The organism is Actinacidiphila paucisporea (assembly GCF_900142575.1).
In the GTDB taxonomy this organism is placed as follows: domain Bacteria; phylum Actinomycetota; class Actinomycetes; order Streptomycetales; family Streptomycetaceae; genus Actinacidiphila; species Actinacidiphila paucisporea.
In genome coordinates this window covers 284602-340644 of the sequence record NZ_FRBI01000005.1, presented here as the reverse complement: position 1 = coordinate 340644, position 56043 = coordinate 284602, and the positions used below count along the sequence as shown (strand labels likewise).

Sequence of the window (56043 nt, the reverse complement as noted above, 5' to 3'; positions counted from 1 at the left end):
CGTGCCCGCGCCAACGACCTGAAGGCCGCGGGCTGAGATCAGGCCGGAAAGAGACGAACTCCATGCGTGCTCGCCTGGCTCGCGTCGACGCAGTGCTCGTGCAAGCGCTCATTGCCGCGTCGCTGTCCTTCGCCCACCTGCACGACGTCGCCGACGCCGCAGGACAGCAGGGGTGGAAGGCGTGGGCCTACCCGATCTCCGTCGACCTGCTGTTGGTCGCGGCGTGGCGGCGGCTGCGCTCCGGTTCAGGGAAGGCGGCGGCCTGGTGCTGGTTCTTGGTCGCGCTGGTCGCCTCACTCGGCGCCAACATCGCAACCGCCGGACTCCTCGACGCCGAATCCGTACCGGCCTGGCTGCGCATCCTCGTCGCCGGATGGCCCGCGGTGGCCTTTCTCGGCGGAACGCTCCTCGCGCACCAACCTGACGCCCAACACCGGGAGCTCTCCTCCGCCACGGTGACCACCGAGCCGGACCCCATACCCGAAACCGCCGTACCCGTTCCCACTACACCACCCGTCCCGGCTGCCCTGCTGGCCCACGCCCGCAAGGTCGCCACTGAACACCGGGCCCGTACCGGCACACCAATCGATAGTCCGACCCTCCGTGCCCGCCTCGGCGTCCCGGCACCCCTCGCCGAGGCCATCGCCGCCCAGCTCTGAAAGGAGGACATCACCCATGGCCAACCGCCGCTTCCGACGCGTCGTCCGCATCGGTCCCGTCCAGGTCGGCACCGCCTACGACCAGCGCGGCCATGAGAAGCACACAGCCGCCTGCACCGCGCCCCGCTGCGGCTTCTCCGCCGACTACGACTCCCGCGCCGCCGCCGAACTGGCCGCCCGCACCCACCAATGCCCCGCCCGCTGAAAGGACCCGCCCGCCCGTGACCGTCAGCCTGCCCCTCGTCGCCGTCCTCGGCATCATCGCCTGGGCCGCGATCAAGTTCCTCGGCATCCGCCTCTGGGTCGCCGTCGTCATCGCCCTGTTCGGCTTCTACCTCGCCCACAGCTTCCTCGCGCCCGCGATTGACGACAGCACGCGCAACGGCGTCGACATCGTCAACGGCACACACACCTAGACGAGTAGCCAAGAGAGGTCCGTCGTGTCCCTGACTCCCAAGTACCCGCAGGCCCCGGCCGTCCCGACGCTGGTCGCTCCCGAGCAGCACACACCCGCCTGCCAGTGCCAGCACCCCCAGCCGCTCACCGCCACCCGACGCACCGCCCCCGGCTTCCGTATCGCCGCCGGGGCAGTCGCCGCCGCCATCACGGTCGGCATCGTCCTGACCGCGCTCCTGGTCGCCGTCACCGTCGCGGCCGTCTCGGTCGCCGGCGTCGCCGTGGTCCTGCGCTCGCTGCTCACGCCTCCGCGCCAGCGCTGACCGCTTCCACCGCACTGCCGGGGCGGCACCGATACCGCCAAGCATCCGCCGCCCCGGCAGCTCAACTCCACGAACCCCAGCCCGTGAAGGAGCCCCATCATCACCCGCGCCACCCCGCCCCCGCTGCCCGAACTCGCCACTCTGGCTGCCTTGGGCACCATGCCCGCCCTGGTCGCCCAGCTTTCCGGCCTCGGAGGCTGCACCCACCCGATCCGACTCGACGGCCACCGCACGGAACACGCCCTCGACACGGCGACCGGTGAGATCGGCCCGGCCATCCACCGCCTCAGCTCTGACGCCCTGGCCGCCGGCCACCTGCTCGTCCGCTGCAACAACCGCCGCACGACCCGCTGCCCGGCCTGCGCCGAGACCTACCGCCGCGACACCTTCCACCTGATCACCGCCGGGCTCCGGGGCGGCAAGGGCACCCCGGAGGACGTCGCCCACCACCCGCGCGTCTTCGCCACCTTCACCGCCCCCGGCTTCGGCCCCGTCCACAACCGCCCCGACTCCGGCCGCTGCCGCTGTGGCACCGCCCACCCGGCCGACGCCACCGAACTCGGCACCCCGCTCGACCCGGACGCCTACGACTACGAAGCCGCCGTGCTCTGGAACGCCCACGCCGGAGCACTGTGGCGGCGGTTCACCATCTACCTGCGCCGCGAGATCGCCAAGCGGGCCGGGCTCAGCCAACGGGCCTTCCGCCAGTACGCCCGCGTCTCGTTTGCCAAGGTCGCCGAGTACCAGCGGCGCGGCGCCGTCCACTTCCACGCCGTCATCCGCCTCGACGGCCCGGACGGCGGCAGTACCCCGCCGCCCGCCTGGGCCACGGCAGACCTGCTCACCGACGCCATCCGCGCCGCCGCCGCCATCGCCCGGGTCAGCGGACCGACCGTCCACGGCCGTACCCACACCTTCGCCTTCGGCCGCCAACTCGACGTCCGCACCATCCGCACCAACGACTTCCACGGCCCGGAACTCACTGACCGTGCGGTGGCTGCGTACATCGCTAAATACGCCACCAAAGGCGCCGAGACGGCCACCGGCACCCTCGACCGCCCGCTCCGCTTCCTGGCCGAACTCGCTCACGTCCAACTCTCCGGCCACGCCGACCGGATGATCCGCACCGCCTGGACCCTCGGCGCCCGCAAGGACCTCGAACACCTCCGCCTTCGCGCCTGGGCACACATGCTCGGCTTCCGCGGCCACTTCTCCACCAAGACCCGCCGCTACTCCACCACCCTCGGCGCACTCCGCGACGCCCGCGCCGAGTACCGCCGCGCTCAGGCCCCGCAACGCCCGGAGGAGACGACGTACGTCCTCTGCCACTGGGTCTTCGCCGGCACCGGACTCACGCGCGCCGAAGCCTGGCTCACCGCATCGCTCGAACCCGCCCCCGGAACGGAAGGAGAACCCACCCGATGAACGCCACGACCGCCGTCATCGACCGCAAGTGGCACACCGTGGCCGAGGTCGCCGCAATGCTCGGCTTCGGCCTGTCCAAGACCAAGATGCTGGTCCTGACCGGAGAGATCCGCTCGGTCAAGGTCGGCCGCAATCGGCGCATCCTCCCGGCCTGGGTGGACGAATACGTCCAGGCGGTCACTGCAGCCGGTCCCGAGAGGCGGTCGGCATGAGCGGCAAGCGGGGAAACGGCGAAGGCTCCATCTACCCGTACAAGAACGGCTATGCGGCGTACGTCTGGGTGGACACTCCGGACGGCAGGCGCATGCGGAAGTACGTGTACGGCAAGACCCGGGAAGAGGTTCACGAGAAGTGGATCAAGCTGCGCACCGAAGCACGCAAAGGGCCGGTGGCCACTCGGCACCGTACCCTCGACGCCTTCCTGTCGTACTGGTTGGAGTCGATCGTCAGGCCGAACCTGGCACCGCTGACGTACGTGTCCTACGAGGGATCGGTGCGGCTCTACATCGCACCGCACCTCGGCACCAAGCGGCTCGACAAGCTCACCGTGCGGGACGTCCGCGAGTGGCTGACCAAGTTGGCGACCATCTGCCAGTGCTGCGCCCAGGGCAAGGACGCCAGACGCTCTGAGGCCCGTAGACGGTGCTGCGCGGCGGGGGAGTGCTGCGAGTCGTATCCGTCCCGCCGGGTGATCCAGGCGGCCAGAGACGCCCTTCGTGCGGCCCTCACGCACGCGGTCACCGAGGAGGAGATCGGCAAGAACGTGGCCTCTCTGGTGAAGGTCCCCAAGCCACGGCGCCGCCGGATCAAGCCGTGGTCCGTCGCCGAGGCCGGCCGGTTCCTCGCTGACGGGCTCACCCGGGAAGACCCGCTCTTCGCCGCCTGGGTGCTGGTGCTCTGCCTGGGCCTGCGGCGCGGGGAGGTGCTTGGCCTGACGTGGAAGTCCGTCGACTTCGACTCCGGCGAGTTGTACGTGGACCACCAGATCCAGCGGGCGGGGAAGCAGATTCTGCACCGCGAGACCAAGACTGAGGAGTCTGACGACTTCCTGCCGCTGCCTGAACTGTGCCTGCGGGCACTCCGCATGCGCAGGGCCCAGCAGGATGGCGACCGGAAGGCGGCCGGGGAACTCTGGCAGGACGCCCACGGCTTGGTGTTCACCACCAAGTACGGCACCCCGATCGAGCCAGGAAATCTCACCCGGATGTTCGCCCTCCGCGCTCGTCGGGCAGGCCTGCGCATGATCCCGCTGCGGAACACCCGGCACACGTGCAGCTCGCTCCTGGTCGCGCTCAAGGTTCACCCGAAGGTGGCCCAGCGCATCCTCCGCCACTCGCAGATCGCCATGACGATGGAGGTCTACGCCGAGGCGAGTGAGGAGGAGGTGCGGGCCGCGCTGCGGCAGCTCTCCGAAGCGATGGGCGGCGCCGGGTGACATCAGTCGGCTGACATCAGCCGTTGCTGTACTTCGCTGCTGTACGGCATGAAAGAGCCCCGCTCCGGTTGACCCGGGCGGGGCTCTGACCTGCTGTGCACTCGGCAGGATTCGAACCTGCAACCTTCTGATCCGTAGTCAGATGCTCTATCCGTTGAGCTACGAGTGCCGGCCTGCTTCGCGGTGTTTTGGGCCGGTCGGCGGGTGCGGTGACAACATTACATGAGGTGGGGCGGGAGGTGAAATCGGTAAAGGGAGCGGCGGGCGGACGGGGGCGGGAACGGCGAAACCCCGCTGTCCGAGGGGGACGGGCGGGGTTCCGGGGAGGTGGCGGAGGCGGAGGGATTTGAACCCTCGATGGACGGTAAAGCCCAAACCGCATTAGCAGTGCGGCGCCATAGACCGGACTAGGCGACGCCTCCTGGGTGCGACCCGGGTGAGCGGGCGCGTGTGCAGATGATGACACAGCCCCGTGGGCCGCGACCAATCGCAGACTACGGTACAAGGCCGCCGGTCGGCAGGGCAAAGGGGTTGGCCCCGGCGGGGCGTCGCAAGTACCGGGCGTCGGACGTGCGGGGCGGGGTCGGACGTACGGGCGAGCGGAGGGCGGCACGCCCACGAACGGGTGGAATAGGCGGGTTGCACGGTTCGGGCGGGATAGGGAGGGGCATGCCTCAGACCAGTGCACCTCTCAGCCCCCGGGCCGGCTCCCGGATCCGCCCCCGCCTCATCCGGTACGCCGTCGCCGCCGCGGCCGCGGCCGCCGGGACGCTGCTCGCGGTGGGCCAGCCCGTCGGCGCCGTCGGGCTGCCCCGGCCGGGCGTCGCCGGCCTCGGGAACCAGCTCACCGTCACGTATGACGACGGCGCCGGCCGTGTCGTCACGCGCACCCTGACCTGCGGCGACGCCGCGACCCCGGACGGGCGGGACGCCTGCCTGCGGCTCGACGAGCTGGGCGGGCCGCTGGCGCCGGTGCCCGCCGGGCAGATGTGCTCGATGATCTACGGCGGGCCGCAGACCGCCCGCGTCACCGGCGTGTGGGGCGGCCTCCCCGTCGACGAGACGTACCGCAGGACGGACGGCTGCGAGGTCTCCCGCTGGGCCCGCATGGTGCCCGTGCTCCCCTCGCCGGCGGACGGCATGGACGGGGGCCGGCGGATGCTGCCGGCCTGAGTGGCCCGTGTGACCGGAGCGGCCGGCGGGGCCCGGGGGACCTGAGCGACCCGGGCCGGGGCACGCCCCCGTCCTGCCCGTGACGCACACCACACAAACCCCCCACAAATCCGAACCCCTATACGCACAGCCCCACATGGGCATCCGCAGCAACGCGCGGGGGCCCGACCCGTACAATCGGTCTAGTGACATGTCCCGGGGGTGGCGGCAAGATGGGCCGCCCGTAAAGACAGCCGACGACGCCGGCGGGAGTTCGCCGCCCGTGGCAGGCCACCCGGGGACGAGAACAGAGCGGAAACCAGAGAGGACGCGTCTCGTGAGCAGCAGGCCATCCAGAGGCGCTGCTCGCCTCGCCTCCATACTGGACGCCCTTCCCGACGCCCTCCTGTTGGTCGACGTCAACGGCACCGTGGTGAATGCCAACGCGATAGCGCTGGAGACCTTCGAGTCGCCCGGGACCGCCCTGGTGGGGCGGGGCCTGCTCGACCTGCTTCCGGCGTTCGACTCCAAGCGCATCCCCGGCTCGATGCGCAGCCCGCGCGAGGCGGCCGAGGACACCCGTACGAAGCCGACCAGGATGGTGGCGCGGCGCACCGACGGCACGGACTTCCCCGTCGAGGTCACCAGCGCCAACCTGGAGAACGGCCGCACCCCGTACGCCGACTACGGCGACGGCGTGCCGCACTACACCGGTGACGAGCTGCTCATGCTGGTGGTCCGCGACCTGACCGGGACGATGGACACCGAGGCCGAACTGGCCCGCCAGCAGCGGCAGACCGAGATGATTCTGCGGGCGGCCGCCGAGGGCGTGGTCGGTGTCGACACGGCCGGCAAGGTGGTGCTGGTCAATCCGTCGGCCGCGCAGATCCTCGGCTATCGGGCCACCGATCTGGGCGGCAAGGAGCTGCACCCGCTGGTGCACCACTCGCGCCCGGACGGCAGCCCGCTGGCGTACGAGGAGACCCCGCTGGCCGACACGCTGCGCAGCGGCCGCAAGCACCGGGTGCGCGGGCAGGCGCTGTGGCGCAAGGACGGCAGGCCGGTGCCGGTCGACCTGACGACGGCGCCGGTACGGGACGGCGACCAACTGGTCGGCGCGGTGATGACCTTCACCGACCGCTCCGCCTACGACGCGCTGGCCGCGCGCAGCGACCAGCTGAGCGCGCTGCTCGACGACTCGCTGCGCGGGCCGCTGGCCGAGCTGCGCGGCGAGCTGACCGGGCTCGCCGCCGACCCGGCGGGGCAGCTGTGGCCCGAGGCCAACCAGATCCTGCACCACCTGGCGGCCGGCTACGCCCGCATCACCACCCTCATCGACAACGTGCTGGCCTTCCAGCGGCTCGACCGCGGTGAGGACAAGCTGCACCGCGAGGACGTCGGTCTCGACCAGGTGATCGCGGCGGCCATCGACGGCGCGACCGAGCTGATCGGCCCGGGCCGGGCTCAGTTCGCGGTGCACGCGCCGCCGATCGAGGCGGCGGTGGACGGCGAGCGGATGGCGCAGGCCCTCGCCCATCTGGTCGCGGATGTGGCGGGTATCGACTCGGCCGGCAATGCCATCGCCTACGCCGGCGACTCCACGATCGTGGTCGCCGCGGCCCAGCGCGGCGACGTGATACGGATCGACGTCCGCGGCCCGCACGCCGGCGGCGACCCGGTGCATCTGCCGCTGGCCCGCGGCATCGTGGAGCGGCACGGCGGTGTGCTGCAGACCCACGAGGTGCCCGGCCAGGGCAGTGCCTATGTGCTCGAAGTGCCGGCAGGGAAGGGCAGCGGCGCCGGCGGTGCGCGGCAGGCACGCGACGGCCGGGGCTCCGCCGACCACGGCGATACGCAGACGGGCGGCGTCGCGCGTACGGGCGGCGTTGCCCGTACGTCCGACGACGGCGACCGGCCGCGCGACTCCGACACCACCGTGATGCCGATGCCGTCCGAGCCCGCCCGCGGGACGCAGGGCATGCAGCCGTCCAGCGGCCACCGGCCGGACGGCGACGCCGCCGCCTGGTCGGCGCCGGCCGCGGACCAGAACCAGCAGGACGGCGGGGCGCCGACCGGGCGCCGGCGTGCGCTGCGCAGGCCCGAGGGCCGGCCCGCGCCGGTGGAGGCGGAGCCCGTGGCGCCGCAGCCGCACGAGCCGCAGCAGCCGACCGGCCGCCGCCGGGCCCGCAGCGACGAAGCGCAGGGGCAGGGGCAGGCGCAGATCCCCGCCCAGGCGCAGCACGCCCCGGAGCCGGTCCCGCCCGCGTCCCCTTCGCCCTCCCCCGCTCCGTCACGGTCGCCGGAACGGGCCGAGCTGCCCGCCGTACCGATCCCCAACGCCCTCCCGCCGGCCGGCCAGGGCGGCGCCGACGTCGCTCCCGAGGGCACCGGGCGCCGCGCTGCCCGCCGCGCCGTCGAGCCCCCGGCCGCCCCGATGCCGCCGCAGCCCCAGCCCGCGCCGCAGTCATGGCCGGACGCCGGGCGTACGGTGCCGCCCACCCCGCAGTCCTGGCCCAGCGCGTCGGCGGCCCAGCCGACCCCGCCGCAGGCCCAGTCCCAGGCCCAGGCCCAGCCGCAGTCACAGCCGCAGCCCGCTGCCCCTGTCCGGCCGCAGCCCCAGGCGCCGACCCCGCCCGAGGCGGACCCGGGCGCGGGCCCCGCGCGCGCCGCGCTTCCGCCGGCCACCAACTGGCCCCCGGCCCAGGGCACCCGCCCGACCCCGGCCGCCCCCCCGCCTCCGCCGCCCGCCCCGGGCATCCCGACGGCGACCGCGCCCCCTGCCGTCCCGCACTCGGACCACAGCACGTACGGCCGTGCCATAAGCGTCCGTACCCTCGGCCAGGGCGTCCCGTATTCACACCGGCCCGACGGCTCGCAGGACCCGCAGACCCAGACGCAGTCGGTCGAGGCGCACAGCCCGCAGGGCCTGCCCGCGCAGGTCGCGGCGGGCGGTTCCGGGCGCCGCCGCAGGCTCAACCCGGACCGGGCGGCCGGCGACGGCGAACCGTCGAGCCGCAGCCTGATCCAGCAGGTGCCGAGCCAGCCGCGCGGCCCGGGCGGTGACGCGCAGGCCCGTCAGCACCCGCAGGCGGACCCGGACAGCGGCCAGTTGCCGGTGAACCGCCCGGAGCCGCAGGCCGCCCCCGAGGTGGAGACGGCCCTGCCGCGCCCGGTCCCGCCCGCGCCCCCGCAGCAGCAGGCCCCCGGCAGGTCGTACGCCATAGGCGCGCCCGCCGCCGGCGCCGACGAGGGCCCCGAACCGCTGGACGGGCCGAACGGCGCGGTGGACGTCACCGATGTGGCCGACGACCGTGTCGAGGAGCCGCTGGACGAGCCGCGCCGGCTGCTGGTGTGGCCGGAGCCCGACGTGTCGACCCGGCAGGCGCTGACCGACCGGGGCTATCGTCCGGTGATCGTACGGTCGCGCGAGGAGGTCGACGCGCAGGTCGCGGAGCCGCCGGCGGCGCTGTTCGTGGACCCGCTGACCGGCCCGATCACCCGGACCGCGCTCCAGGCGCTGCGGCAGGCCGCCGCGGCGGCGGACGTACCGGTACTGGTGACGGCCGGGCTCGGCCAGGCGACCAGGGAGGCGGCCTACGGCGCCGACCCGGCCGTGCTGCTCAAGGCGCTGGCGCCGCGGGACAGCGAGCAGCACCCGCCGCGGGTGCTGCTGGTGGAGGGCCACGAGCCGATCGCGCAGGCCTTCGCGGCGACGCTGGAGCGGCGCGGGATGCAGGTCGCGCACGCCGCCTCCGAGGCCGAGGCGATGACGAAGGCCGCGCAGGTCCACCCGAACCTGGTGGTGATGGACCTGATGCTGATCCGCCGCCGCAGGCAGGGCATCGTGGACTGGCTGCGCAGCCACGCGCGGCTGAACAACACCCCGCTCGTCGTCTACACCTCGGCCGACATCGACCCCGCCGAGCTGCCCCGGCTGGCGTCCGGCGAGACGGTGCTCTTCCTCGCCGAGCGCTCCACGAGCACGGACGTGCAGTCCAGGATCGTGGACCTGCTCGGCAAGATCGGCACCTGAGCCGCTGCCGGCGGACGCCGGCAGGGACGGACGGCCGGCGGTTCATCACAAAAGCGGGCTCAGCGGTTGCTCCGGCAACGGCTCATCAGTTCGTCGCGCCTCGCGCGTCCGTGCCGGCCCTCCGGCCGCTGGTGAGCGCGATGCGGTTCCAGACGTTGATGGTGAGCACGAGGCCGAGCAGCCGTGCCAGCTCCCCGTCGTCGAAGTGCGCGGCGGCCTCGGCGTAGACGTCGTCGGGGACGCCGGCCTGCGAGACCAGCGTGACGGCCTCGGTGAAGGCCAGCGCGGCCTGCTCCTTGGCGGTGTAGAAGTGCCGCGCCTCGCGCCAGGCCGTCAGCAGGTACAGCCGCTCCTCGCTCTCGCCGCGCTTGCGGGCGTCCTTGGTGTGCATGTGGAGGCAGTAGGCGCAGCCGTTGAGCTGGGAGGCGCGGGTCTGCACCAGTTCGACCAGGGTCGGGTCGAGGCCCGCGCGGGAGGCGGCGTCGAAGCCGATGAGGGCCTTGAAGACCGCGGGCGCGGCGGTGGCGATGTCGACCCGGCCAGCGGTGGCCGTGGCCGTGGTGGTCTGCGTCGTCGTCGGGATCTGCGTCGTCGTCGGGATCTGCGTCGTCGTTGTCATGATGATCAGCCTAGAAGCGCCAGTGACCGGGCGTAGAGTGCAATTCCATGACGGATTCACGGGTCAATTCAGCGGAGTCCGGGCGCGCGGCGTGGGCTGAAGCGGCCGCCGGTCTCGGCCGCGACCTGCACCTGGAGCTGGCCGCGGACGACGGCGCCGGCCGGGGCGGCAGGCGGGCCGTACTGGCCAGGGCGCTGCGGGCCGCGGTCAGTGCCGGGCGGCTGCCGCCCGGCACCCGGCTGCCGCCGTACCGCTCGCTGGCCGCCGATCTCGGCATGGCCAGGAACGCGGTCGCGGACGCCTACGCCGAACTCGTCGCCGAGGGCTGGCTGACCGCCCGGCAGGGCTCAGGCACCCGGGTCGCCGACCGGGCGGCGCCCGCCCCCGCGCCCGACCCGCCGCCGGCGCCCGCGCCCCGGCCGGCCTTCGACCTGCGGCAGGGTGTGCCGCACACCGGGTCCTTCCCCCGGACGAGCTGGCTGGCCGCGTCCCGGCGGGCGCTGACCGCCGCGCCGAACGACGCCTTCGGGCCCGGCGACCCGCGCGGCCGCATCGAGCTGCGGCGGGCGCTGGCCGGCTATCTGGCCAGGGCGCGCGGGGTGCGGACCTCGCCCGAGCGGATCGTGGTGTGCTCGGGCGTCGCGGGCGCGCTGCGGCTGCTGGCGACGGTCCCGCAGGTGCGCTCGGCGCCGGTCGCGGTGGAGGCCTACGGGCTGCCGCACCACCGCCGCCTCCTGACGGCGGCGGGCCTGCGTATGCTCCCACTGCCCGTCGACGGGCGCGGCGCCGACCCGGCGGGGCTCGCGGCGAGCGGTGCGGCGAGCGTCCTGCTCACGCCCGCGCACCAGTTCCCGACCGGAGTCGCCCTGCACCCGGACCGGCGGGCCGCGGCCGTCGGCTGGGCCCGGGCGGCCGGCGGGCTGGTCCTGGAGGACGACTACGACGGCGAACTCCGCTACGACCGGCAGCCGGTGGGCGCGGTGCAGGGGCTCGACCCGGAGAGGGTGGCCTACCTGGGCTCGGCGAGCAAGAGCCTGTCGCCCGCGCTGCGGCTCGGCTGGGCGGCGCTGCCCACCCACCTGGTGGACGCCGTCGTGGCCGCCAAGGGCGAGCGGGAGCCGACGGTGAGCGCGCTCGACCAGCTGACGCTGGCCGACTTCATCGAGTCGGGCGGCTACGACCGGCACCTGCGCGGGATGCGGCAGCGCTACCGGCGGCGGCGCGACCAACTCGCCGCGGTCCTCGCGGAACAGGCCCCGCACATCGAGGTGACGGGCATCGCGGCGGGGCTGCACGCCGTGCTGCGGCTGCCGCCGGGTACGGAGGCCGCGGTGGCTCGGGCTGCGGCCTTCCAGGGGCTCGCCGTCGAGGCGCTGGCCGGCTTCCGGCACCCGGACGCACCGCCCGACACCGGCCGGGACGGCCTGGTGATCGGGTACGCGGCCCCGCCGGACAACGTTTTCACCGCCGCCCTGGTGGCGCTGTGCCGGGTGCTGCCCGAGCGGTGACCGTACGCGCCGGGCCGCCGGCGGGTGGGGTCCGGCGACCCGGCGGCCCGAGGCAGGTCTGGTCGGGTCGGCCCGAGGCGGCTACAGCTTCGTGACGTCCAGCTCGCCGTCCGCGTACGACTTGCGGATCACCTTCTTGTCGAATTTGCCGACGCTGGTCTTGGGCACGGTCGGGATGATCGCCCACCGCTCGGGGACCTGCCAGCGGGCGATCCGGGTGGCGAGGAAGTCGCGCAGCTCGGCATATCCCGTGGTCGAGCCCTCGACCAGCACCACGGTGGCCAGCGGGCGCTCGCCCCACCGCTCGTCGGGGACGGCGACGACCGCGGCCTCGGCGACGTCGGGGTGGGCCATCAGCTCGTTCTCCAGCTCGACCGAGGAGATCCACTCGCCGCCCGACTTGATGACGTCCTTGGCCCGGTCGGTGAGGGTGAGATAGCCGTCCGGCGAGATGACGCCGACGTCGCCCGTACGCAGCCAGCCGTCTGGGCTGAACTTGTCCTCGGGGCGCAGCGGCTCGGCGCCCGCACCGCCGTAGTACGCCCCGGCGATCCACGGCCCGCGGACCTCCAGCTCGCCCGCCGACTCGCTGTCCCACGGCATCACCGCGCCGTCGGGGCCGATCAGCCGGGCCTCGACGGAGGCGGGGAAGCGGCCCTGGGTGATGCGGTACGCCCACTCCTCCTCGCCGTCGACCCCGGCCGGCGGCAGTGCCACCGTGCCCAGCGGGGAGGTCTCCGTCATGCCCCAGGCATGGCAGAGCTGCACGCCCAGCTGCTCGTCGAAGGCCTTCATCAGCGCGGGCGGGCAGGCGGACCCGCCGATGGTCACCCGTTTGAGCGAGCTGACGTCGCGCGGCTTCGCGGTCAGCTCGGCCAGCAGGCCCTGCCAGATGGTGGGCACGGCGGCGGCGTGCGTGGGCCGCTCGCTCTCGATCATCTCGGCCAGCGGGGCGGGCTGCAGGAAGCGGTCGGGCATCAGCAGGTTGACCCCGCTCATGAAGGCCGCGTGCGGCAGGCCCCACGCGTTCACATGGAACATCGGCACGACGGGAAGGCTGGTGTCGTGGTCGGTCAGGCCCATCGACTCGGCGCTGCCGACCTGCATCGAGTGCAGGTAGACCGAGCGGTGGGAGTAGACCACGCCCTTCGGGTCGCCGGTGGTGCCTGAGGTGTAGCACATGGCGGCGGCGCTGCGTTCGTCCAGCTCGGGCCAGGGGTAGGTGGCGGGGCGGCCGGCCAGCAGCTCCTCGTAGTCGTGCACCGCGGGGCGGCAGCCCGCCAGCAGGCCGCGGTCGCCGGGGCCGACGACGACGATGTGCTCCAGCGGTTCCATACGCGGCAGCAGCGGGGCGAGCAGCGGCAGCAGGGAGCCGTTGACCAGGACGACCCGGTCGGCGGCGTGGTTGACGATCCACACCAGCTGGTCGGCGGGCAGCCGCAGGTTGAGGGTGTGCAGCACCGAGCCCATGGAGGGGATGGCCAGGTAGGCCTCCATGTGCTCCGCGTTGTTCCACATGAGGGTGGCGACCCGGTCGCCCTCGGACACCCCGAGCCCGTCGCGCAGCGCGTTCGCCAGCCGCACCGCCCGGAGGCCCACCTCGCGGAAGCTGCGGCGGTGCGGTTCGCCGTCGCCGGTCCAGGTCGTCACCCGGGACCTGCCGTGCACCACGGTCCCGTGTTCGAGGATGCGGGTCACGGTCAGCGGTACGTCCTGCATGGTGCTCAGCACAGCGGGCCTCCGGCGGCTACATGAGGTCGGCGAGGTGGGTGTCCCGCGATTGTGCTGGCATACCAGGCGGTATGTCACTACCCCGCGCGCCCGCCGCCCGACCCGGACCGGCCCGCGCCCCCCGGCCGCCGCCGGTCCGCGAGGCGCTCAGGCCACGCACAGCTCCAGCTCCGGATCGTCGCGCAGCTTGCCGAGCGCACGCGAGACCGCGCTCTTGACGGTGCCGACGGAGACGCCCATCGCCTCGGCGGTCTGCGCCTCGCTCATGTCCTCGTAGTAGCGGAGCACGACCATGGCGCGCTGGCGCGGGGGGAGCCGGGCTATCGCGCGCAGCAGGGCGTCGCGCTGCGCCTGCTGCTCGGTGAGGTCCGGGGCGCCGCCGGCCGCGGGCTCGGGCAGCTCGTCGGTGCTGAACTCGTCGACCTTGCGCTTGCGCCACTGCGACGTCCTGGTGTTGACCAGGGTGCGCCGGACGTACCCGTCGACGGCCCGGTGGTCGTCGATCCGGTCCCAGGCGAGATACGTCTTGGTCAGCGCGGTCTGCAGCAGGTCCTCCGCGTCGGCGGGATTCGGGGTCAGGGAGCGCGCGGTGCGCAGCAGCGTCGGGCCTTTGGTGCGTACGTAGGCCGTGAACTGCGTCGTGCTGGCGCTGGTGCACACAGGCGTGGTCATGGCTCCACGCTAGGAGGCGCGGGGCCCTTCGCGGATCGGCCGCAGGTGCCGAAAGGGGATCACTCTCAGGTCGTAGGGCGGGGGGTTTCCCCACCCCCCGAGGGGGGAGCCGCGGGCCCGCGACCCGCAGGGGATACACCTGAGGGCGTAGGGCGGTCTCAGTCGACCACGGCGACCGGGCCGTCGATCAGGTCGCGGTCGATGGTGAGCTTCTTGCCGCCGTACGACTCGGTGACGCTGCCGGTGTACTGGTGGATACGGGCGTGCGAGGCCCATGCGTCGGAGCTCAGGGCGGGCTCGTCGGTCAGCGTCGCGCTGACGCCCCAGCGGGCGTACCAGACGGCGTCGGGCAGGTCGGTGACGCCGGCCTTGCGGGCGGTCTCGATGTGCTTGATGCCGGAGTCGGCGCTGCTGTAGAAGCCGGCCAGGTAGCCCGCGGCCCGCACCTGGCGGTCCCAGCCCCGCAGGAAGGTCAGGGTCGCGGCGGCGCAGGCCGAGTCGCCGATGTCGTACGCCTCCATGTCGAGGTAGAGCGCGCTGCCCTTGTCCAGGCCCAGCGCCTTGGCGCTGCTGACCGCGTCCTCGCCCTCGGTGCCGCCCTGGCTCGCCGCCTGCGCGGGGTCGATGCGGTAGGGGTTCTTGTTGGAGCCGTCGACGCAGGGGCTCTGCGAACCGACGTAGATCGCCAGCAGGCTCCATCCCGCGCCGGTGGTCTGCCGCACCCAGTCGGTGGTCAGATTGGCCTGGCTCTTGCAGGCCCGGGCCCGCCCGCCGAAGTAGATTCCGACGGCGCGGTAGGCGGAGGACGCCCGCCAGGCCCGCATCGTCGCCAGGTCGGGGGCCTGGCAGGTGTCGAATCCGCGGCCCTGGAAGATACGGGGTGCGGTGTCCCCCCGGTTGGCGGCGACGGCGCCGGGCGCGGCGACGGCACTCGCGGTGGGGAGGAGCAGACCGGTCAGCGCCAGAGTGCCGACCAGCAGCCGGAGGACATAACGGATGAAAATATGTCTTTCGCTCATGCCGCGAGTGAACGTGGCGAGCGCGCCCGTACCGCGCAGACACGCCGCCGCACACCCGTCTGCGGCGGCCTTCCGGAGCAGCCTCCGCGACTGTCCACAGCCTGTGGACAAACTGACGGCGGGCGCGCGACGGCACGGGGAGGCCGCCGCGCGCCCTGGCTGCGTTCAGTCGGCCGGCGCGTCCTCGGCGCGCGGGCACCGGATCACCCGGAGGGTCACCAGAGCGGCGAGAAGTGGACGTTCGCGGTGTTCTGCTCGATGGCGGTGAATCCGGCGCCGGCCACGCTCGCCGTGTTGTTCTGGTTCGACGCGCCGGTGCCGGTGGCGGCCTGCTGGGTCGTCGTCACATTGCCGAAGTTGCCGCCGCCGACGTTGCCGCCGGAGTTGCTCACCACCGCCGCGTTCGACTGGCCACCCGCGAAAGCGCCGTCGTCGGCCACGGCGGTGCCGGCGAACAGCACCGCCGCGACGGGCAGTGCGGCCACGGCGGCCAGGACACGGACGGTACGGATGCTTGCCATGGTGTTCCCTCCCAAGGGGACAGAATTCCGAACTCGGACCTGCTGTCTGCGGTGGAGCGGCCGGCCGACCGCTCCACCTGTCCTTCCGACGGCGTCGCCGAATCCAGACTTGCCCAGCACCTGCACCTCGAACGCGCCGGCTTGATCCATTTCCCTCGCACGCGTGACGATCTGTCGACAAACCTCCGGAATGACCGTTTCGGTGGCATTCGGCACATCCACGCGCGCCCCGCGCGCCCCCCTGAGCCTGGTCAGCGGGCCTGCTGGAGCCAGTCCCGGTAGTGCGTGGGCGCCAGGTGGGCGCCAGGTCCCCCGAGGAGGACGTCGCCATCGACGGCCGCGAACATCCCGGCCTGGTCGTCCGTGACGACGGTACGGCCGTCCCCCTTCGCGGCCAGCGTGACCTTGCCCAGCTCGTCCAGCCGGAAGACGTCGGGCCCGGCGACCTCGTAGATCCCGCGCAGCGGCGAGCCGGCGGCGACCTTCGCGACCGCGGCGGCCACATCCGCGGCGGCCATCGGCTGGATCGGGGTCGCGGGCAGCCGCACGGTCTCCTCGTCCGAGGTCCAGGACAGGGCCGCGCCCATGAACTCGAAGAACTGCGTGGCACGCACGATCGAGTACGGGGTCGGCCCCTGCTGGAGCAGCTCCTCCTGGAGCACCTTGGCCCGGTAGTAGTCCAGCGCGGGCACCTGGTCCACGCCGACGATCGACAGGATGACCTGGTGCCCGACCCCGGCCTTCTCGCCCGCGGCGAGCAGGTTGCCCATCGAGGTGCGGAAGAAGTCCAGGGAGGCCTCGTCGAAGGTGGGCGAATTCGTCAGGTTGACGACGACGTCGGCACCCTGGAACGCCTCGTCCAGGCCCTTCCCGGTGATCACGTCCACTCCGGTGGACAGTGCCACGGGCACGGCCTCGTGTCCCGCTTCGGTCAGCATCCTGACCACCTGCGAGCCGATCAGACCGGTCCCGCCGACCACGGTGAACTTCATGACTGCCGCCTTTCGGACGCGCCACACGGCACGCCCGGGATCGAGGGAGGACACCCTCCCGAACTCGGACACTTCTTATCCGAGATAATAGTCGGATAGTCTTTATCCGAGTCAAGCGGAGGGAGCGCGAGCCCATGAAGTTGTCCGGCGGGGTCGAGTGGGCGCTGCACTGCTGCGTCGTCCTGACCGCGGCGACCGACCCCGTCCCCGCAGCCCGCCTCGCGGAGCTGCACGACGTCTCCGGGAGCTACCTGGCCAAGCAGCTCCAGGCGCTCTCCCGCGCCGACCTCGTGCGCTCCGTCCAGGGCAAGGCGGGCGGTTACGTCCTGACCAAGACCCCCGCCCGGATCACCGTCCTCGACGTCGTCACGGCCATCGACGGCGCCCAGCCCGCGTTCGTCTGCACCGAGATCCGCCGGCGCGGCCCCCTGGCGGCATCCGCCGAGGCCTGCACCCGCCCCTGCGCCATCTCCCGCGCCATGGCCACCGCCGACGCCGCCTGGCGCGCGGCCCTCCAGGAGATAACGGTCGCCGACCTCGCGGCGAGCGTCACCGACGACTCCGGTCCGGGCACGATGGCGAGCATCAGGACCTGGCTGTCCGACCCCTCGGCCCTGGCCCTGTCCGACCCGGCGGGTCCGTCCGGCCCGGAGGGCCCGACCGCCTGAGCGCCCCCGCCCGCCGGCCCGGCCCCCGGCGCTCCGGACGGGCCGCATCAGCCGATCGGTTGACGCGGCTCAACCGTCCGGCCGACCAGCCGGTCCGCGCGGAAGAGGACCGGGCGGTCGATGTGGCCGGGGCCGCGCCGCTGCCACGCTGGCATCACCGACCGGAACCCCTCCGGAACCGGACGGAAGGACTCCCGCATGCCGGCGGTCATCGAGGTGCGCCACCTGCACAAGGGCTACGGCTCCACCGTGGCCGTCGACGACGTCTCGTTCACCGTCCAGCAGGGCGAGATCTTCGGAATCCTCGGCCCGAACGGCGCCGGCAAGACGACCACGGTGGAGTGCGTCGAGGGGCTGCGGACGGCCGACCGGGGCGAGATCAGCGTCCTCGGGCTCGACCCCCGGCGCGACCGCGCCGAGCTGACGCAGCGCCTCGGCGTACAGCTCCAGGACGGCCGGCTGCCCGAACGGCTGACGGCCGGCGAGGCGCTGCGGCTGTACGCCTCGTTCTACCGCCGGCCGGCCGACCCGGGGGACCTGATGGACGCACTCGGCCTGGCCGGCAAGCGCCGCACCCCGTACGCCAAGCTGTCCGGCGGCCAGCAGCAGCGGCTCTCGATCGCCCTCGCGCTGATCGGGAACCCGGAGGTGGCCGTCCTGGACGAGCTGACCACCGGGCTGGACCCGCAGGCCAGGCGGGACACCTGGAGCCTGATCCAGGACGTCCGCTCCCGGGGGGTGACGATCATGCTGGTCACCCACTTCATGGAGGAAGCCGAGCGGCTCTGCGACCGGGTGGCGGTGATCGACCGGGGCCGGGTCGTCGCCGTGGACAGCCCGGCGGGCCTGACCGAGCGGCTCCGGGACGGCCGGCGGATACGCTTCCGGCCGTCCGTACCGTTCGAGGACGCCCTGCTGACCGGCCTGCCGGACGTCATCGGCCTCGCCCGCAGCGGCGACCACGTGGTCGTCACCGGCACCGCAGACGCCCTCACCGCGGTCACCTCCGTGCTGGCGCGCAACGGCATCGTCGCGCAGCACCTCCGGGTGGAGCAGCCCAGCCTGGAGGACGCCTTCGTCGCACTGACCGGCAGCCACTCGGGCGCCGGTCCTGGCGGCGCTCCCGGGGCGGGCGCGACCTGACCGGGCGTGACGTGGCCGGGCTTTACGGGCCCGGATCTTCCGTGGCCGGGCTTTACGGGCCGGGCGCTCCCGAACCCGGCGCCACCTGACCGAAAGCCGGTGCCGAGGCCGGCGCCGCCCAGAGCCAGCCGAACGAGCAGCAGGAGCACGCCATGTCAGCCAGCACCCCAGCCGGGCCCGTCCCGCCCGCCACCGACCGGGGCCCGGTCTTGGGACGGCTCGCGCTCACCGAACTGAAGCTGTTCGTAAGGGAACGGGTGGGCCCCGTCTTCGCCGTCGGGCTGCCGCTCGCGCTGCTGGTCGTCTTCGGCAACCTGCCCTTCTACAACGAGCACCGCGACGACCTCGACGGCTTCACCCTGCTCGACGTCTACGTCCCGATCCTGTCCGCCTTCGTGCTGGCCATGCTGTCCTTCACCGTCATGCCCCAAGTGCTGGCCGGCTACCGGGAGAAGGGGGTGCTGCGCCGCCTGCGGACCACCCCGGTCGGGCCGGCCCGGGTGCTGGCCGCCCAACTGCTGGTCAACCTCGCCACCGCGGCCGTCTCGGTGGCAGCCGTGCTCCTGGTGGCCAGGTTCGCCTTCGGGGTGGCGCTGCCGCGCCGGCTCGGCGGGTACCTGATCAGCATCGCGCTGGCCGCGCTCGCCCTCCTCGCCATCGGCTTGTTCGTCGCCGCCGCCTCGCCCAACGGCCGGATCGCCAACGCCGTGGGCGCGACCCTCTTCTACGTCATGATGTTCTTCGCCGGGCTGTTCCTGCCGATCGCCGCGATGCCCCCGCTGCTGCGGCACATCAGCCGCGCCGCCCCCCTCGGCGCCGCCGTGCAGGCGCTGACCGACGCGACCGAGGGCCACTCGCCCCATCCCCTCCAGTTGGCCACCCTCGCCGCCTACGCCCTGGTCTTCGGCGCCGGCGCGATGAGATCGTTCCGCTGGGAGTGACGTGAGGGAGAGGCACCCATGAACAGGACGGACCCGCCCGCCCCGACCCGCAGGCACGACGAGTGGCTGCTTCCGCTGGTGACGGTCGTGCCCTACGTGCTGCTGGCCGCCCTCGCCGTCGTGACCGTGGTCATCAAGCACCGGGCGTTCGGATCCCTGCTCATCGACCTCGTCCTGTGCGCCGCGACCGCGCTGTGGATCCTGTGGATGTTCACCCTGCACCCCGCCTGGCGCGAACAGGCCGCGGTGATGGGGCTGTTCTTCGTCGGCCTGGTCCTGCTCACCGGCGTCCTCGTCGTCCGGGACCCGTGGTTCGGCCTCTTCACACCGGCCGGCTATTCCTACGCCTTCGGCATCGTGCCCTGGCCGTGGCGGCTCCCCGCGGTCGCCGCGGTCGCACTGGAGTCGGGGAGCGCCCAGGCTGCCGGAGTCCCCAAGGACAGCGCCGTCGGCCTGACCGCCTTCGCCGCGGTGCTGGTCGCCAACGTCGTCTGCATGTGCGGTACGGCCTGGTGGGAGCGGGGCGTCGAGCAGCACAGCGACGAACGCGAGACGGCACTGGAGCAGGTACGCGAGGTGAACCGCCGGCTCCAGGCGACGCTCGCCGAGAACGCCGGGCTGCACCGGCAACTGCTGGCCCAGGCCCGCGAGGCCGGGATCCTCGACGAACGCCGGCGGATGGCTCGGGAGATCCACGACACGCTGGCGCAGGGCCTGACCGGGATCGTCACCCAGTTGCAGGCCGCGGAACAGGCCGGCGGCGACCCGGACAGGTGGCGGCGGCACTTCACGGCGGCTACCGGCCTGGCCAGGGAGAGCCTGGCCGAGGCCCGCCGATCCGTGGACGCGCTGCGGCCGCAGCCGCTGGAGACGGCGGGTTTGGGCGAGGCCCTCGCCGGCGTCGCCGAGCGCTGGTCCGCCCTGCACGGCGTGACCGCCAGAGCCATCACCGCGGGAGCGGCCCGGCCCATGCGCCCGGAAGCCGAACTGGCCCTGCTCCGCGCGGCGCAGGAGGCCCTGGCCAACGTGGCCCGGCACGCCCGCGCCACCACCGTCACCGTGAGCCTCACCTACCAGGACGACGAGGTCACGCTGGAGGTGCGCGACGACGGCCGCGGCTTCGACCCGTCCCCCGCGCGCGGCGGTTTCGGCCTGCAGGCGATGCGCCAGCGCGTCGAAGCGCTGTCGGGCACCCTGCGGGTCCAGTCCGGGCCAGGTGCCGGCACCCACCATGGACGGCGTGACCGCGATCACCGAACTGGCCAAGTCCGGCAACCACGCCCGGATCCTGGTCCTGACCACCTACGACTCCGACGCCTATGTCCTGCCGGCCATCGAAGCGGGAGCGACCGGCTATCTCCTCAAGGACGCCCCCCGCTCCGAACTCCTGCGGGCCGTCCAGTCCGCCGCCAACCACGAAGCGGTCCTCGCCCCCTCGGTGGCGGCCCGCCTGATGAAGCACGTCCGCACCCCCGCCCCGTCCCTGCTCAGTCCCCGCGAACGCGAAGTCCTCGAATGGGTGGCCGCCGGAGCCACCAACCGCGAAGTGGCCACCCGCCTGCTGATCAGCGAGGCCACCGTGAAGACCCACCTGCTGAACGTCTACGCCAAACTCGGCGTCAGCGACCGCGCGGCCGCCGTGGCCGAAGCCTTCAACCGCGCCCTCCTCACCCCCCGCACCCCGCCCGGCCCCTGACCGACCGGAGGCCGCCCTGCTTGCGTCCGATGATCCGTCAGTACAGGCTGCTGCCAGTGGTCTTGCGCAGTCGTTCAGTCGGAGGTGAGGGCGTGACCATGCCTGCCCAAACGAAGATCGAGGTCATACGGGCGACCGCGGAGCACGTCCCGATGATCGTCGAACTGGCGCAGTCCAGGAACCTGGAGGGAATCGATCCGGCGACCGCCAGCCGGGAGGGCTTCCTGGTGTCGGAGTACACCGACGAGGTGTACCGGGGGCGGCTGGTGAGCGCCGAGCACTTCTACGTGGCCGTGAAGGGGGCAGACGTCCTGGGCTTCCTGCTGGCATACAGCGACGAGCGGATCGAACCCGACGAGTGGCTGAACCGCCGGATAAAGACCACGCTCGGCAGCTTCCTGGTGATCAAGCAGGTGTGCGTGGCCCGAGACGCCGCGCGCCAGGGTGTCGCCTCCATGCTGTACCACCACGTCCTGGAGCAGTGGACGTCCAACCCGGTGATCGCGGCGGTGGTGAGCGAGCCGCCGAACGAGGCGTCGACGCAGTTCCACCGAAAGATGGGTTTCGAGGAACTGACCCGGTTGCGGCCACCGGACGGCAGGCTGCGCGTGGTGTGGGTGTCGCGGAAGCCGCGCGAGTCCCTGCTGCAGACGCAGTACGGGATCGCCGTGGACTTATACAAACACGAAGACCTCATCAACTGGAACAAGCTCAACAATTTCCTCTACATCACCGCGGGCCTCGCAGCCACACTGGCCTTCACCCTCGGCAAGGAGGGCGCGCAGTCACAGGCGGTGGCACAGGGCATCGGAGCGGTCATCGCGGTGATCGGCTTCGTGTCGGGTCTGTCCTTCGCCGTGATGCTGCGGTACGGCAGGCGCTATCTCCAGATGCGCAAGAGCACGGTCGTGGAGCTGGAAGAACACATGGCCTGGCACGGCGGCCAGCGCATCGTGGGCCGCCAGATCACCGAGCCAGGAGCCGCATGGCTCCAGTCGTCCCCGACCGGCCTCGTGATGGTCCTGCTCCCGATCTTCGTCTCGGTGGGCTGGCTGGCCATGCTGATCGTGGTCCTGACCGCCTGACCCACGACCGCCCGCAAGCCCCGGACACGCCGATGGGGTGCCTCTCGGCGAGAGGCACCCTCTCTGACCAGCTACTTCGCTGACCACCGCGGAGGCTGTGTACCGGGATGTGGCCTTCCGGCGGGCAGGTGAGGTGTACCACGAAGTCCGCAGCCGTTCTCTTCCCGACGGCTTGTGGGACGGTACTCGCGGAGCGGATGTCGCTTACAGGGTATAGCGTGTCGGAGCCTACGTCAGTGAGAACCCAAGCGCGCCCGGAGCAGAAAGTGAGAAAGTCTTCTGCTGCTTGCACTGCCTCTGGCTCCCTCTCGAACCAGTTGGAAAATACTTCCCGTGTCAGGAAGTTCAACGCCTCCGCCTTCGGGAGCGCCTGTCGGCCCTCTGCGTCCGTCAGCATTCTCCAAGCCAGGTGCTGCACGGCCGACATGAGGTAGGCCGGGTACTCGAATCCGATTTCAACGCCGCGTGACTTATCCCAGGTCCGAAATAGTAGCTCCGCGCATCTCTCATAGATCTCTGGCCTGTTGTTCGGAATGTAGCCGGTAGAAGTGTAGAGGACGCAGAGGAGAGAAAGCATCAACGGGTTACGGCGCAGGTCTTTAACTTCAGCGCTTTCGCGAAGAAATGAGGCGCAAATCTCGTTCCCGGACACGCTGTGAGACTTGACTATCTCATCGAGGCCAAACCACGCCTTTGCATACTTCGTTACATTTGTGTCATCGAACGGGTCAACGTTGAACACACTGAATAGGTCTTCGGAGAGCGGAGAGTCACCGTATCCTACCTTACGAGACGTTACAATGACGCGGGTAAGGGGATATAGCTCGGAGAATGAATCGACAAGGGCAGTGAAGGCTTCCCTGTAACGGCTGTCCCCTAGCTCATCGAGTCCATCGATTACGACCGTTGCTCTGCCGTTCAAGAGGAGGTAGTCTAGCGCCTCCGCGGGCGCAGTGAGACCATAAGGGTTTTTGCAGGAAAGCTCCAGATAATGAATGAGATCATGGACGCCTGTGCGCAACTCCGCCGTATGCTTCCCTAACCAAGCATAATGGGCACCTGTGATTCGAGAGTCGCCACTTTTCCTGATGCTAGGTCATGCACCAATTTGCCTGCTAGTGTGGACTTCCCCGCTCCTGGGTCGCCGAGTATGACCGTGCGCATGTTCGCGCTGATGGCATCTTCTACCGAGAGAGTTCGGTCCGCACCCTCCTTGCGCAAATTTGGACGGACATACAAATCCTCATAGGGTACGGATGTGCTTTTGACAGCGCTCGGTAGGCTCAACTTGCCGTGCCTGCGTTTGACCTGAGAACGCAACTTACTGGCGAAACTGTTAATGGCGTTCAGGTTCACAATTCTTGCGAGCAGCTCACTATTGCGAGCAGCAGCCGCTGCCAATGAAGATGAGTTTGCGACCAGATCTTTTCTTGCGAATTTTTCGGGGGCCGCAGACAAAACCGCATACACAGAACTGTAGACGAGTTCTTCGAGCATATCGGTGGCTTGGAAGAGGTCGCCTTCAATGAGAAGATCCTCATGGCGAATATGCGACCTCAATTGCGCTCGCACTTCGGCGCGATCTTCGTCCCTATTCCCCTTCAAGGAAAAAATGAAAGCCTGAAGGACCACATTCCCAAATTGTGGCGAGGAAACGAAATCCTGGATTAGCCGAAGTTGCTCCGTGCCGAGACTTTCGAGAAAGCGCGTCGGGCTATCTGCTACAAGAATCGACGAGGCATTGCGCGCAATTCGATTGACCTGGGTTCGCGTATATACTTTTTTTGCGATAACCGGAAGAAATCCTGCAGCGGAACGCACAACTGCAGTTTCAATGATCCCCACTCTTCCCCCTCAAGGCGGCGCCGCGGCTCAAATCTGCTCAGACCAGGCTAGGCGCAGATCGTGTGCCGCCGCAGGGAAACACAAAACTTTCGGTCTAGACCTCACCGGTTAATCCTGCTCATCCATTGAGGATGCCTAGGTGGAGGGAAAATTGCTCGACAAGGCTAGCGACAACGGCCTTGCCCTTCCCTGCCGTCGCATAGGACGGGAAGCCGATGACGCCACTGTCGGTGTAAGCCCTCATGCCCTCCATGAGGAGGAAAGGGCGCTCGCCGCTATCGTGATCAGCGGTTTCGTAGCCGGGTTGGACTAGAGAGGGTTCCGCGTGTAACAGGATGGACGTTTCGATCTCGCCGGCGTGCATGTCGCCATGCATGTCTGAGACCAGACTGGCGCGGTCGCGGGCACGCTGCCATTCGCGGCCCTGCGGGAACAGGGACATGCGTGGCTCGGCTAGGTTGGCTTCCTGAACGATGTTCGACAGGACGTAGTTGCCACCGTGCGCGTTGACGAGCACGAGCTTGCGGATGCCCTGCGCTTCGAGGGACTGCGCGATGTCCGTGATGACGAGGTGCAGCGTCCGGGCGCTGATGCTCACGGTGCCCGGCCATGTGCCGTGCTCGTGGCTGCACGCGATCGTGATGGGCGGGAGAGGGAGCACCGGGTAGGCCGCAGCAAGCTCGCGGACGATGACGCACGCTTGCATGTACTACGCCGCCATGCGCCCGTCCGAGGTGGCCGCGCTGAGCAAGTCGGCATGCGTGCTGCCAGGCGAGAGCAAGCCGGATGTGTGGGGCGAACTCGTGCTCTCCGAAAGTCGCCCCGAGGTCGGCGCCGGATGGACGGACGACGGACTCTCCTATGAGAAGCGTGGGTTGAAACGGCGGGCGCGGAAGACAACGCGCTCAGTGCCCATCCCACCCGCGCTGGTGGCCATGCTCCGGGCGCACATGGCGCAGTACGGCACCGCACCGGACGGCCGTCTCTTCCGGGCTACGGGAGGCGGACGCCTGCGCTCAACCGAGTACGCCGACGTGTGGCAGCTCGCCAGGCGCGCAGCGCTGTCCCCAGCCGACCAGGGAACGCCCCTGGCGGAAGTCCCCTACTCGCTGCGGCACGCCTGCGTGTCCCTGTGGCTCATGGCCGGCGTCGATCCGGTGGAGGTCGCCCGCCGCGCCGGCCACAGCGTCACCGTGCTCTACCGGTTTTACGCAAAGGTCATCAAGGGACGGCAGGACCAGGACAACGCCCGGATCGCACGCGCCCTGACCGGGGACGACGCCGAACATCACGACGGAACGTAGTCGGCGAATCTGGCCCGTGTATGGCCCGCACGGACTGATCGGGGGCGGGATACCGGCGACGCAGAGTGAGACAGCCAACGACAGAGCGGGTCCCCCGAAGCTCGGGGCACCCGCCCTGACCTGCTCGTACTGCTAGCTGTGCGGAGGCTGTGGGATTTGAACCCACGGTGACATCGCTGCCACGACGGTTTTCAAGACCGTTCCCTTCGGCCGCTCGGGCAAGCCTCCACGCAGTGCCGGTGGACCCGGGTGGGGTCCTGGGCGTGCGGGGGACAGCTTACTGGGGGGTGTCGCCCACGCGGGAGCCGAGGGTGACGGTGGTGGTGTGGGACGTGCCGTTGCGGGTGTAGGTGATCGCGACCTTGTCCTTGGGCTGGTGCTGCCAGATCTCGCCGATCAGGGTCTCGTCGCTGTCGATGATCGTGTGGTCGAACTCGGTGATCACGTCGCCGGGCTTGAGGCCGGCCGCGGCGCCGGGGCCGCCAGCGGTGACGGCGTCGCTGGTGCCGCCGATCTTGGCGCCGTCGCCCTGATACTGGCCGTCGAGGCTGACCTGCATGACGGGGTAGACCGGCCGGCCGGTCTTGATCAGCTCGTCGGCGACGCGCTTGGCCTGGTTGATCGGGATGGCGAAGCCGAGGCCGACGCTGCCGCCCTGGGTGCCGGGCTGGGCGGTGCCGCCGGGCTGGATGGCGGAGTTGATGCCGATGACGGCACCGTTGGCGTTCAGCAGCGGGCCGCCGGAGTTGCCCGGGTTGATGGAGGCGTCGGTCTGGATGGCGCTCATGTAGGAGGCCGCGGCCCCCTGGCCGTCGCTGGAGGCGACGGGGCGGTGGACGGCGCTGACGATGCCGGTGGTCACGGTGCCGGACAGGCCGAAGGGGGCGCCGATGGCGATGGTGGCGTCGCCGACCGCTGCCTGGTCGGAATTGCCGAGGGGCAGCGGGGTGAGCGTGACGCCGGAGGCGTTCTTCAGCTTGACCACTGCCACGTCGTAGCCCTGGGCGCGGCCCACTACCGAGGCGTCGTACGTCTTGCCGTTGGAGAAGGTGACGGTGAGCTTGCCGCCGTCGGCGGCGGGGGCGACGACGTGGTTGTTGGTGAGGATGTGGCCCTGGGTGTCGTAGACGAAACCGGTGCCGGTGCCGCTCTCCTGGCTGCCGCTGGCCTTGATGGTGACGACGCGGGGCAACGCCCTGCTGGCGATGCCGGCCACCGAGGTGGGCGCGCGGTTGGGCGCCTTCTGGCTGCCCGTGTCGGAGACGGTGGTGGAGGACGTGGCGTTGTTGTCGTCGTTGTGCTCGGCCGCCCAGTAGCCGATGCCGCCGCCGACTCCGCCGGCGACGAGTGCCGCCACCAGGACCGCGGCGACCAGGCCGCCGACACCGCGGCGCTTGCGGCCGTCGTCCGACGGCCCGGGCACGGGCGCGCCCCACACCGGGCCCTCGGAACCGCCGCCGCCGTAGCCGGGCTGGGTCTGCGGGTGCTGCCCGCCGGCGGCGTACGCCGGGGTGGCCGGTACGGCGTAGGGGTCCTTCGGGGGCTGCTCCTGGCCCTGGCCGTACGGGGAGGGCTGCTCGGCTCCGTACGCCGGCTGCTGGGCGTACGCCTGCGTCTGGGCCGGTACGACCGGCGCGGCCTGCGGGGCGTCGTCCGGTGCGGGCTGCTGCGGCGGCACGGGGGCGTCGTACGCGGCCGGCTTCGGCGTCCCGTACCCGCCGTGCCCGTACGGCGCCGCGGCAGGCACCGGCGGCGCCGGCGGCTGCGCGGGCGACGGGAACTGCTGGGTGAGCGCGGACGGAGGCGGACCGTACGGGGACGGCGGCCCCACCGGCGGCGGGGCCTGCGCGGGAAGAACCTCGGTCCGGGGCGCATCGGCGGTGGGCGCGGCGGGCGTGTCGTGTGCGGCAGGCGCCGGCGCGGCCGCCGGAGGAACGGGGGCCTGCGCCGCCGAGGCACCGTCGGGCGCGGAACCGTCGTGCGCGGTCGCTGCCGACTCCGCAGCCGGGACGGATCCGGCTTCGTTCTCGGTGCTCACAGCGTTTCTCCTCGGGTCAAAGCAGGGTGGGGGCTGAACACAGCATTTCCCACGGCGTGTCGGACCGCCGTAAGCGGTAGCTGTGCATGTTCATGGCGCGTGCGCGGGGCCGGTTCGCGTGGCCGCCGGCGAGGCGGTGGCACCATGAACCGGTGACACATGCGCGCGCGGTCCCGGAGGCGTACCCGGTCGGGCGACCTGTCCAGGTCGTCGCCCATCGGGGTGCCTCCGAGGATGTACCAGAACATACGCTCGCCGCGTACCGGAAAGCCATCGAGGACGGCGCCGACGCCCTGGAGTGCGACATCCGGCTGACCGCGGACGGCGAGCTGGTCTGCGTGCACGACTGGCGGGTGAACCGGACGTCCAACGGCCGCGGCGCCGTCTCCTCGCTGGAGCTGGCCGACCTGGCGGCGCTCGACTTCGGCTCGTGGAAGGGGCAGAACGCCGACCCGGAGACGCCCGAGCGCTACGACCTCGCCGAGCGGAGCCGGGTCCTCACCTTGCGGCGGCTGCTCGAACTGGTCGCCGACACCGACCGGCGGGTGGAGCTGGCGATCGAGACCAAGCACCCGACGCGCTGGGCGGGGCAGGTGGAGGAGCGGCTGATCGACCTGCTGCACCGCTTCGGCCTCGACCGGCCCGCGCCGCCCGGTGAGACCTCCCAGGTGCGGGTGATGAGTTTCTCCTCCCGCTCCCTGCGCCGGGTGCGGCTGGCGGCGCCGGCGCTGCCGACCGTGTATCTGATGCAGTACGTGTCGCCGCGGCACCGGGACGGCCGGCTGCCCGCCGGAGTGCGCATCGCCGGACCGAGCATGCGCATTGTGCGGGCGAATCCCGGCTATGTGGCGCGTTTGCATCGGGCCGGAAACCGCGTTCATGTGTGGACGGTGGACGAGGCGGCCGACGTGGAGCTTTGCGCACGGCTCGGGGTGGACGCGATCATCACCAACCGGCCGCGGCAGGTGCTGGCCCAGCTGAGCGGCCTGGACGGGTCCGGCCGCTGACATTGCCGCGCGGCCTGCGCGGGCGTCGCATGCCCCGGGCATACGTACACGACGTACAGGCGCCCGGCGCGCGTACGGAGTGCGCCAACAGATCGTGGTTGGTCTGTTTCCGGTCGAGTTCAAGGGGGCATCCATCCCGTGGCGTGAGGTGAAGGAGGTCACGGGGGTGTCGTTGATGGTCGCGCAGGAGGTGCCGACGTCCTCGACCATGTCCCTGCCTCATGGTCCGACCGGCGTCGCGGAAGCCCGCAGGCGCATGCGCAGGGATCTGCACGCGCAGGACGTGCCGGACACGGTGGTCGACGACGCGGTGCTGATCCTCTCCGAACTGCTCAGCAATTCCTGTCGGCACGCCCGGCCGCTCGGCGAGGCGGGCGACGCGTTTTCCGGCGCAATGTACGAGGCCGTCTCCGGCACGGCAGCCGCGGGCGGCTCGGGCCCGCACCGCCCCGGGCAGGAGCACGGCATACGTGCCGGGTGGGCCATCGGGACGGACGGCCTGCTCAAGGTCGAGGTCACCGACGGCGGCGGCCCCACCAGGCCACGTCCTGCCAGCCCCTCGCTGACCGCACACGGCGGCCGGGGGCTCGGCATCGTGGGCAACCTGGCGTTGCGCTGGGGCGTACGGGACGACGCCCCGGGCGAGGTCACCGTCTGGGCGCTGCTCGCCGTCCGCGGCCGGCACGCCCGCCGCGACGACCTCGGCGTCGGGAACACGGGCATCGGCCTGCCCCGCGGCATCCCGCTGGACCTCCCGCTGGACCTGGCCGAGTCGCTGGACGACCTCAGCTGAGCCGATACAGCCCCGCGGCCCGAGGCGCAGGGCGCAGGGCGGGGCAATGTACGCGGCCGCGGCTGAGACGTGGATACGGTCGCAGGCCGTATGCGCACGACCGCCCGTCGTGGTCCGGCGGTAGGGCCGCCGGGCGCTAGGCTCGCGGACCGGAATACCGCCGCAACGGGAGAGACCGAGCCATGGCCAAGAAGCGCGCGACCGCCACCAGGAACAAGGGGGCCGCACAGGCCGCCAGGACCGCGGAGGGAGCAGCCGTGCCGGTGGTCGGTGCGCGCGAACCCTGTCCGTGCGGCTCAGGCCGCCGCTACAAGGCCTGCCACGGCCGCGAGGCGGCGCACGCGGTGACCGAACTGGTCCGCCGCCCGTTCGAGGGCCTGCCCGGCGAGTGCGACTGGGTGGCGCTGCGCGAGCTGGTGCCGGCCGCGACCGTGCCGCTCACGCTGAAGGAGAAGCTGCCCGAGGGAGTGCCCTCGGTCACCCTCGGCACGGTCCTGCCGATGGCGTGGCCCGGGCTGCGGCGCGACACCGGCGCGGTCCTGCTCGGCCTGCAGAGCGACACCGCCTCCGGCGACATCAGCCGCGACCTCGCCGACACCCTGACCCGGGCGCTCACCGCGGAACCGGGCAACCCGGTGGAGGGCCGCAGGCCCGCGCCCGACGGGCCGCGACTGCAGGACCTGCTCGACCTCGACGCGCCCTTCGTGCCCGAGGTGCACAGCGGCTTCGAATACTGGCTGGAGGACGCCGAGGCCGCGACGGGCGAGGTGGCCGCGTCGCTGGAGCGCGCCAACCAGGCCGCCATCCCGACGGTGCGGCTGACCGGGGTGGACGCGGCCTACTGGTGCGAGACGCCGGAGAAGAACCACCTGCGCTGGGTCATGCCACACCCCGAGGAGGCGCTGCTGGACGCGATGGCGCGGCTGCACGCTGCCGGTGCGTCCTCGCTCGGCGAGGGGACCCGGCTGGTCGGCTCCTTCCGCGCGCACGGGCTGACGGTGCCGGTGTGGGACCTGCCGGTGGGCATGGGCGCGGACGAGGTCGAGAAGCCGGCGGCCGCGTTCGGCGAGCGGCTGGCCGAGACGCTGGGCCGCGGCGAGCCGCTGACCGCGGAGGAGCGACGGGCCAGGAGCGGCTTCACGAACCGGCAGATCACGCTCAGCTGAGCGACCGCCAGCCGGTGTCCGCCGGCTGGACCACAGCAGGCGGGCAACCGCGGCCGGGCAACTGCGAGCGGACGGCTCGTGGCCTCGGTCGCGCCCCGCGGCAGGCAGTTCGCTCGACCGGAAAGATCCGACTGAGCGGTCGGTCAGTGATTCCGGTCACAACTCCCCTGGAATCCAGAGGATTCGGCGGGCCCGTCCCGCCGGGGAATTTGCGATCGGACGAAGTCTTGTTACCGTTTATTCAGCCCGGTCGCTGATGCATCCCCCGTCGTCAGCGACCGGGTTTTGCATGTCCGGGCACCGCCTCCGGACACCGCCCCCGAGCGCCCCGGTCGGGCTCCGCGGACCGGCGGCCTCAGTCGCCGTCGACCGCACCGGACGGGCCCTCCGGATCCACGTCCGGCGTGCGGTGCGACGCGCTGTGGCCCGCGTTGCCGCGATGGGCGCCGTCGTGCGGGCCCGCGGTCGCCGCGGCGAGCGGGAGCACCACGGCGAGCGCGGCGACACTGGCGGCGGCGATCAGACGCAACCGGTTGCCGGTCTCCTGCGCCGGCTGCTGCGATGCCATGTGACGCTCCCCTGTGTGTCGATGGCGGAAATAGCGGAATACGCTGATCCGAACATAGCGGGCCGGATCATGACATCCGGCCCCTCCGCCCCACCCGTCGCCGCTCCTGCGGCCACTCGCGGACGAGGGCTACCCGAACGGGTGAGTGCGGGGTGCACGTCCGTTCGTACGAGCAGGCATCGACCGTACGCCGCACCGCGTGCGTAACGCGTAAGCCCGCGCGCACAGATCGGCGCAGGTGGCACGGGAAACGGCGGCGGGGTGGTAGCGCGTGGCAATGTGCCACGCGCTACCACCCCGCCGCCGTTCGAGCCGGTCAGAACGTCAGCCGGTCGCCGTCCGGCGCCGTGCGGCCGGCCCGGACCAGTGCGTCCACCAGACCGCCGATCGGTGGCAGCCAGGGTGCCGAACCACCGGTCCGCTCGTCCGGCAGCGGCGGCCGCACCCAGCGCAACTGCCCGGCGCTGCTGCTCGACGGCGGCAGCACCACGTAGCCGCCGTCGCCGTGGTAACGCAGCGACGTGGGCACCCACTCGTGACTGTCGAGCAGTTCGCCCAGTTCGGCGAGCGAGTAGGGAGCGACCAGCAGGAGATAGCGGGTGGGGGTGGCGACCACAGGGCCGAGCCGCACCCCGAGGCCTTCCATCGCTTCCAGCGCCCGTGCGCCCGCAACCGCGGGCAGGCTCGCCGCGGACACCCGGTCGCCGGTGGCGAGCACCACCGGCGCGTCGGGCCTGCGGGTCCACCAGGAGCGCACCATCCGCGGGTCGCGGGTCGCGGCCAGCAGTTCGGGGTCGAGCGGGTGCGCCCCGGGCACCGGGCAGTTGGGGCGCGCGCAGGCGCAGGGCTGCGCTCCTGCCGCCCGCCAACTGCCGCGGCTGTCGAACCCGACTCCGGGCACGACTCGCCATTGCCACTGTTCGGCGTAAGTGAGCGCCGCGTTGAGCAACGCGGTCCGCTCCTTTCGCTGGAGTGAGAGCTTGCGTCGCCTTCCGAGGATCTCGCGCATCAGCGCTCGTTCCTTTCCGTTAACGCCCAGGGATCTGCCCATTACAGAACGTAACTTGTCGAGCACACCGCTTACGAGGCAGCACATCACGCCGCCAGCCGAGCGTGGAACGTAGCGGAGGGTAGCGCGCATATGGCGCTTGTCTGTTCATGGTGCCCTGATCGTGACCCACTGTTCGTGGGGCACGTCGGGCCCAGCACCCCTCACCACTCGGGGTTGGGTCGGCCGTCAACTGATTACGTACTTACGACGCTTGAGCCAGACATCGGGTTCCTACCCATCGCCCGCAATATGACGCGCTGTTGGCTGGGATCAGTCGACAGCGCGCATAGGACGGGGGTAGCTGTTTTCAGCCAACGTATTGCGTCGAGGGTGTCCACCGCAAGGACTCCGACACCACTCTCTGTACCAGGACAATCCTGGACATGCCCACGAGGAGGCGTGTAGAAGTGGGTTCCTTGATAGCGGCGCAGCACACATGGGGGTTTGCGATGCTAATCATGCAGGTGCTCCGCGCACTGCGAACGAAAAGCGCTGATTGCCCCACCCGCTGGCCGCTGGCCGGAAGTTCCCGGCCATGAACCCGGCCCACGTCAGAAAAGTGGCCGGAAGCGAGCCACTCAGGCCCGCCGCGGCGCATACTCCGGCTGCGCCTGCCGCCACCGTGCCCTCCTCCGCTGCCGTCCTCGCGGCCGCGCCCTCCCCACCCGTCCCGCCGGCCTCACCCGTACCGGCGGCCCTACCGGCTCCGGCGCTGCCGGAGCGCGGCTCGCCCGAGCACTCGCTGGCCGTGCAGGACCGCCTCGCGTCCTGGGTCTGCGACCTGTCCCTGTTGCACGAACTGACCGAACGGCTGGCTCGTACCGCGCTGCTCGACGACACGCTGCGTGAGGTCGTGCAGGCCGGGGCCACCCTGGTCGGCGCCCGACGTGGCCTGATCGCGCTCGCGCCCGCCGACGGCCTCGGCCCCGACACCACAGTGGGCCTCGGTCTCGCCCACGGGGATCTGGGCGCGCTGGAGACCGTGGCGTTCGGCCGCGGCCCGGTCGGCGCCGACGAGGCCGTACACGCCGACCTGCGGCACGGCGGGCGGCCGGACGCCCGGCATCGCGAGGTCGCCGCACAGCTCGGCCTCGGCGCCGCCTACGGTCTCGCGCTCACCGCGAACGGCACCGGATTCTCACCTCGCGTCGACGACTTCTCCACAAACAGCGCCGACTCGTCCACGGGCCTGGACGCCCTTTCCACGGCCCTTCCTGACTCCCCCGCAGACTTTTCTGACACCTCCACAGGTTTTCCCCACGCCTCCACGGATTTCCGCGACTCCTCCACACTCCTCGGCGCGTACTCCACCCCCGCCACGAGCCGGCTGGGCAGCGTCGTCTGGTTCTACGACGAGGCCGCGGAACCCACCGACCGGCAGCGCCGGCTGACCGGCCTCTACCTGCGGATGGCCGGTGAGCACATCGCCCGCGGCCTGGAGCTGGCCCGGGTGCGCCGGGCGGTTGCCGAGCTGGCCGCGCAGACGCTGCCCGCCCGGCTGCCGCGCGTCCCCGGCGTGCGGATGGCCGTACGCCACCGCACCGGACCGCGCGGCGGCGGCGACTGGTACGACGCCCTGCCACTGCCCGAGGGTGCGCTCGGCCTGGCCGTGGGCGGGGTGACGGGAGCGGGTCCGGGCGCGGTGGCGGCGATGGGCCGGCTGCGGGCGTCCCTGCGGGCGTACGCGGTAATAGAGGGCGAGGATCCGGTCGCGGTGCTCTCCGACCTCGAACTGCTGCTCAGACTGACCGAGCCGGGGCGCTCCGCGACCGCGCTCTTCGGTCATGTGTGCGCGCCGCTGCCGCCCGGCGGGCGCAAGGTGACGCTGGCGGGCGCCGGGCACTGCCCGCCGCTGCTGGTCGGCGACCACCGCTGCGAATACGTCGAGACCTCGCTGTCCGCGCCGCTGAACATGCTCAGCTGCTGGGAGGCGCCCAGCGTCGAGCTGCACGTACGGTCCGGCGAGAGCCTGGTGCTCTACACCGACGGGCTGCTGCACCGGACCGGCGAGTCCGCCGACCGGGCCCTCGCCCGGGTCCACGCGGTCGCCCAGAGCGCGCCCGCGCCCGTACGCGAGGACCCGGGGCTGCTGGCCGACCACCTCCTGCACAGCGTGCTGCCCGACGGTCTGGACGCGACGGGGGGCGAGGAGGACCTGGTGCTGCTGGTGGCCCGTTTCGACTGACCCGCCGCCCGCCTACGATGGACGAACGGGTTCATCAGGAGGAGGCAGGGAAGTGGCGCAGGCCGACCAGCAGCAGGGCGCGACCGGGGAAGAGCAGCGCGCGGCGCAGGACAGGGCGGCGGAGGACGCGCAGGGCGCCGCCCAGGACAAGCCGATCAAGCAGCGCAAGAACGGCCTCTACCCGGCGGTGTCCGACGAGCTGGCCGCCGCGATGAAGACGGGCTGGGCGGACACCGAGATGCACGGCCTGACGCCCATCGCGCAGGCCGGCTACACCGCGGCCCGCCGCGCCGCGGTCTCCGCGCGCTTCCCCGGCGAGCGGATCGTCGTCCCCGCGGGCAAGCTGCGGACGCGGTCCAACGACACCGAGTACCCCTTCAGGGCCGCCACCGAATACGTGCACCTCACCGGCGACCAAACGCAGGACGCGGTCCTGGTGCTCGAACCGCTGGCGGACGGCGGGCACGAGGCGACGGCGTATCTGCTGCCGCGCTCGAACCGGGAGAACGGCGAGTTCTGGCTCGACGGCCAGGGCGAGCTGTGGGTCGGCCGCCGGCACAGCCTGGCCGAGGCCGAGCAGCTGCTCGGGCTGCCGTGCCGCGACGTGCGCAAGGCGCCGGCGGACCTGCGCGAGGCCACCGGCCCGGTCCGGGTAGTCCGCGGCCACGACACGGGCATCGAGGCCGCGCTCACCGACAAGGTGACGGCCGAGCGGGACGCGGAGCTGACCGCCTTCCTCTCCGAGCTGCGGGCGGTCAAGGACGACTTCGAGATCGCCGAGCTGGAGAAGGCCTGCGCCTCGACCGCGCGCGGCTTCGAGGACGTCGTCAAGGTGCTGGACAAGGCCGAGGCCACCTCGGAGCGCTATATCGAAGGCACGTTCTTCCTGCGCGCCCGGGTCGAGGGCAACGACGTCGGCTACGGCTCGATCTGCGCCTCGGGGCCGCACGCCACCACCCTGCACTGGGTCCGCAACGACGGCCCGGTCCGCTCCGGCGACCTGCTGCTGCTCGACGCGGGCGTCGAGACCCGCTCCCTCTACACCGCGGACGTCACCCGTACGCTGCCGGTCAGCGGGCGCTTCACGCCCCTTCAGCGGCAGGTCTACGACGCCGTCCACGCGGCGCAGCAGGCGGGCATCGACGCGGTCAAGCCGGGCGCCGCCTACCGCGACTTCCACGAGGCCGCGCAGCGCGTGCTGGCCGAGCACCTCGTCGAGTGGGGCCTGATCGACGGCCCCGTCGATCGGGTGCTCCAACTGGGGCTGCAGCGCCGCTGGACCCTGCACGGCACCGGGCACATGCTCGGCCTCGACGTCCACGACTGCGCGCACGCGCGGACCGAGGCGTACGTGGACTGCACCCTGGAGCCCGGCATGGTCCTCACCGTCGAGCCCGGGCTGTACTTCCAGGCCGACGACCTGACCGTGCCGCAGCAATACCGCGGCATCGGGGTGCGCATCGAGGACGACATCCTCGTGACGTCCGACGGCAGCCGCAATCTGTCCGGGGCGCTGCCGCGCGGCGCGGACGAGGTCGAGGCGTGGATGGCGGCCCTGCGGGGCTGACCGTCCGCGCGGCCCGGCGCCGTCGAAGGCGTCAGGACGCCTTCAGCAGCGCGTCGTCACGCCACTTCAGCACCTTGTCGAAGGACACGACCGTGCCGTGCCCCGGCCGGTCGTGGAAGCGCACATGGTCCACCAGCGCCTCGATCAGGAAGAGTCCGCGCCCGTGCTCGGCATACTGGCCCCGGTGGGTCAGCGGCCGGGCCGGGTGCAGGACCCAGTCGGGTTTTCTGTCGAATTCGGACGTTCGGTCGAACTCGGAAGTGCGGTCGCGGGATGAACCCGGCCCGGAGTCGGCGACCTCGATCCGGCAGCAGTCACCGTCGATCAGGGCGGTGACGCAGTAACCGGTCGCCGATCCGGCGTGTTCCACGGCGTTAGCGCACGCCTCGGACAGGGCCACCGAGAGATCGAAGGAGATGTCGGGGTCGACCCCGGCGGTCTCCATGGTCCCCAGCAGAAGTCTCCGGGCGAGCGGGACGCTCGCAGCCTCGCGCCGCAAATGGAGGGACCACCAGATGCTCATGCTCCAGCCTCCTGGCTGCGGCTCGACATACGGATACGTATTGCCGCGAAGAGCACTTCGTAAGCGTGGGGTTGACGTGATCCCGCTCATTCGGCGGATGCGTGCGCCCGGCGTACGGGTGTAAGGAATCAGCCGGACACACCACCGCGAGCCGGACACCCCCCTGTTCCGTGCCCGTGCCCGCGGTGAGAAGATGACGGCCGCCATGGCTTCCCCCGCCACCGCCGCGCGCGCAGGCGCCGGCATGAGACTGCTGCGGGCCGCGGTGTTCACCGCGGTCTGCGTCGTGCTGGCCGCAGCCGGGCACACACTGGCCTCGGGCACCGCGGTGCCGGTGTGGTCGCTGGTGCTCGGATGGGTGGCGGTCTTCGCCGTCGTCGCACCGCTGGCGGGCCGTGAGCGGACGCTGCCGGGCATCGCCGCCGTCCTCGCGGCGGGCCAGCTCGCCCTGCACACGGTCTTCGGTGCGGGTCAGATGTGCGCCACGCAGTCACTCACTCCTTCGAGTGACCACGGTGGCGGCCTGTTGTCGATCGCCGCCCGGCTGGTGTGCGGCAGCCCGGGACCGCGGCTCACCGCCCAGTCGGCCCGGCAGACCCTCATCAACGCGGGCATCGACCCGAACGGCCCGCTGTCGATGCCGGACATGCCCGGCATGGCACCCCGGGCCGGCGGCGGCACGCACCTCGCGATGTCGTCCCTGCCGATGTGCTCGCTGCCGATGGTGCTCGGCCACCTGCTGGCCGCCGTGGTGGCGGGCTGGCTGCTGCGCCGGGGCGAGGCCGCGCTGTGGCGGCTGACCCGGCTGTCCGTACGGGGCGCGGCGGGGCTTGCCGTGCTCAGCCCAGCGGTCCTCTGCCGGGCCCACGCGCTGCTCTCCGCCCTCGCCGCCGCGGTGCTCGCGGTCCGGCCCCGCGGCGTACGGCGTACGGGTGACGCGGAAGGCCCCGGCTACCGCACGGTTCTGCTGCGGCACTCCCTGGCCCGGCGCGGGCCACCGGTGGCGCCGGCGGCCTGACGCGGCGTCCGCTCCTCCCCTTCACCGGGGTGAGTCGGCGACGGTCGCGCGGGTCGCTCCTGCCGCGACCGGCACAGGAGTGCACTGTGTGGCGTACCCGCTTGTCCGTACGGAATCCCGTGGCCCATTGCCGCGGCGAAGACCACCGCATACGGACGCGTGTCCCACGACCGCACCCTTGTGCAGGCGGCGCGGCCCGCATCATGCCACCGTCCGCACCTCTCACCGTGGAGAACCCCTGCCATGACCAGTTCACGCACGTCACGCCTGCGCAGCCGCGCCGCCGCCGTCGCGGCGCTCGCCGGTGCCACCGTCCTGCTGGCCGCCGTACCGGCCTTCGCCCATGTCACCGTGCAGCCGAACACCGCCGCCAAGGGCGGCTACACCACGGTCGCCTTCAAGGTGCCCAACGAGCAGGACAGCGCGTCGACCGTCAAGATCGAGGTCAGCCTGCCGACCGACCACCCGATCGCGTCGGTGTCGCTGCAGCCGGTTCCCGGCTGGACCGCGCAGGTGACGACGTCGAAGCTGGCCACCCCGCTGAAGACCGACGACGGCACCGTCGACCAGGCCGTCACGAAGATCACCTGGACCGGCGGGAAGATCGAGCCGGGACAATTCCAGCAGTTCCCCGTCTCGTTCGGGCCGCTGCCCTCCGACGCCGACGCGCTGTCGTTCAAGACGCTGCAGACGTACAGCAACGGCGAGGTCGTGCGCTGGATCGAGATCCCCCAGGCCGGGCAGGCCGAGCCGCAGAATCCCGCGCCGACCCTGAAGCTGACCGCCGCCGCTGACGACGGCGCGGCCACCGCCACCGCCACGGGCACTCCCGCGCCGGCCCCCGCCTCGGACAGCAAGGGCACCGCGCAGGCCTCCTCGGGCGGCAGCGACAGCGACGGCACCGCGCGCGCCCTCGGCGTCGCCGGGATCGTCATCGGCGCGGCAGGCGTCGGCTTCGGTGTCTTCGCCGGGCGGCGCCGCACCGCCGCGCAGGGCGGCACGGACGGCGGCAGCGCCGCCTGACGCCACGGGGCCCGCACCGGGCCTTCACGCCGGGCGGCCGCGGTCCGCACGACCGCGCTCCGCGGCCGCCCGGCCCCCTCTCATCGCACTTTGAGGACTACCTTCATGCGTACCACCATCAAGGCCGGCGCCATCGCGGTCGCCGCAGCCTGCGCCCTCCTGCTGACCGGCTGCGGCAGCTCCTCGGGCGGCTCCGACGGAACCTCTGCCGCCGGCACCCTGGCGGAGGTGAACGGGGGCAGCGACCAGCCGGGCACGCTGCTCGACACGCCCTTCACCAAGCCGCAGCTCCGGCTCACCGACAACCACGGCAAGCCGTTCGACCTGGTCAAGCAGACCGCCGGCCATCCCACGCTGCTCTTCTTCGGCTACACCCACTGCCCCGACGTCTGCCCGACCACCATGAGCGACCTGGCACTGGCCAAGGCCAAGCTGCCCAAGGCCGACCAGGACAAGCTGCGGGTCGTCTTCGTCAGCTCCGACCCCGAGCGCGACACCCCCGCCCGGCTGACCGAGTGGCTCGGCGCGATGGACAAGAGCTTCATCGGCCTGACCGGCGACTTCACCGCCATCCAGACCGCGGCCAGGTCGGTGGGCGTCGGCATCGAGGCGCCGGTCAGGGAGAAGGACGGCAGCATCACCGTCACCCATGGCGCCGAGGTACTGGCCTTCTGGCCGAAGGACGACAAGGCGCACGTGCTGTACATGTCCGGGACCACGGCCGAGCAGTTCGCCCACGACCTGCCGAAGATCATCAGGAGTGAGGCGCCGTGAGGCGCCGGCGTGCACTGCTGGGCGCACTGGGCGGCGCCCTTGCCGTGGCCGCGGCGAGCGGCGCCGCCGCGGGACTCGCCGGGCACGGCTCGGGCGCCGGCTCCGGGAGCCCGGCCAGGTTGGCGGTGAGCGGGGGATACATACCGCGTCCCTTGCTGACCGACGAAGCCGCCGCATATGTGACGGTTACCAACAGCGGCGATACGGACGCACAATTGACGTCGGTGACCACGCCGCTGGCCGCTCATGTCACCCTGCACACGACAACCGGCACCACCATGCGCCAGGTGACCGCGCTGACCGTGCCGGCGGGCGGCCGGCTCACCCTCGGCACCGGCGGCGACCACCTGATGCTGGAAACCCTCACCCACATGCCCTTGGTGGGCGAGCGGATCACCCTACGGCTCCACTTCACCCACGCCACGCCCGCCACGGTCACGATCACCGTGCCCGTGCGGCCGACGACGTATCACCCGAGGGGCTGAGCGAAGGATGAACAGACGGCTGTACGTGCCGGCGCGCGAGCGGGCGTCCGCGGCAATGTCCGCACGGGTCGGTGGCACGCGCGGGCAGAGGCGTGGTCCCTTGCGCAGGCTGGCGGCGGTCGTGGCGGCCTGCTGCGCGCTGTTCGCGGTGCTGCTGGCCACGGCGGCACCCGCGTCCGCGCACGCGGCGCTGATCCGTACCGACCCGGCGGACGGCTCCGTGGTGCAGACCGCGCCGCAGCAGGTGGTGCTCACCTTCTCCGAGGGCGTGCTGCTGTCCGCCGACTCGCTGCGAGTGCTCGACCCGGCCGGTGCGAACGTGGCAACGGGCGTGCCCGGCCACGCCGCGGGCAAGGACTCCGGGTCCACCGCGACGGTCGCGCTGCGCACCGGGCTCGGCAACGGCACGTACACCGTCGCCTGGAAGGCCGTCTCCCAGGACAGCCACCCGGTCGCCGGCGCCTTCACCTTCTCGGTCGGCGCACCCTCGCGGACCACCGTCGACCTGTCGGACCAGGCCGCGCTCGGCGGCGGCGCCGCGAGCACCCTCTACGGCGTCGCCCGCTACTTCGCCTACGGCGGCTTCGCGCTGCTCGTCGGCGGCTGCGTCTTCCTGTCCGTGTGCTGGCCCCGTGGCGCCCTGCTGCGACCTCTCCAGCGGCTCGTCGCCGGCGGCTGGGCCACCCTCGTCGCGGCGACCATCGCGCTGATCATGCTGCGCGGCCCCTACGTCAACGGCAGCGGGCTCGGCGACGCCTTCGACCTGAGCGTGATGCGTACCCAACTGGAGACCCGGCCGGGCGCCGCCCTGGTCTCCCGGCTGCTGCTGCTCGCCGCCGCGGCGGTCTTCCTCGCCGTGCTCTTCGGCAGCTACGCCAAACGGGACGACCCGGAGGAACGCGCGGACCTGGCGTGGGGCCTGGGGATCGGCGGCACCGTCGTCGCCGTCGGCATCGCCGCGACCTGGGCCATGGCCGAGCACGCCTCGGTCGGCATCCAGCGCAGGCTGGCGATGCCGATCGACGTGGTCCATCTGCTGTCCATGGCGGTCTGGCTCGGCGGCCTCATCACCCTGCTGACCGCGCTCAGCGCGCCGTCCAGCGCCGGCACGGTCGAACGCGCCGCCGTACGCCGCTTCTCCGCCATCGCCCTGACCGCGGTCACCACGCTGGTCTGCACCGGCACCTACCAGGCATGGCGGCAGATCGGCACCTGGCGCGCCTTCACCGACACCTCCTACGGCCGACTGCTGCTGATCAAGATCGGGCTGGTGTGCACGCTGGTCTGCATCGCCTGGTTCTCGCGCAAATGGACGCAGTCCATCGGCGAGCCCGCGGCCATGGCCGCGGGCTCGGCCGGGAAGGTCGGCCGGCAGACGACCCGTCAGACCGTCAGGGCAGCCGCCGGCGGATCGGACGCGGCCGACGGAACGGGCACGCAGGAACCGGGCGAGGACAGCGCGGGCGAACCGGGCACCGCCGAGGATTCCGAGTCGGCCCCGGGAGCCGGAGCGACCACCGGTACGGGGGCGCCCTCCGGCGTGGCGGCGTCCTCCGGTACTGACCGCGCCGCGGTCGATCCGCGGCGGATGGCACAGTTGCGCAGGCAGCAGGCCGCCCGCACGGCCGCGCGGGAGAAGAAGGTCAGGGACTCCGACCCCGCCAGGGTCGCCCTGCGCCGTTCGGTGCTGGCCGAGGTCGGCGTCGCCGTGGTCCTGCTCACCATCACCACGATGCTGACCGGCAGCCAGCCGGGCCGGGCCGCGGAGGAGCAGAAGGCGCTGGCGTCCGCTCCCGCCGCCCCAGGCGCGTCCGCCCCGGCGACCGGCGCGTCGCAGGACGCCGACCTGCGCATCCCCTTCGACACCGGTGGCCCCGATGGCAAGGGCACCGCGGACCTGATCCTGTCGCCGGCGCGGGCGGGCACCGCTGCCTCGGTGCACCTGGAGTTGACCGACGCGGCCGGGCTGCCGGTCAAGGCGCCGGAAGTGCGGCTGGCCTTCACCCTTCCGGCCCAGCACCTCGGCCCGCTCCCCGCCAAGGTCAGCGCCTTCGGCGCCGGACACTGGATCGCGTCGAACGTGACGCTGCCGCTGGCCGGCAACTGGCAGGTGGCGTTGACCGTCCGCACCTCCGACATCGACGAGGTGACGGTGACAAGGAACGTGCAGATCACATCGTGAGCGAGCAGCGGGTATGAGCAAGGCAGCAAGGATCGCGGGGCGCAGGGGCGGCTCGGCAATGGACGGCCGGGAAGCGGGCGACGCGGCAATGGGCGACGCCGTGGGAATGGGCGACGTCATGGGAAGGGACGGCGTGGGAAAGGACGGCGCCGTCCCGGCTCGGCAAGAGTCCGCGCCGATCAGCCGGCGGCGGCTGCTCGGCACCGCGGGTGCTGCGGGTGCTGCGGGGGCTGCCGGCCTGATCGCCGGCGGCGCCGCCGGAGCAGGTGTGGCGGCGGCGGTGGACGCGGAGCCGACCGCGCTGGCCACGGTCGGCTCGGCGCACATCCCCTTCGAGGGCGCCCGGCAGGCGGGCATCGTGCAGCCCGCGCAGGCACGCGGCCACCTGGTGGCCTTCGACCTCGTGGCGGGAGCCGACCGCAAGGCCGCGGCCGGCCTGATGCGGCGCTGGTCCGACGCGGTGCGCACGATGACGGCGGCGGACCGGCCGGCGGCGCCCGCGGCGTATGACGACCAGGTCGCGTACGACGCCGGTCCCTCCTCCCTGACGGTCACCTTCGGCTTCGGCCGCAGCTTCTTCGGGCGGACCGGCCTCGGCGCCGCGCTGCCGGAGGCGCTGGCACCGCTGCCGGACTTCCCGGGTGACCGGCTGGACGCCGGCCGCAGCAACGGCGACCTGTGGGTGCAGGTCGGCGCGGACGACGCCCTGGTCGCCTTCCACGCGCTGCGGGTGCTGCAGAAGGTGGCCCGCGACACGGCGTCGCTGCGCTGGCAGATGAGCGGCTTCAACCGCACACCGGGCGCGACCCCGCACCCGATGACCGGCCGCAACCTGATGGGGCAGATCGACGGCACGAACAATCCCAAGCCCGCCGACCCCGACTTCGAGCGGCGGATCTTCGTACCGGCGAAAGGGTCGCCCGAGTGGATGGCGGGCGGGTCCTATGCGGTGGTGCGCCGGATCCGGATGCTGCTCGACGACTGGGACCACCTGCCAGTGGCACGCCAGGAGAAGGTGATCGGGCGGCGCAAGTCCGACGGGGCGCCGCTGTCGGGCGGCACCGAATTCACCCCTGTCGACCTGGGCAAGGTCCACGCGGACGGCTCGCTCGCCATCGCGGGCGACGCGCACATCCGGGTCGCGGCCGCCGCGTCCAACGAAGGCGCCGCGATGCTGCGGCGGGCCTTCTCGTACCACGACGGCATCGGCGCCGACGGCACCCCGGACGCCGGGCTGCTCTTCGTGGCCTGGCAGGCCGACCCGCTGAAGGGCTTCGTGCCGGTGCAGCGCAAGCTCGACGGCGGCGACGGCCTGTCCCGCTTCCTGCGCCACGAGTCGAGCGGCCTGTTCGCGGTCCCGGGCGGGGCGGGTAAGGGGGAGTACGTGGGCCAGAGGTTGCTGGAGGGCTGACGCGCGAGTTCCCGGAGTGGTCGGCCGAGGAACGAGGCCGCCCGCGCAGGGAACGAGAAGGAAGACCGACCCACAACGCGTCGAGGGCAGACGCGCGAGTTCCCGGAGTGGTCGGCCGAGGAACGAGGCCGCCCGCGCAGGGAACGAGAGGGTGGAGGGAAGGGGGCGGCCCGTCGTGACCCGTACGGCGTAGGTGTGCGGGCCGTTAGGCTGACCGCATGTCCGCAGCGAGCCGCTATACGTATCTCGGTCCCGAAGGAACCTTCACGGAGGCCGCGCTGCGTTCGCTGCCGGAGGCCGCGACCCGTGAGCTGGTGCCGTCGGTGTCGGTGCCCGCCGCGCTGGACGCGGTGCGCGGAGGCGAGGCGGGCGGCGCGCTGGTGCCGATCGAGAACTCGGTGGAGGGCGGCATCACCGCCACCCTGGACGAGCTGGCCTTCGGCGAGCCGCTGATGATCTACCGCGAGGTGCTGCTGCCGATCGCGTTCGCCCTGCTCGTACGCCCCGGCACGGACCTGGCCGCGGTCAAGACGGTGACCGGGCACCCGGCAGCGCAGATCCAGGTGCGGCAGTGGCTGGCCGAGCACCTGCCCGACGCGGTGTGGGAGTCGGCGGCGTCCAATGCGGACGGTGCCAGGCTGGTGCAGGAGGGCCGTTTCGACGGCGCCTTCGCGGGGGAATTCGCGGCGCCGACGTACGGCCTGGAGGCGCTTGCCACCGAGATCCACGACGCCCAGAACGCGACGACGCGCTTCGTGCTGGTCGGCCGCCCGGCGCGGCTCGCGGCGCCGACCGGGGCCGACAAGACCTCCGCGGTCTTCTGGCTGCGCGACGACCACCCCGGCGCGCTGCTCGAACTGCTGCAGGAGTTCGCGATCCGCGGCGTCAACCTGATGCGCATCGAGTCCCGGCCGACCGGCCAGGGTCTCGGGCAGTACTGCTTCTCCGTGGACGCCGAGGGCCATCTGACCGACCGGCGGGTCGGCGAGGCGCTGATGGGTCTGCGGCGGCGGTGTCTGAACGTACGCTTCCTCGGCTCGTACCCGCGCGCCGACGAGGTGGCGGGGGCGGTGGCCCGCGGCACCGGGGACGCGGAGTTCACCGACGCCTCGGACTGGCTGAACCGGGCTCTCGACGGGCGCGGCTGAGAGCGGGCGGGCGAGCTGAGGCCCGACCGGAGAGGCGTTCTGCAGGTTCTGCACAGCTACTGACGAGTTATCCACAGGCAGGTTCCGCGACCTGTGGGTAACTGGGGACAAGTCGACAGGGGAAGCCGACCTAGTCGACAAATTGGTACACAGCCACCAGGACGTCACAGAGCGACGCAGGACACGCCTCGTCACCCCAATTCGTCCAACCCACTCGTCCGAGGGAGTATTTCTCACTCGAAAGTGAGTGTGGAGCGGGTTTTGACGGGGAATCCATGGCCGAACATCCGACCCCCGGAATGATCTCGCTCCTCCTCCACAGACCTTCCCCACACCCTGTGGACAAGTTGTGGAGATTCCGGGCCTCCCTGTGGATAACTCGGCCCGCAGGCGATGATCAACTCCAGTTCTCCACAAGTGCGATGCCTCGCGCGAGCGACGTACGCAATAGGGTTGACGAGCTATTTTTCCGCCCACTACAAGGATTTATCCGGCTTTTGGAGTGAAGCGCTCATAACGGTCATAAAGTCCCTAACTTGTCGCGTGCGGTGGCCTCGCCCCGGTAGCCTGTAGCCGTGATCGACCTTCGCCTGCTTCGTGAGGACCCCGACCGTGTGCGCGCTTCGCAGCGCGCCCGTGGAGAGGACGTCGCGCTCGTCGACTCCCTGCTCTCCGCCGACGAGCGGCGCAGGGCTTCCGGGACCCGATTCGACGAGTTGCGCTCCGAGCAGAAGCGGCTGGGCAAGCTGATCCCCAAGGCCCAGGGCGACGAGAAGGCCGAGCTGCTGCGCCGGGCCGGCGAGCTGTCGGCCGCGGTCAAGGCCGCCGACGCCGAGCAGCACCAGGCGGCCGAGGAGGCCCAGCGGCTGCTGCTGGAACTGGGCAATCTCGTCCACCCCGACGCCCCGATCGGCGGCGAGGAGGACTTCGTCGTCCTCGAGCAGCACGGCGCTCCCCGCGACTTCGCCGCCGAGGGCTTCACCCCCCGCGACCACCTGGAGCTGGGCGAAATGCTCGGCGCCATCGACACCGAGCGCGGCGCCAAAGTGTCGGGTTCGCGCTTCTACTACCTCACCGGCGTCGGCGCCCTGCTGGAGCTGGCCCTGGTCAACGCGGCGATCGCGCAGGCCACCGCGGCCGGCTTCACCCCGATGCTGACGCCGAACCTGGTCAAGCCCGCCGCCATGGCCGGCACCGGCTACCTGGGCCAGGTCGAGGATGACGTCTACCACCTCGACAAGGACGACCTCTATCTGGTCGGCACCTCCGAGGTCCCGCTGGCCGCGTACCACATGGACGAGATCATCGACGCGTCCCGGCTGCCGCTGCGCTATGCCGGCTTCTCGTCCTGCTACCGGCGCGAGGCCGGCTCGTACGGCAAGGACACCCGCGGCATCTTCCGGGTGCACCAGTTCGACAAGGTGGAGATGTTCGTCTTCACCGCTCCCGAGGAGGCCGAGGCCGAGCACCAGCGGCTGCTGGCCTGGGAGAAGCAGTGGCTGGCCGCGCTCGAACTGCCCTTCCAGGTGATCGAGCTGGCGTCCGGCGACCTGGGCTCCTCGGCGTCACGCAAGTTCGACTGCGAGGCCTGGATCCCGACCCAGGGCAAATACCGCGAGCTGACGTCCACCTCGAACACCCTGGAGTTCCAGGCCAGGCGGCTCGGGGTGCGGATGCGGGACAACGACGGCACCCGGCCGCTGGCCACGCTCAACGGCACTCTGTGCGCGGTGACGCGGACGATCGTGGCGATCCTGGAGAATCACCAGCTGCCGGACGGCTCGGTGCGGGTCCCCGAGGTGCTGCGACCGTATCTGGGCGGCCGCGACGTGCTCGAGCCAGTCGCCTCCGCCACCGCCGCCTTCTCCGCCGTCACCAAGTGAGCGGCGCCGCAGCCGGGCCCGAATCGTCCTCGCCCGCGGCGCCCGAACCCGGCGCACTGCCCTACCGCCTGATCGCCACCGACCTGGACGGGACGCTGCTGCGCAGCGACGCCACCGTCTCGCAGGGCTCGCGTGACGTGCTCGCCGCGGTCGCCGCGAAGGGGGCCGCGCACATCATCGTCACCGGCCGCTCGGTGCCGTGGACCCGTCATGTGCTGGACGACCTGGGCTACGACGGCCTCGCCGTCTGCGGGCAGGGCGCGCAGGTCTACGACGCGGCGGCGGGGCGGCTGCTGACCTCGGTCACGCTCGACCGGCAGATCGCCGCCCTGTCGCTGGCCAAGATCGAGGCCGAGGTCGGGCCGCTGGCGGTCGCCGCCAGCCGGGACGGGCTCGTGGGCGACGTGCTGATCGGCCCGGGCTACGTCTACAACCCGGAGCTGCCGGTCATACACATCACCGGCACCGACGAGCTGTGGGCGGAGCCGATCAACAAGCTCTACATACAGCACCCGGAATTGTCCGACGACGAGCTGACCCTGGTGGCCCGGGACGTGGCCGGCGACCTGGTCAGCGCCACCATGGCGGGTGCGGGCATCGTGGAGCTGCTGCCGCTCGGGCTCACCAAGGCGACCGGCCTGTCGCTGGCCGCGCGGCGGCTCGGCGTGACGGCGGCCGAGACCATCGCCTTCGGTGACATGCCCAACGACCTGCCGATGTTCGCCTGGGCCGGCTACGGCGTGGCCATGGCCAATGCGCACCCGGAGCTGAAGCAGGTCGCCGACGAGGTGACCGCGTCGAACGACGAGGACGGCATCGTGCCGGTCCTCACCCGGCTTTTCGGCCCGTTCTGACCTCTCCTGCCTCTGCAGCCCCTCCGTTCTTTCCGCCGCCGGTCCGTGATCCTTCGGGGCGGCACTGGGTGGCGGGTGTGACCGGTGTGACCGCGTGGCAGCACAGGCCGATCAGTGCTGCGGTCAGATGGCCGAGATCGGTGTAGGTGGCGCGGGCATCGGTCAGCAGCGGGTAGGCGAAGAACCCCAGGATCGCGGCCAGATACGCCCAGCGCCACGGCCGCGCCACCCGGTAGGTGAGCACCCCGACGACGCCGGCCAGCCCGTAGCTCACCCCGATGTCCACGGCGTGCGCCAGCGAGTGCGGCAGCCGGTCGTCCCGTATCCCGAAGAAGACCGCCTTCTGGCTGAGCAGCGTCGCGCCGACGTGCGCGCTGGCCGCGGTGAACAGCCAGCGCCAGGTGCCCAGCCAGCGCTCTGCCGGCGCGTGCACCAGCTCGAACAGCACCGCGTAGAAGAGGAAGCCGGACGGCGTCTCGATCCAGAAGGCGCTGCCGATCAGTACGCGGATCGGGTGACGGTGCAGCTCGACCAGATTGGTGCTGAAGCGGTGCAGCAGATACGAGCGGACGTCGGACGGGGCGAGCGCCATGACCGTGCTGGTGACCGCCAGTATCGCCAGCCAGGTGTGGGTGCCCGGCGACGACCGCACCCACTGCGCGGCGAGACGCCGCACGTCGCGCGGGGTGACGCGGCGGAGCCGGTGCGCCGCGGCGCGGATCCGGGTGGATACGGTCCGCGCCGCCTGCGTGGTCTGCTGGGCCATTGCCCTCAGTCTTCACCGGGGTGCTGTGCGCTGCCCGCCGACGTGCCGTCCGCCCCCGTCCCGCCCGTCGTCACCTACGGCTCACCGGCGGCAGATGTCACTCGTCCCCGGCGAGCTTGAGGCTGCGCAGCTTGCGCCCGGCGAACCAGGTGGCCGCTGCCGTGACCGCGGCCAGCAGCACGATGCTCGTGGTCAGGCCGACGTTGGAGCTGACCACGTCGCCGTGGGCCAGCTTCTGCGCCACTGCCAGCGCCCACTGCTGGACGCTCAGCGTGCGTGCCCCCGGCACCACGTTGCCGACGACGCCTTCCCACACCAGGGCGTAGACCAGGCCGACCACCACCGCGTGCCGGGTGAGCACGCCGAGCAGCAGGAAGATCGCGGCGTAGGCGATGGACGCGACGGCGGCCCCGATGGCGAAGGCGACCGCGATGTTCTGCCCGTTGCCGTTGAGTATGTAGCCGGCCAGCAGGGTCGGAATGGCGGAGAAGGCCATGGTCACGCCTACAGCGACCAGCAGTTTGGTGAAGATGATCGTGCTGCGCCTGATCGGTTTGGCCAGCAGGTAGACGATCGCGCCGTCATCGATCTCCGGACCGATGGCGCCGGTGCCGGCGATGACACCGACCAGCGGCACCATCGCGCTGAGCGCGAAGCCCTGGAGCACGTCGTTGGCGGTGGTGTCGTCGGCGCCGGCCAGCGCGCGGACCGCGCTGACGATGACCAGCAGCAGCAGCGGGAGCAGGAACAGCAGCAGGGCGCGGCGGCGGCCGAGCAGCGCCCGGTAGGTGAGCCGGGCCACGGTCGGGTGGTAGAGCCTGGGGCCGGTGGCTTGGGGCTTCATGGCGCCGCGGCCGGCCGGGGCGGTGGTGACGGACATGTCGGTCGGCTCCTTACGCCGTGACCAGGTAGGAGAAGACGCTCTCCAGGGACTCGTCGGACGGCGAGACGGTGAAGAGCCGGATGCCGTGGTCGCGGGCGATCCGGGGCAGGAACTCGGTGAAGCCGGCGAAGTCGACGGCCTGGATGCGCAGGGCGTCCTCCCGCAGGTCCAGCTCGATCGCCGCGGTGGACGCGTGGGCGATCAGCGCGGACGCCAGCCGCCGGTCGTCGCTGGACCGGACGAGATAGCGGTGCGGGCGGTCGGTCATCAGGCGGCGGATCTTGCGGAAGTCGCCCGACGCGGCGTGCCGCCCGGCCACCACCACCTCGATGTGGTGGGCGAGCTGCTCGACCTCCTCCAGGATGTGCGAGGAGAACAGCACGGTGCGGCCCGCGGCGCCCATCCGCCGCAGCAGGTCCATCAGCTGCAGCCGCTGCCGGGGGTCCATGCCGTTGAAGGGCTCGTCGAGCAGTAGCACCGACGGCTCGTGGACCAGCGCGGACGCCATCTTCGCGCGCTGCCGCATGCCCTTGCTGTACGTCTCGATCCGCCGGTCCTGCGCGTATTCCATCTCGACCGTGGCCAGCGCCCGCTGGGCCGCGGCCTGCGGGTCGGGCAGGCCGTGCAGCTCGGCATTGGCGACGACGAACTCCCGCGCGGTCAGGAAGTCGTACATCGACTCGCGCTCGGGCACGATGCCGATCTGACGGTAGGCCTGCTCATTGCGCCAGATGGCCTCGCCGTCCAGCGTGACGCTGCCGTTGGAGGGCGCGAGGAAGCCGGCCATCATGTTGATCAGGGTGGACTTGCCCGCGCCGTTGGGGCCGAGCAGGCCGGTCACACCAGGTCCGATGGTCATGGTGATGTCGTTGACCGCCACCACATTGCCGAACCAGCGCGAGACGTTGTCGATGCTGATCGTGGTCACGACAGGCCCACCTTCCGGTAGCGGTTCATCAGCAGGCCGAAGGTGCCGGCGATGACCGCCAGGAGCACCAGCAGATAGAGCATGCCGATCCCGGCGTTCGCCGGTCCCGCCGCGTCCGGGAAGGCGGAGCGCGCACCGAGGAACCAGGTCTGGAAGCCGTCGATCAGGGTGATCGGCGAGAACAGCCCGAGCCAGCCGATGACGTGGTATTTCTCCTGGGAGTCGGCGACCCCCTGCACGGCGGAGACGGCCGCGTAGCTGATCACGAACAGGGCGATGACCGCCGCCACCCCGAACCCGCGGCGCGGTGTGATCGCGGCGATGACCAGGCCGATCCCGGCGAACAGCACTGAGAGCAGCAGGACGGACACCAGGCCCTTCGCAAACCCGGCGGTCTGGTGGGCGAAGCTCAACTTCGCCAGCAGCGCGCCGACGTAGAGGATGACAAGCGGTATCGCGGTCAGCAGGAAGAGCGCCACGGTGAGAGCGGCGTATTTGGCCGCCACGTAGTCGACCCGCTCGATGGGGCGGGAGAAATACAGCGGGGTGGTCTTGAAGCGCAGGTCGCGGCTGACCGACTGCGGGGCCTGGGCCGCGACGAAGAGAGTGATGACCGCCTGCAGCACGACCGCGTAGCGGGTGTACGCGACCGGCAGGTCGGGCCGATTCGCGAAGATCGTCACCGCGACCATGATCAGCGCGGGCGCGCACATCGCACCCAGCAGGATCATCGGCAGCACCTTCGACTTGGCGCTGCGGCCGAGCCCGTAGGCACCGCGCAGGCTCTGCGAGAACAGCGCCGTCCGGGCATAGCCGCGGCCCAGCCGGGGACCGGTGTAGTTGCGGTACCCGATGTTGTGGATGACATCGGGGGGTGAACCGGCAGCGGCGCCCGCGGCGGGGCCCGCGGGGCCGCCGGGGGCGGCGACGTCAGGCTGCGTCACGGCCGTCTCCTTCCTTGCTCGGGGCGTCTTCCCTGGTCGGGGTGGTGTCTTCGTCGATGAACAGCTCGGCTATCCGGTGCCTGCGCTGCTCCATCCGCACCAGGCCGACGCCGAGGCCCGCGACGGCGTCGCGCACCGTGTCGTAGGTGTCGTCGCCGGCGATGTCGACCAGCAGCAGGTGCCCGCTGGCCTGTGCGGTGAGTCCCGCGCCGGTCAGCAGGCCGAGCAGCTCACTCTCCCGGTCGGTGACCTCCACCGCGAGGGACGCGGTGGCCTGGGTGAAGTCGCTGGTGGAGGAGGCCCGCAGCAGCTTGCCGCCGTCGATGACGACGATCTGGTCGCTGGTGCGCTCCAGCTCGCCGAGCAGATGGGAGGTGACGAGCACCGAGATCCCGAAGTCGGTGTGCACCCGGCGGATCAGGCCCAGCATCTCGTCCCTGCCGGCGGGGTCGAGGCCGTTGGTCGGCTCGTCGAGCAGCACCAGCTTCGGGTCGTGGACCAGCGCCTGCGCCAGCTTGACCCGCTGCTTCATGCCCGTCGAGTAACCGCCCATCGGGCGGTACCGCTCCTCGTACAGGCCGACGTGCCGCAGGGTGTCCGCGGTGCGCTCGCGCGCGGCGGTCGGCGGCAGCCCGGACATCCTGGCCATGTGGACGACGAACTCGGTTGCCGACACGTCGGGCGGCAGGCAGTCGTGCTCGGGCATGTAGCCGACCAGGCTGCGGATCTGCTGACCCTCGGTGGCCACGTCGAGGCCGAGCACGGCGGCACGACCCTCGGTGGCCGGGGACAGCCCCAGCAGAATCTTGATCAGGGTCGACTTCCCGGCCCCGTTGGCCCCCACCAGCCCGGTCACACCGGGGGTGACGTCCACGGACAGCCGGTCAAGAGCGGTCACCCTCGGGTACCGCTTGCTCAGGCTTTCGGTAGCGATCACAGTCACAGGCTCGACCGTAGTGGCCCGCACCACAGTCTGACGTCAGTCCGGGGTGCTGGATCCATGTAGTCCTGGGGGCTGACCACCCGTAGGGGTCGCTACGACCACAGGCTGTCACCCTTCGGGGGCACAGAGTTTTCCACAGGGCGAGGACCGGGCCTTGACCGTGTCATCGAGCGATGTCACAGTCATCAATGTCAGCTTCTGCCGGTGTGGCCGGCGTGCGGGGAGGGGCGGTGAGCAGGATGGACGGATCGACGGGTGCGGACGAGCGGTTCGTGACCGGCGCCGACGGCGTCCGGCTGTGCGTGGCCGAATACGGTGACACGGCGCTGCCGACGGTGGTGCTGCTGCACGGCTATCCGGACAGCAAGGAGGTCTGGTCCGGCGTCGCGGCGCTGCTCGCCGACCGCTTCCATGTGGTCCTCTACGACGTGCGCGGGCACGGGCGCTCCGGCGTCCCGGAGCCGCTCAGGGGCGGCTTCACACTGGAGAAGCTGACCGAGGACTTCCTCGCGGTCGCCCACGCGGTCAGTCCGGACGGCCCCGTGCATCTGGTCGGCCACGACTGGGGCTCCGTGCAGGGCTGGGAATTCGCCACCGTGCCCGGCACGACGGGCCGGCTGGCGTCCTTCACCTCTGTCTCCGGACCGTCCCTCGACCACTTCGGCCACTGGATCAAGCGCCGGGTCCGCCGTCCCACCCCCCGCAGGGCCGCGCAGGTGCTCGGGCAGGGCGTCAAGTCCTGGTACGTCTACGCGCTGCACACCCCCGTGCTGCCCGAACTGGCCTGGCGCGGCGTGCTCGGCAAGCAGTGGCCCAGGCTGCTGGCCCGGGTGGAGAAACTACCCTCCGACGGCTACCCGACCGCCTCGCTGCCCCAGGACGCCGCGCACGGCGCCTGGCTCTACCGTGACAACGTGCGGCAGCGGCTCGGCCGTCCGCGGCCCGACGCGTACGCGCACGTACCGGTGCAGCTGATCACCCCGACCGGTGACGCCTTCCTGTCGGAGCGGCTCTACGACGACCTGGAGCACTGGGCACCCCGGCTGACCCGGCACACGCTGCCCGCCAAGCACTGGGTGCCGCGCTCCCGGCCGCAGCAACTGGCCCGCTGGATCACCGACTTCGTCACCGGGGTGGAGAACGCCGGCGGCGCAGGCGCCGGCGGCGGAGCAGTGGCTGGAACGGGCACAGGCGCGGGCGGCGTGCGGGCAGGGAAGCCGGGGAAGCTGCCGCCGTCCGCGCTGGGCAGGGTGCTTCCGGCGGCAAGGGAGCGGTTCGGCGGCCAGCTGGTGCTCGTCACCGGTGCGGCCAGCGGAATCGGCAGGGCCACCGCACTCGCCTTCGCCGAAGCGGGAGCCCGGATCGTGGCGGTGGACCGGGACGGCGAAGGCGCCGCGGACACCGCGGAGCTGGCCCGGCGGATCGGCGCGACCGCGGCGTCGCCCGAGACGGTGGACGTGTCCGACGGCGCGGCGATGGAAGCGCTCGCCGCCCGGACCCTCGACAGCCACGGCGTGCCCGACGTGGTCGTCAACAACGCGGGAATCGGCCTGGCGGGCTCCTTCCTCGACACCACGCCCGAGGACTGGAAGCAGGTCCTCGACGTCAACTTGTGGGGGGTCATCCACGGTTGCCGGCTCTACGGGCGCCAGCTGGTCGAGCGCGGGGAGGGTGGCCACATCATCAACACCGCCTCGGCTGCGGCCTTCCTGCCGTCCCGCGCGCTGCCCGCGTACAGCACGTCGAAGGCGGCGGTGCTGATGCTCAGCGAATGCCTGCGGGCCGAACTGGCCCCGCACGGCATCGGAGTGAGCGCGATATGCCCCGGCCTGGTGAACACCCCGATCACCGCCGGCGCCCGGCACGCCGGAGTCAGCGACGAGGAGCAGGCACGCCGCCGCGAGCGGAGCGCCCGTCTCTACCAGTTGCGCAACTACCCGCCGGAGAAGGTCGCCCGAGCGGTCGTCAGGGCGGTCATGCGGGACACCGCCGTCGTCCCGGTCACCGCCGAGGCCCGGGGCGCCCGTCTGCTGTCCCGGCTGTCGCCCGGCGTGCTGCGGGCGTTCGCCCGGGTCGATCCCCCGCTGTAACCGACCTCCCTACCCCGCCGTCCCACCCCACCCGAGCCCCACCCGAGCTGCAGGCAAGGAGGCCACGCCGTGAGTCACCCGATCAAGCCGCGCCGGGTCACGTTCGACTGGAAGCAGACCCCTCTGCACTGGATTCCGGGCGAGCCGACCGCGACGCACGTCATCAACGTGCTGCATCTGCTGCTTCCCGCGGGCGAGCGGTGGTTCGTGAAGGTGTTCAAGGAGGCGCTGCCGCTGGTCACCGACGAGCAGCTGCTCAAGGATGTCAAGGGCTTCATGGGCCAGGAGGCCACCCACAGCGTGCAGCACGCGTACGTGCTGGAGCACCTGGCCGAGCAGCGTCTCGACACCGCCGCCTACACCCGCCATGTGGAGTGGATGTTCGACGTGCTGCTCGGCGAGAAGCCGCCGTGGGGCGCGCCGATACCGCGGCGCGAGTGGCTGCGCTTCCGGCTGTCGCTGGTGGCGGCGATCGAGCACTTCACGGCGGTGCTCGGTGACTGGATCCTGGACGCCGAGGCGCTGGACGGCGCGGGCACCGACGAGGTCATGCTGGACCTGCTGCGCTGGCACGGCGCGGAGGAGGTCGAGCACCGGGCGGTGGCGTTCGACATGTACCAGCACACGGGCGGCCACGGCGCGGTGCGCTATCTGCGCCGGGTGGAGGGGATGGCACTGGCCTGGCCGGCGCTGTTCTACCTGTGGACGGTCGGCGCCCGGTATCTGCTGCGGCACGACCCGCACCTGATATGGGGCCGGTACCGCTTCAGGGACCACCGCGCCGCGGCCCGCCGCGGGCTGCTCCCCTCCTGGGCATCGCTCCACGCCGCCATGCCGCGCTATCTGCGCCGGTCGTACCATCCGTCGCAGGAGGGTTCGCTGAGCAAGGCGGTCGACTATCTGGCCGTCTCCCCCGCGGCCCGGGCCGCCGCCGGGCCGACCGGGCACGCGGCGGCCTCATGACGACCGAGGGATGAGAACGAGCACGTGGATACGAGCGAGTGAGGGCCTACAGGTGAGCACGCCCGCCGACGCCGGGCAGGGTGCGTACCGGATCGAGGACCTGTCCCGGCTCAGCGGGACCACGGTCCGCACCATCCGCGCGTACACCGACCGCGGGCTGCTGCCGAAACCGGAGCGGCTCGGCCGGGCCAATGTCTACGACGACACGCATCTGGACCGGCTGCGGCAGATCGCCGACCTGCTGGACCGCGGCTACACCCTGGCCAGCATCAAGGAGCTGCTGGCCGCCTGGGACGCGGGCACCGGCCTCGGCGGAGTGCTCGGCCTGGTCGACGAGGTGGACGGGCCGTGGTCCGACGAGCAGCCGATACGGATGGGCCTGCCGGAGCTGATCGCCGCCTTCGGCGGGGTGGCCGACCTGTCCGCGGTCGAGGAGGCGCTGCAGCTCGGGGTGCTCGAGTCGGTGCCGGGCACGGTCGACGAGTTCGAGGTGCCCAGCCCCCGTGAGCTGGCCGTCGCGGTGGAACTGCACGCCGCCGGTGTGCCGTTGGGTGCGATCACCGGCCATCTGCGGGAATTGCGCGGGCAGGTGGAGTACATCTCGGAGCGGTTCCTCGAATTCACCACCGAGTACGTCTTCCAGCGCTTCCTGCAACACCCGCCCAACGACGCCGAGGCGGCCGAGGCCGCCGCCCTGGTCCGCCGGTTGCGGCCGCTGGCCCAGCACACCGTCGACGCGGAACTGGCCCGCGCGATGCGGCTACGGGCGACCGAGCACGTACGCCGCCACCTCGGCGACGCCCTCCCGCCGACCGCCCGTCCGGCGGAGCCGGTGGATCCGGCCGAGTCGGCGGGGCCGGCCGAACCGCCCAGGCCGGCCCCGCGCGAGGTCCCGGTGCAGGTCCCGCTGCCGGCGGCCACCGTCGCCGCGGTCCGCTCGCTGGTCGGCCCGGCCGGCGTCCCGGCCTTCGTGGCCGCCGCAGCCGACCGCGAGGTCGCCGCCCGCCGCATGGACGCCCTCGCCTCCGGCGGCGGCTCGGACCCCGCGGCCCGGGACCACCGCCGGCACTGAGGCGCGGCCGCGCGCGGCGTTGGGTCCGGTCGCCCGGGGCAGACGGGCGGAATGGGAGACGTCATGGTCGGCACATGCTCGTGGACGGACAAGGCTCTGGTGTCCAGCGGCTGGTATCCGGCGGGCCACCGCGACGCGGAGGGCAGGCTGCGGCACTATGCATCGCAGTTCCCGGTGGTGGAAGTCGACGCGACGTATTACGGACTGCCCAGCGCCCGCAACAGCCTTCTGTGGGCTGACCGCACCCCCGAGGGCTTCCGGTTCAACGTCAAGGCGTTCTCCCTGCTCACCGGGCACCCGACGCGGCCGAGCGCGCTGCCCGTCGACCTGCGTCCCGCCCTGGCCGGGCGGCAGGGTCGGGCCGGTACCGATCCCGGTCTGCTCGACGAGGTGTGGGATCGGTTCAGCCAGGCACTCGAACCACTCCGCCGGGCCGGCCGCCTGGGAACTCTCGTCTTCCAGTTCCCGCGGCAGCTCGCGCCGGGCAGGCCGGCGGCAGCCTTCCTGCACCAGTGCCGTGAGCGTGCCGCGGGCTGGCCGGTGGCTGTGGAATTCCGGCATCCGGGCTGGTGGCGTGAGGACCACATCGCCGGGACGACCGCGCTGTTGAC

The 56043-nt window shown here is 71.8% G+C and carries 52 protein-coding genes, 3 tRNA genes and 2 pseudogenes (2 of these 57 cut by a window edge); 36 read left to right on the top strand and 21 right to left on the bottom strand.

Annotated elements, in window-relative coordinates:
* From BUE44_RS11295 to BUE44_RS11260, 8 genes are all read left to right on the top strand, one after another.
* Nucleotides 1-36, top strand: partial view of a hypothetical protein gene (locus tag BUE44_RS11295; protein ID WP_073496748.1) — the 3' end only. 174 nt of this gene lie to the left of the window's left edge; the window shows 36 of its 210 coding nt (coding positions 175-210); the start codon falls outside the window, past its left edge; the stop codon is at nucleotides 34-36.
* A 26-nt stretch (nucleotides 37-62) separates the two neighbouring features.
* Nucleotides 63-659 carry a DUF2637 domain-containing protein gene (locus BUE44_RS11290; protein ID WP_073496745.1) on the top strand — a complete coding sequence of 199 codons (597 nt, stop codon included), beginning with the start codon at nucleotides 63-65 and terminating at the stop codon, nucleotides 657-659.
* Nucleotides 660-675: 16 nt separating this feature from the next.
* On the top strand, nucleotides 676-864 hold the full coding sequence (locus tag BUE44_RS11285; protein WP_073496743.1) for a mobile element transfer protein: 189 nt from the start codon (nucleotides 676-678) through the stop codon (nucleotides 862-864).
* Nucleotides 865-880: 16 nt separating this feature from the next.
* Nucleotides 881-1075 carry a hypothetical protein gene (locus BUE44_RS11280; protein WP_073496741.1) on the top strand — a complete coding sequence of 65 codons (195 nt, stop codon included), beginning with the start codon at nucleotides 881-883 and terminating at the stop codon, nucleotides 1073-1075.
* A gap of 24 nt (nucleotides 1076-1099) precedes the next feature.
* On the top strand, nucleotides 1100-1378 hold the full coding sequence (locus BUE44_RS11275) for a hypothetical protein (protein ID WP_407640016.1): 279 nt from the start codon (nucleotides 1100-1102) through the stop codon (nucleotides 1376-1378).
* Between the two features lie 159 nt (nucleotides 1379-1537).
* On the top strand, nucleotides 1538-2803 hold the full coding sequence (locus BUE44_RS11270) for a replication initiator (RefSeq protein ID WP_073496739.1): 1266 nt from the start codon (nucleotides 1538-1540) through the stop codon (nucleotides 2801-2803).
* Nucleotides 2800-3015, top strand: coding sequence for an excisionase family DNA-binding protein (locus BUE44_RS11265; RefSeq protein WP_073496737.1), 216 nt, complete (start codon nucleotides 2800-2802; stop codon nucleotides 3013-3015). The genes BUE44_RS11270 and BUE44_RS11265 overlap by 4 nt, the downstream gene beginning before the upstream one ends.
* Nucleotides 3012-4238 (top strand): site-specific integrase, encoded by a 1227-nt coding sequence (locus BUE44_RS11260; protein ID WP_073496735.1) that lies wholly within the window; start codon nucleotides 3012-3014, stop codon nucleotides 4236-4238. The genes BUE44_RS11265 and BUE44_RS11260 overlap by 4 nt, the downstream gene beginning before the upstream one ends.
* A gap of 96 nt (nucleotides 4239-4334) precedes the next feature.
* Here BUE44_RS11260 and BUE44_RS11255 read toward each other — a convergent pair.
* A tRNA-Arg gene (locus BUE44_RS11255) sits at nucleotides 4335-4407 on the bottom strand.
* Between the two features lie 159 nt (nucleotides 4408-4566).
* A tRNA-Ser gene (locus BUE44_RS11250) sits at nucleotides 4567-4660 on the bottom strand.
* A 247-nt stretch (nucleotides 4661-4907) separates the two neighbouring features.
* On the opposite strand from BUE44_RS11250, the gene BUE44_RS11245 reads away from it, so the two are divergent.
* Nucleotides 4908-5411 carry an SSI family serine proteinase inhibitor gene (locus tag BUE44_RS11245; RefSeq protein ID WP_073496732.1) on the top strand — a complete coding sequence of 168 codons (504 nt, stop codon included), beginning with the start codon at nucleotides 4908-4910 and terminating at the stop codon, nucleotides 5409-5411.
* A gap of 316 nt (nucleotides 5412-5727) precedes the next feature.
* Nucleotides 5728-9423: a PAS domain-containing protein gene (locus BUE44_RS11240; protein WP_073496730.1), complete on the top strand. Its 3696-nt coding sequence runs from the start codon at nucleotides 5728-5730 to the stop codon at nucleotides 9421-9423.
* Between the two features lie 85 nt (nucleotides 9424-9508).
* Here BUE44_RS11240 and BUE44_RS11235 read toward each other — a convergent pair whose 3' ends face one another.
* Nucleotides 9509-10042, bottom strand: coding sequence for a carboxymuconolactone decarboxylase family protein (locus BUE44_RS11235; RefSeq protein WP_073496728.1), 534 nt, complete (start codon nucleotides 10040-10042; stop codon nucleotides 9509-9511).
* 47 nt (nucleotides 10043-10089) lie between these two features.
* Here BUE44_RS11235 and pdxR point away from each other — a divergent pair, with 47 nt between their 5' ends.
* Nucleotides 10090-11550, top strand: coding sequence for a MocR-like pyridoxine biosynthesis transcription factor PdxR (gene pdxR, locus BUE44_RS11230; protein ID WP_079189662.1), 1461 nt, complete (start codon nucleotides 10090-10092; stop codon nucleotides 11548-11550).
* An 81-nt stretch (nucleotides 11551-11631) separates the two neighbouring features.
* Here pdxR and BUE44_RS11225 read toward each other — a convergent pair whose 3' ends face one another.
* The 5 genes from BUE44_RS11225 to BUE44_RS11205 form a co-directional block, all read right to left on the bottom strand.
* A complete protein-coding gene (locus BUE44_RS11225; protein WP_073496726.1) occupies nucleotides 11632-13281 on the bottom strand; it encodes a long-chain fatty acid--CoA ligase in 1650 nt (549 codons plus the stop codon).
* Nucleotides 13282-13428: 147 nt separating this feature from the next.
* On the bottom strand, nucleotides 13429-13953 hold the full coding sequence (locus tag BUE44_RS11220; protein ID WP_073496724.1) for a SigE family RNA polymerase sigma factor: 525 nt from the start codon (nucleotides 13951-13953) through the stop codon (nucleotides 13429-13431).
* 158 nt (nucleotides 13954-14111) lie between these two features.
* Nucleotides 14112-14972 carry a DUF1906 domain-containing protein gene (locus BUE44_RS11215; RefSeq protein WP_073496722.1) on the bottom strand — a complete coding sequence of 287 codons (861 nt, stop codon included), beginning with the start codon at nucleotides 14970-14972 and terminating at the stop codon, nucleotides 14112-14114.
* A gap of 215 nt (nucleotides 14973-15187) precedes the next feature.
* Nucleotides 15188-15493 (bottom strand): hypothetical protein, encoded by a 306-nt coding sequence (locus tag BUE44_RS11210; protein ID WP_073496720.1) that lies wholly within the window; start codon nucleotides 15491-15493, stop codon nucleotides 15188-15190.
* A 251-nt stretch (nucleotides 15494-15744) separates the two neighbouring features.
* On the bottom strand, nucleotides 15745-16485 hold the full coding sequence (locus tag BUE44_RS11205) for an SDR family oxidoreductase (protein WP_073496718.1): 741 nt from the start codon (nucleotides 16483-16485) through the stop codon (nucleotides 15745-15747).
* A 134-nt stretch (nucleotides 16486-16619) separates the two neighbouring features.
* Between BUE44_RS11205 and BUE44_RS11200 the strand changes: the two genes are divergently transcribed.
* The 3 genes from BUE44_RS11200 (at nucleotide 16620) to BUE44_RS11190 (ending at nucleotide 19237) form a co-directional block, all read left to right on the top strand.
* Nucleotides 16620-17153 carry an RrF2 family transcriptional regulator gene (locus BUE44_RS11200; RefSeq protein ID WP_073496716.1) on the top strand — a complete coding sequence of 178 codons (534 nt, stop codon included), beginning with the start codon at nucleotides 16620-16622 and terminating at the stop codon, nucleotides 17151-17153.
* A gap of 198 nt (nucleotides 17154-17351) precedes the next feature.
* Nucleotides 17352-18296, top strand: a complete 945-nt coding sequence (locus BUE44_RS11195) for an ABC transporter ATP-binding protein (protein WP_073496714.1) — start codon at nucleotides 17352-17354, stop codon at nucleotides 18294-18296.
* A 152-nt stretch (nucleotides 18297-18448) separates the two neighbouring features.
* Complete coding sequence (locus BUE44_RS11190) at nucleotides 18449-19237, top strand: ABC transporter permease (protein ID WP_073496712.1); 789 nt, start codon at nucleotides 18449-18451, stop codon at nucleotides 19235-19237.
* A 341-nt stretch (nucleotides 19238-19578) separates the two neighbouring features.
* On the opposite strand, the gene BUE44_RS37840 is transcribed toward BUE44_RS11190, so the two are convergent.
* Nucleotides 19579-19734 carry a hypothetical protein gene (locus BUE44_RS37840; RefSeq protein ID WP_200804399.1) on the bottom strand — a complete coding sequence of 52 codons (156 nt, stop codon included), beginning with the start codon at nucleotides 19732-19734 and terminating at the stop codon, nucleotides 19579-19581.
* Between BUE44_RS37840 and BUE44_RS39755 the strand changes: the two are divergent.
* From BUE44_RS39755 to BUE44_RS11170, 3 genes and pseudogenes are all read left to right on the top strand, one after another.
* Nucleotides 19733-20407: pseudogene (locus tag BUE44_RS39755) on the top strand (sensor histidine kinase); the annotation flags it as partial. The gene BUE44_RS37840 and the pseudogene BUE44_RS39755 overlap by 2 nt on opposite strands.
* A 55-nt stretch (nucleotides 20408-20462) precedes the next feature.
* Nucleotides 20463-20933, top strand: a pseudogene (locus BUE44_RS11175) (LuxR C-terminal-related transcriptional regulator); the annotation flags it as partial.
* A 98-nt stretch (nucleotides 20934-21031) separates the two neighbouring features.
* Nucleotides 21032-22018 (top strand): GNAT family N-acetyltransferase, encoded by a 987-nt coding sequence (locus BUE44_RS11170; protein ID WP_107415681.1) that lies wholly within the window; start codon nucleotides 21032-21034, stop codon nucleotides 22016-22018.
* A 1038-nt stretch (nucleotides 22019-23056) separates the two neighbouring features.
* Here BUE44_RS11170 and BUE44_RS37040 read toward each other — a convergent pair.
* Together BUE44_RS37040 and BUE44_RS11165 are read right to left on the bottom strand one after the other, a co-directional pair.
* Entirely contained in the window at nucleotides 23057-23863 is an 807-nt protein-coding gene (locus BUE44_RS37040; RefSeq protein ID WP_143172497.1) for an NACHT domain-containing protein, read from the bottom strand.
* 118 nt (nucleotides 23864-23981) lie between these two features.
* Nucleotides 23982-24569 (bottom strand): creatininase family protein, encoded by a 588-nt coding sequence (locus BUE44_RS11165; protein WP_073496709.1) that lies wholly within the window; start codon nucleotides 24567-24569, stop codon nucleotides 23982-23984.
* On the opposite strand from BUE44_RS11165, the gene BUE44_RS11160 reads away from it, so the two are divergent.
* Entirely contained in the window at nucleotides 24568-25167 is a 600-nt protein-coding gene (locus BUE44_RS11160; RefSeq protein ID WP_073496707.1) for a hypothetical protein, read from the top strand. The genes BUE44_RS11165 and BUE44_RS11160 overlap by 2 nt on opposite strands.
* Before the next feature lie 141 nt (nucleotides 25168-25308).
* On the opposite strand, the gene BUE44_RS11155 is transcribed toward BUE44_RS11160, so the two are convergent.
* Nucleotides 25309-25395: transfer RNA gene (locus BUE44_RS11155), tRNA-Ser, on the bottom strand.
* 49 nt (nucleotides 25396-25444) lie between these two features.
* Entirely contained in the window at nucleotides 25445-27205 is a 1761-nt protein-coding gene (locus tag BUE44_RS11150; RefSeq protein ID WP_073496705.1) for a S1C family serine protease, read from the bottom strand.
* A gap of 152 nt (nucleotides 27206-27357) precedes the next feature.
* On the opposite strand from BUE44_RS11150, the gene BUE44_RS11145 reads away from it, so the two are divergent.
* The 3 genes from BUE44_RS11145 to BUE44_RS11130 all read left to right on the top strand — a co-directional run bounded on the left by BUE44_RS11145 (nucleotide 27358) and on the right by BUE44_RS11130 (nucleotide 30171).
* Nucleotides 27358-28212, top strand: a complete 855-nt coding sequence (locus BUE44_RS11145; RefSeq protein WP_073496703.1) for a glycerophosphodiester phosphodiesterase — start codon at nucleotides 27358-27360, stop codon at nucleotides 28210-28212.
* Between the two features lie 79 nt (nucleotides 28213-28291).
* Nucleotides 28292-29005 (top strand): ATP-binding protein, encoded by a 714-nt coding sequence (locus BUE44_RS11135; RefSeq protein WP_200804391.1) that lies wholly within the window; start codon nucleotides 28292-28294, stop codon nucleotides 29003-29005.
* A gap of 182 nt (nucleotides 29006-29187) precedes the next feature.
* Nucleotides 29188-30171 carry a DUF5926 family protein gene (locus BUE44_RS11130; protein ID WP_073496695.1) on the top strand — a complete coding sequence of 328 codons (984 nt, stop codon included), beginning with the start codon at nucleotides 29188-29190 and terminating at the stop codon, nucleotides 30169-30171.
* A gap of 355 nt (nucleotides 30172-30526) precedes the next feature.
* Here the strand turns inward: BUE44_RS11130 and BUE44_RS11125 are convergent, their stop codons facing one another.
* Together BUE44_RS11125 and BUE44_RS11120 are read right to left on the bottom strand one after the other, a co-directional pair.
* Nucleotides 30527-30739, bottom strand: coding sequence for a hypothetical protein (locus BUE44_RS11125; RefSeq protein ID WP_073496693.1), 213 nt, complete (start codon nucleotides 30737-30739; stop codon nucleotides 30527-30529).
* Between the two features lie 316 nt (nucleotides 30740-31055).
* Nucleotides 31056-31748: a bifunctional DNA primase/polymerase gene (locus BUE44_RS11120; protein WP_073496691.1), complete on the bottom strand. Its 693-nt coding sequence runs from the start codon at nucleotides 31746-31748 to the stop codon at nucleotides 31056-31058.
* Between the two features lie 577 nt (nucleotides 31749-32325).
* On the opposite strand from BUE44_RS11120, the gene BUE44_RS11115 reads away from it, so the two are divergent.
* Entirely contained in the window at nucleotides 32326-33975 is a 1650-nt protein-coding gene (locus BUE44_RS11115) for a PP2C family protein-serine/threonine phosphatase (RefSeq protein WP_073496689.1), read from the top strand.
* 154 nt (nucleotides 33976-34129) lie between these two features.
* Nucleotides 34130-35542, top strand: coding sequence for an aminopeptidase P family protein (locus tag BUE44_RS11110; RefSeq protein WP_073496889.1), 1413 nt, complete (start codon nucleotides 34130-34132; stop codon nucleotides 35540-35542).
* A 31-nt stretch (nucleotides 35543-35573) separates the two neighbouring features.
* On the opposite strand, the gene BUE44_RS11105 is transcribed toward BUE44_RS11110, so the two are convergent.
* The gene (locus BUE44_RS11105; RefSeq protein WP_073496686.1) at nucleotides 35574-36065 is read right to left on the bottom strand and encodes an ATP-binding protein; all 492 of its coding nucleotides are present in this window, start codon (nucleotides 36063-36065) and stop codon (nucleotides 35574-35576) included.
* A 244-nt stretch (nucleotides 36066-36309) separates the two neighbouring features.
* Between BUE44_RS11105 and BUE44_RS11100 the strand changes: the two genes are divergently transcribed.
* The 9 genes from BUE44_RS11100 (at nucleotide 36310) to BUE44_RS11060 (ending at nucleotide 46843) form a co-directional block, all read left to right on the top strand.
* On the top strand, nucleotides 36310-37083 hold the full coding sequence (locus BUE44_RS11100) for a hypothetical protein (RefSeq protein WP_235002033.1): 774 nt from the start codon (nucleotides 36310-36312) through the stop codon (nucleotides 37081-37083).
* A gap of 243 nt (nucleotides 37084-37326) precedes the next feature.
* The gene (locus tag BUE44_RS11095; protein ID WP_073496684.1) at nucleotides 37327-38106 is read left to right on the top strand and encodes a YcnI family protein; all 780 of its coding nucleotides are present in this window, start codon (nucleotides 37327-37329) and stop codon (nucleotides 38104-38106) included.
* Between the two features lie 105 nt (nucleotides 38107-38211).
* A complete protein-coding gene (locus BUE44_RS11090; RefSeq protein ID WP_073496682.1) occupies nucleotides 38212-38880 on the top strand; it encodes an SCO family protein in 669 nt (222 codons plus the stop codon).
* The gene (locus tag BUE44_RS11085; protein WP_073496680.1) at nucleotides 38877-39365 is read left to right on the top strand and encodes a copper chaperone PCu(A)C; all 489 of its coding nucleotides are present in this window, start codon (nucleotides 38877-38879) and stop codon (nucleotides 39363-39365) included. The genes BUE44_RS11090 and BUE44_RS11085 overlap by 4 nt, the downstream gene beginning before the upstream one ends.
* Nucleotides 39366-39420: 55 nt before the next feature.
* The gene (locus BUE44_RS11080; protein ID WP_107415680.1) at nucleotides 39421-41547 is read left to right on the top strand and encodes a copper resistance CopC/CopD family protein; all 2127 of its coding nucleotides are present in this window, start codon (nucleotides 39421-39423) and stop codon (nucleotides 41545-41547) included.
* Nucleotides 41548-41665: 118 nt separating this feature from the next.
* Nucleotides 41666-42958, top strand: coding sequence for an iron uptake transporter deferrochelatase/peroxidase subunit (efeB, locus tag BUE44_RS11075; protein ID WP_073496885.1), 1293 nt, complete (start codon nucleotides 41666-41668; stop codon nucleotides 42956-42958).
* A gap of 218 nt (nucleotides 42959-43176) precedes the next feature.
* Nucleotides 43177-44106 carry a prephenate dehydratase gene (gene pheA / locus BUE44_RS11070; protein WP_073496676.1) on the top strand — a complete coding sequence of 310 codons (930 nt, stop codon included), beginning with the start codon at nucleotides 43177-43179 and terminating at the stop codon, nucleotides 44104-44106.
* 575 nt (nucleotides 44107-44681) lie between these two features.
* Nucleotides 44682-45989 (top strand): serine--tRNA ligase, encoded by a 1308-nt coding sequence (serS, locus tag BUE44_RS11065; protein ID WP_073496674.1) that lies wholly within the window; start codon nucleotides 44682-44684, stop codon nucleotides 45987-45989.
* Nucleotides 45986-46843: an HAD family hydrolase gene (locus BUE44_RS11060; protein WP_079189658.1), complete on the top strand. Its 858-nt coding sequence runs from the start codon at nucleotides 45986-45988 to the stop codon at nucleotides 46841-46843. The genes serS and BUE44_RS11060 overlap by 4 nt, the downstream gene beginning before the upstream one ends.
* On the opposite strand, the gene BUE44_RS11055 is transcribed toward BUE44_RS11060, so the two are convergent.
* From BUE44_RS11055 to BUE44_RS11035, 5 genes are all read right to left on the bottom strand, one after another.
* A complete protein-coding gene (locus tag BUE44_RS11055) occupies nucleotides 46818-47609 on the bottom strand; it encodes a rhomboid-like protein (RefSeq protein ID WP_235002032.1) in 792 nt (263 codons plus the stop codon). The two genes, BUE44_RS11060 and BUE44_RS11055, sit on opposite strands and share 26 nt — an antisense overlap.
* A 97-nt stretch (nucleotides 47610-47706) precedes the next feature.
* Entirely contained in the window at nucleotides 47707-48453 is a 747-nt protein-coding gene (locus tag BUE44_RS11050) for an ABC transporter permease subunit (protein WP_073496879.1), read from the bottom strand.
* A 49-nt stretch (nucleotides 48454-48502) separates the two neighbouring features.
* Nucleotides 48503-49420 carry an ABC transporter ATP-binding protein gene (locus tag BUE44_RS11045; protein WP_073496673.1) on the bottom strand — a complete coding sequence of 306 codons (918 nt, stop codon included), beginning with the start codon at nucleotides 49418-49420 and terminating at the stop codon, nucleotides 48503-48505.
* On the bottom strand, nucleotides 49417-50283 hold the full coding sequence (locus BUE44_RS11040) for an ABC-2 transporter permease (RefSeq protein WP_073496877.1): 867 nt from the start codon (nucleotides 50281-50283) through the stop codon (nucleotides 49417-49419). Before BUE44_RS11040 ends, BUE44_RS11045 begins: the two co-directional genes overlap by 4 nt.
* Nucleotides 50284-50350: 67 nt before the next feature.
* Entirely contained in the window at nucleotides 50351-51334 is a 984-nt protein-coding gene (locus BUE44_RS11035) for an ABC transporter ATP-binding protein (protein WP_073496671.1), read from the bottom strand.
* 212 nt (nucleotides 51335-51546) lie between these two features.
* Between BUE44_RS11035 and BUE44_RS11030 the strand changes: the two genes are divergently transcribed.
* From BUE44_RS11030 to BUE44_RS11015, 4 genes are all read left to right on the top strand, one after another.
* On the top strand, nucleotides 51547-53397 hold the full coding sequence (locus BUE44_RS11030; protein WP_073496669.1) for an SDR family oxidoreductase: 1851 nt from the start codon (nucleotides 51547-51549) through the stop codon (nucleotides 53395-53397).
* A 69-nt stretch (nucleotides 53398-53466) separates the two neighbouring features.
* Complete coding sequence (locus tag BUE44_RS11025) at nucleotides 53467-54360, top strand: metal-dependent hydrolase (RefSeq protein ID WP_073496667.1); 894 nt, start codon at nucleotides 53467-53469, stop codon at nucleotides 54358-54360.
* A gap of 10 nt (nucleotides 54361-54370) precedes the next feature.
* Nucleotides 54371-55432, top strand: a complete 1062-nt coding sequence (locus tag BUE44_RS11020; RefSeq protein WP_073496665.1) for a MerR family transcriptional regulator — start codon at nucleotides 54371-54373, stop codon at nucleotides 55430-55432.
* Nucleotides 55433-55483: 51 nt separating this feature from the next.
* Nucleotides 55484-56043 carry the 5' portion of a DUF72 domain-containing protein gene (locus tag BUE44_RS11015; protein WP_073496663.1) on the top strand. 328 nt of this gene lie beyond the right edge of the window, so the window shows 560 of its 888 coding nt (coding positions 1-560); the start codon lies at nucleotides 55484-55486; the stop codon falls past the right edge of the window.

What these genes read in the sequence shown, in the direction of transcription:
- BUE44_RS11290 (WP_073496745.1), top strand. Translation starts at nt 63, where the DNA reads ATGCGTGCTCGCCTGGCTCGCGTCGACGCAGTGCTCGTGCAAGCGCTC.
- BUE44_RS11285 (WP_073496743.1), top strand. Translation starts at nt 676, where the DNA reads ATGGCCAACCGCCGCTTCCGACGCGTCGTCCGCATCGGTCCCGTCCAG.
- BUE44_RS11270 (WP_073496739.1), top strand. Translation starts at nt 1,538, where the DNA reads ATGCCCGCCCTGGTCGCCCAGCTTTCCGGCCTCGGAGGCTGCACCCAC.
- BUE44_RS11265 (WP_073496737.1), top strand. Translation starts at nt 2,800, where the DNA reads ATGAACGCCACGACCGCCGTCATCGACCGCAAGTGGCACACCGTGGCC.
- BUE44_RS11260 (WP_073496735.1), top strand. Translation starts at nt 3,012, where the DNA reads ATGAGCGGCAAGCGGGGAAACGGCGAAGGCTCCATCTACCCGTACAAG.
- BUE44_RS11245 (WP_073496732.1), top strand. Translation starts at nt 4,908, where the DNA reads ATGCCTCAGACCAGTGCACCTCTCAGCCCCCGGGCCGGCTCCCGGATC.
- BUE44_RS11235 (WP_073496728.1), bottom strand. Translation starts at nt 10,042, where the DNA reads ATGACAACGACGACGCAGATCCCGACGACGACGCAGATCCCGACGACG.
- pdxR (WP_079189662.1), top strand. Translation starts at nt 10,090, where the DNA reads ATGACGGATTCACGGGTCAATTCAGCGGAGTCCGGGCGCGCGGCGTGG.
- BUE44_RS11220 (WP_073496724.1), bottom strand. Translation starts at nt 13,953, where the DNA reads ATGACCACGCCTGTGTGCACCAGCGCCAGCACGACGCAGTTCACGGCC.
- BUE44_RS11215 (WP_073496722.1), bottom strand. Translation starts at nt 14,972, where the DNA reads ATGAGCGAAAGACATATTTTCATCCGTTATGTCCTCCGGCTGCTGGTC.
- BUE44_RS11210 (WP_073496720.1), bottom strand. Translation starts at nt 15,493, where the DNA reads ATGGCAAGCATCCGTACCGTCCGTGTCCTGGCCGCCGTGGCCGCACTG.
- BUE44_RS11205 (WP_073496718.1), bottom strand. Translation starts at nt 16,485, where the DNA reads ATGAAGTTCACCGTGGTCGGCGGGACCGGTCTGATCGGCTCGCAGGTG.
- BUE44_RS11200 (WP_073496716.1), top strand. Translation starts at nt 16,620, where the DNA reads ATGAAGTTGTCCGGCGGGGTCGAGTGGGCGCTGCACTGCTGCGTCGTC.
- BUE44_RS11195 (WP_073496714.1), top strand. Translation starts at nt 17,352, where the DNA reads ATGCCGGCGGTCATCGAGGTGCGCCACCTGCACAAGGGCTACGGCTCC.
- BUE44_RS11190 (WP_073496712.1), top strand. Translation starts at nt 18,449, where the DNA reads ATGTCAGCCAGCACCCCAGCCGGGCCCGTCCCGCCCGCCACCGACCGG.
- BUE44_RS37840 (WP_200804399.1), bottom strand. Translation starts at nt 19,734, where the DNA reads ATGCAGACGACGTTGGCGACCAGCACCGCGGCGAAGGCGGTCAGGCCG.
- BUE44_RS11170 (WP_107415681.1), top strand. Translation starts at nt 21,032, where the DNA reads ATGCCTGCCCAAACGAAGATCGAGGTCATACGGGCGACCGCGGAGCAC.
- BUE44_RS11160 (WP_073496707.1), top strand. Translation starts at nt 24,568, where the DNA reads ATGTACTACGCCGCCATGCGCCCGTCCGAGGTGGCCGCGCTGAGCAAG.
- BUE44_RS11165 (WP_073496709.1), bottom strand. Translation starts at nt 24,569, where the DNA reads ATGCAAGCGTGCGTCATCGTCCGCGAGCTTGCTGCGGCCTACCCGGTG.
- BUE44_RS11130 (WP_073496695.1), top strand. Translation starts at nt 29,188, where the DNA reads ATGGCCAAGAAGCGCGCGACCGCCACCAGGAACAAGGGGGCCGCACAG.
- BUE44_RS11125 (WP_073496693.1), bottom strand. Translation starts at nt 30,739, where the DNA reads ATGGCATCGCAGCAGCCGGCGCAGGAGACCGGCAACCGGTTGCGTCTG.
- BUE44_RS11120 (WP_073496691.1), bottom strand. Translation starts at nt 31,748, where the DNA reads ATGCGCGAGATCCTCGGAAGGCGACGCAAGCTCTCACTCCAGCGAAAG.
- BUE44_RS11115 (WP_073496689.1), top strand. Translation starts at nt 32,326, where the DNA reads ATGAACCCGGCCCACGTCAGAAAAGTGGCCGGAAGCGAGCCACTCAGG.
- BUE44_RS11105 (WP_073496686.1), bottom strand. Translation starts at nt 36,065, where the DNA reads ATGAGCATCTGGTGGTCCCTCCATTTGCGGCGCGAGGCTGCGAGCGTC.
- BUE44_RS11100 (WP_235002033.1), top strand. Translation starts at nt 36,310, where the DNA reads ATGAGACTGCTGCGGGCCGCGGTGTTCACCGCGGTCTGCGTCGTGCTG.
- BUE44_RS11095 (WP_073496684.1), top strand. Translation starts at nt 37,327, where the DNA reads ATGACCAGTTCACGCACGTCACGCCTGCGCAGCCGCGCCGCCGCCGTC.
- BUE44_RS11090 (WP_073496682.1), top strand. Translation starts at nt 38,212, where the DNA reads ATGCGTACCACCATCAAGGCCGGCGCCATCGCGGTCGCCGCAGCCTGC.
- BUE44_RS11080 (WP_107415680.1), top strand. Translation starts at nt 39,421, where the DNA reads ATGTCCGCACGGGTCGGTGGCACGCGCGGGCAGAGGCGTGGTCCCTTG.
- efeB (WP_073496885.1), top strand. Translation starts at nt 41,666, where the DNA reads ATGGGAAGGGACGGCGTGGGAAAGGACGGCGCCGTCCCGGCTCGGCAA.
- pheA (WP_073496676.1), top strand. Translation starts at nt 43,177, where the DNA reads ATGTCCGCAGCGAGCCGCTATACGTATCTCGGTCCCGAAGGAACCTTC.
- BUE44_RS11055 (WP_235002032.1), bottom strand. Translation starts at nt 47,609, where the DNA reads ATGGCCCAGCAGACCACGCAGGCGGCGCGGACCGTATCCACCCGGATC.
- BUE44_RS11050 (WP_073496879.1), bottom strand. Translation starts at nt 48,453, where the DNA reads ATGAAGCCCCAAGCCACCGGCCCCAGGCTCTACCACCCGACCGTGGCC.
- BUE44_RS11030 (WP_073496669.1), top strand. Translation starts at nt 51,547, where the DNA reads ATGGACGGATCGACGGGTGCGGACGAGCGGTTCGTGACCGGCGCCGAC.
- BUE44_RS11020 (WP_073496665.1), top strand. Translation starts at nt 54,371, where the DNA reads ATGAGAACGAGCACGTGGATACGAGCGAGTGAGGGCCTACAGGTGAGC.